We start from the raw sequence: 57,671 nt of genomic DNA on the forward strand, positions 1-57,671 counted from the left end.
GCAGCCGATCAGGCCTTCGATGTCGCCGCGCTTGATGCGTCCGAGCGCGAACTTCCAGAACACGCGCCTGTAGTCGCCGAGCACGCCGACCTTCCAGAAGATGTTGCGCAACATGACGAGGCCGCGCCGGATGTTCGGCCAGGTCTTCATCTCGTCCGGCACCGGCATCTTGACTCGGCGCACGTAAACATTGTCGCACTGATACTGGTAGCGCGCGTAAACCTTCTCGGGCGCGTAGGCGACCGCCATCGCATGCTTCCACGAAGCGACGACCTCGTCATAAGGCAACAGGAAGTCGACGTTGGAATCGCGACCGTCGTCGTGGACCAGGCGGCCCTCGCGCTCCAACCGGTCCCACAGCGGCGTCTTGGGCAGCGCCTGGAGCAGGTTGATGGTGAGCAGCGGAATCCGGGACTCGTCGACGAAAGCGAGTAGCGCTTCCGAGGTGTTCGGCTTGTCGGTATCGAGCCCCATGATGATGCCGGACACGACCTCCATGCCGTAGGAGTTGATGGTGTGCACGCCCTCCAGGATCGGGACCATCATGTTGTGGTCCTTCTGCATCGCCTTCAGCGCGTCCGGATCGGGCGTCTCGATGCCGCAGAAGATGGTGACGAAATAGGCCTCGCGCATCTTCTCGAGGATCTCGGGCCTCTTGGCGATGTTGAGCGTCGCCTCACAGGCGAGCCGCACCACGTAGCCGGTCCGCTTCTGCCATTCGATCAGATGCGGCAACAGGTCCAGCGCCGCCTTGCGGTTGCCGATGAAATTGTCGTCGACGAAATAGACCGTGTCGGTCATGCCGCATTCGCGCAGGCGATCGAGCTCGGCGATGATCTGCTGCGGCGACTTGATGCGCGGATTGCGGCCGTAGAGGCCGGGGATGTCGCAGAACTCGCACTGATAGGGACAGCCGCTGGAGTACTGGATGCTGCCGAGGAAATACTTCTTCACGTCGGCGAGCTCGTAGGCCGGAATCGGAAACTCCGTCATCGGCACGCGGTCCCTGGTGGTCAGCACCACCTGGGCCTCGGGACGCGAGGTGTCGCGCGACAGGATATCGATCAGCTGGTTGGTGGCGTCGCCGAGCTCGCCGACATGCAGATAGTCGAAGGACGGATAATAGTCCGGGCAGGCGCTGACCGAGGGCCCGCCGAGCGCGACCGGCAGATCGAATTCATGTGCGCGGCGGCAGATGTCGTTCATCTGCTGGCGCTGGATGTGCATGCCGCTGACGAAGACCGCTTCCGCCCATTCGAATTCCTCCTTCGTCGTCCGGCGCAGGTTCTCGTCGACGAACTTGACCTGCCACTCTGTCGGAAGGTAGGCGGAGATCAGCAGCAGCCCCTGCGGCGGCATGAAGGCGCGGACGCCGTCGGTCAAGGGATAGGAATGCTCGAACGTACCGAAGGACGAGGTGTAGCGCGGAAACACGCAGAGAATCCGCCGGGACGTTCCGTTACTTTCAGCTCGCATCAAAGCTCCCCCGCCACGCTCGATCGATAGTGCGGAAATTGCCAGCCAGACTCAGGGTAATGCTGTCGCCGGAATTTCTCAATATTGTGGCACAAGCACAATTCCGGGGGGCGCCGATAGTTTCATCGGGGTGCGAGTTCGCGCGCCCCCTCACGCGATCAACCGTGAGGCAAAATCGGGCAGCAGGCCTGCATCGCGGGCCAGGCGGAGATCGGCGCCTGTAATTCCCGACTGCACCAGCCAGTCGTCGAATTCCGGCGCGCGGCGCAAGCCGAAGACGTCTCGGACATAGAGCGCGTCGTGAAAAGACGTCGACTGGTAGTTCAGCATGACGTCGTCGGCGCCGGGGACGCCCATGATGAAGGTGACGCCGGCGGCTGCGAGCAGCGTCAGCAGATTGTCCATGTCGTCCTGGTCCGCCTCGGCATGGTTGGTGTAGCAGATGTCGACCCCGAGCGGCAGGCCCAGCAGCTTGCCGCAGAAATGATCCTCCAGTCCAGCCCGGATGATCTCCTTGCCGTCATAGAGATATTCCGGGCCGATGAAGCCGACCACGCTGTTGACGAGAAGCGGGGCAAAAGCGCGGGCGACCGCATAGGCGCGCGCCTCGCAGGTCTGCTGGTCGACCCCGTGATGGGCACCCGCCGACAGCGCCGAGCCCTGGCCGGTCTCGAAATACATCACGTTCTGCCCGACGGTGCCGCGCCGCAGCGACAGCCCGGCCTGCTGCGCCTCTTTCAGGAGCGCGAGATCGATGCCGAAACTGCGGTTGGCGGCCTCGGTGCCGGCGACCGACTGGAAGACGAGGTCGACCGGCACGCCCTGCCCGATCAGCGACAGGGTCGTCGTGACATGGGTCAGCACGCAGCCTTGCGTCGGGATCTTCAGCCGCGCGATGACCTCGTCGAGCAGCCGCAGCAATTGGGCAATGACGGCAGGATCGTCACTCGCAGGATTGATGCCGATGCAGGCATCGCCGGCCCCCAGCAAAATGCCGTCGAGGATCGAGGCGGTGATGCCCCTGGCGTCGTCGAACGGATGGTTCGGCTGGAGCCGCGTGCTCATCCGCCCCTTCAGCCCGATGGTGTTGCGGAAAGCGGTGGTGACCTCGCATTTCCGCGCCGCCAGGATCAGATCCTGGTTGCGCATCAGCTTTGACACTGCGGCCGCCATCTCCGGCGTCATGCCGGGCGCGAGCTGGCGCAGGATGTCGGGCGTTGCAGCATCGGACAGCAACCAGTCGCGGAAGGCCCCGACCGTGAGCGATGCCACTGGCGCAAAGGCCTTGGCGTCGTGGCTGTCGATGACGAGGCGGGTGACCTCGTCGGTCTCATAGGGAATGACGGCTTCCTGGAGAAATTGGCCGAGCGGCACATCCGCCAGCGCCATCCGTGCCGCGATCATCTGCTCGGAGCTGGCAGCGGCAATTCCGGCAAGCCGGTCGCCGGAGCGCGGCGGTGTCGCCTTCGCGAGGAGGTCGCGCAGATCCGGGAAGGTGTAGGTCGTGGCGTCGATGCTGTGGCGGTAGACCACGGGGCTCTCCGGGCTGGGTCGGCCAACGGCCGACTCCAAGACTATGCTGAAAGACTATGCTGAAAGACTATCCTGAGACTATACCTTGGGATCAAGACGCTGAAATATCTTACTTTTCGTTCGACCAAGGACGGACGGAGCCCGGCGGGCGCGTTAACGCCACATCCACCTTCCTCCTGCAAAGCTTTGCATCAATTCTACACGACCCCGCTCACCGGCCGCTTCAGGCCATTCCGGGCTCCCTGCACACCATGACATCAGACCGATCTGGGAATGCCGCCAAGCCGGCAGGCCGTTTCACGCTTGCCGCCAAGCTCTATGCGATCTTCGCGCTGTTCGCGCTGCTCACGGCCGCGATCGCGATGCTGTCCGACTACAACAGCCGCCGCAGCGCCGACCTGACCAGCGCGATCGAGACGGCGAATGCCGCCGCGCTGAACGTCGAGCGGGTCAACTCGCTGGTCTATGCGGTCGTGATGGAATCGCGCGGCGTCTACATGTCGACCGAGCCGGCCGTGGTGAAGAAATACGGCGATGGCCTGCTCAAGTTCAACGCGCAGATCCTGGACGTCGTGAAGCGCTGGGAGACCATCGTCAAGGCCGACGACGCCGAACAGTTTGCCACCTTCAAGAAGCGCATCGAGCAGTTCGTCGAGTTCCGCAAGGAGCTGGTGCGCCGCGGCGTCGAGATCAATGCAGCCGCCGGCCGCGAATGGGGCGACAACGACGCCAACCGCGCGGTGCGCTCGGCGCTGAACAAGGACCTCGAGGCGCTGTCCAAGGTCTATGCCGAGCGCGCCAAGCAGATCGCGCAGCAGACCGAGACCAATCGCGCATTGTCGTTCGTGCTGACCTGTCTCGGCGGCGTGGCGCTGGCCCTCGTCGTGATCGGCATCGTCATCATCGCCCGCTCGATCGCCCGGCCGCTCGCCTCGATCACCGCCACCATCAAGAAGGTCGCCGACGGCGCCGAAAACGTCGTGGTGCCGCACTCTGAGCGCGCCGACGAGATCGGCGCACTGGCCCGCGCGATCCAGGTGTTCCAGGACGCCATGGGCCGCAACCGCAATCTCGCCTCGCAAGTGTCGAACGACGCCGCCGCGCGCGAGGAGCGCGCCCGCCACATCGAACGATCCGTCGAGCAGTTTCGCGAGGCGATCGGCGCGATCATGCGCGGCCTCAGCGACAACGCCTCGGTGATGCGCGAGACCGCGCAGACCATCACCCGCGTCACCGCCGATGCGAACAGCCGCGCCGGCACGGCGGCGAACGCCACCGAGCAGGCCTCGCACAACGTCACGGCAGTGGCGGGCGCGGCCGAGGAACTGTCGGCCTCGGTGGTGGAGATCGGCCGCCAGGTGCGGCAGAGCGCCGGCGCGGTCGAGCAGACCGGCCAGCGCACCGAGAAGTCGATCTCCGAGATCGAGAGCCTCGCCGCCGCCACGCAACGCATCGACGGCGTGCTCAGCCTGATCCAGGCGATCGCCGAGCAGACCAACCTGCTCGCGCTGAACGCCACCATCGAGGCCGCGCGTGCCGGCGATGCCGGCCGCGGCTTCGCCGTCGTCGCCCACGAAGTGAAGGCGCTCGCGGGCCAGACCGCCAAGGCCACGGCCGAAATCAGCGAGAACGTCGCGATGATCCAGGCCTCGACCCGCAACGCCGTCGATGCCGTCCGCGAGATCGGCGGCGCGGTCCGCGAGATCAACGAGGTGACCTCGGCGATCGCCGGCGCCGTCAGTCAGCAGGACGCCGCCACGCGCGAGATCTCGTCCAATGCGCAAAGCGCCGCGCAGGGCAACGAGACGCTTGTGGCGAACATCTCCTCGCTGCGCGACGCCATCGGCGAGACCGACACGGCGGCATCCTCGGTGCTGACGGCGGCGAGCAGCCTGACGGCGACGGCGGACACGCTGTCGCGCGAGGTGGAGAAGTTCTTCCAGAACCTGCGCGCAGGGTCGGCGGACAACCGCCTCGCCAGGGCGGGATGACGGCGCGGGCGCGGGCCGCGAAGCCCGCGCTGACACAAAAGGTGCGAAAACAACCCCATGCACAGCAGGCGGGGGTCGGCGCGCGCGTGCAGAGCAGGCTTGCTCCCAAGAATTGTCGCGCCCGCCATGTGCCCGGAAGGCAGCGTTTGGGTCCATGGAGTCGATAGCGGCCTCGGGGCCCGCCGCCGACAGCTCCCGGAAAATTCCACAGCGCCTGAGACCGAGATCGGACCATTGATCAGATTGGCCCTCCGGTCCGTTGATCCATCTCAAGAGAGCCTTGGCCGGGTCGTTCATAAACTTCGCAAGATGCCCCATCGCAGAGCGATGCAGCGAGAGCGAGAGATGACCAATGGCCAATAAGGAAGTCGTGATCTGTTCACCCGTGCGCACCGCCATCGGCACGTATGGCGGCACGCTGAAGGATTTTCCGGCCGCCGATCTCGGCGCCGTGGCGATCCGTGCAACGCTTGAGCGCGCGAAGCTGTCGCCCGGCGATGTCGGCACTATCGTTATGGGCAACGTGATCCAGGCCGGCAACAAGATGAATCCAGCCCGGCAAGCGGCCATCAATGGCGGCGTTCCCGTCGCTGTTCCGGCACTGACAGTCAACCGGGTCTGTGGCTCGGGTGCGCAGGCGATTGCAAGCGCTGCCCAGGAGGTGATGCTCGGGTTCGTTGACAGCGCGGTTGCCGGCGGCATGGAGAACATGGACCGCGCGCCGTATCTCATGGGTTCCGGGCGCTGGGGCTATCGCATGGGCGATGCGAAGATCTTCGATGCGATGCTGATGGACGGCCTGAATGACGCCTTCTCCGGGCAACATTCGGGATGGCATACCGAGGATCTCGCAGCCTCGCATCAGATCACCCGCGAAGAGCAGGACCGTTGGGCCGAACGCTCGCAGAAGCGATTTTCCGCAGCCCAGGCTGCCGGCAAGTTCGCCGCAGAAATCGCTGCCGTCGAAATTGCCTCCCGCAAGGGTCCAACTCATTTCGACAAGGATGAGCACAACCGGCCCGATACCACGATGGAAAGCCTCGGCAAGCTGAAGCCAGCGTTCCGTAAAGACGGCACCATTACGGCCGGCAACGCGCCCGGGCTCAATACCGGCGCGTCGGCGATGATCGTCGCCGATCGGGCCTGGGCCGACAAGAAGGGTTTGCTGCCGATGGCGCGTCTGGTTGCCTACGGGATAGGCGCTGTCGAACCAGGCATGTTCGGGTTGGGGCCGGTGCCGGCGGTGAAGCAGGCGCTCGAACGGGCCGGCTGGAAGGTATCTGATGTCCAGCGCATCGAGATCAACGAAGCCTTCGCGGCGATCGCAATTGCGGTTGCGAAGGACCTGGGTCTCGACGCCAGTATCGTCAATGTGGAAGGCGGTGCAATCGCGCATGGTCATCCGATCGGAGCCAGCGGCGCGGTCCTGACCACTCGATTGCTGCATTCGATGAAACGCGACGGCATCAAAAAGGGTATCGTTACTCTTTGCATCGGCGGCGGCCAGGGGATTGCGCTTGCGCTTGAATCGATCAATTGAGCAATGCTCACGCGGCATCCCGACCGATCGGAAAATGCCGCGTGACCTCTGCGGCCTGAGGACTGCCTATATTGCCCCACTTTCGCGCGCTGACCGCCCCAACCCCATATCTGTTCTTTACCGGCAAGGGCGGAGTCGGCAAGACCTCTCTTGCGTGCGCCACGGCCGTTAGCCTGGCCGACCGCGGACTGCGCGTCCTTATCGTCAGCACCGACCCTGCGTCGAATCTCGACGAGATGCTCGAGGTCACTTTGACCGATCGCCCCACCCCGGTGCCAAGCGCGACCGGACTTTCGGCGATGAATATCGATCCCGAGGCTGCGGCCGAAAACTATCGCAGTAAAGTGCTTGAACAGCTCGGACCGGAGGTTCCTCCCGACGAGCGATCGACCGTGCGCGAGCAGCTCTCCGGCGCCTGCACCACCGAAATAGCTGCCTTTGACGAGTTCGTGGGACTGCTGGACGGCGATATCGCGGGGTTCGATCACATCATATTCGACACCGCCCCGACCGGTCACACGTTGCGGCTCCTGAGCCTGCCAAAGGCGTGGACCGGCTTTCTCAAGGACAACGATCGGGGAGCATCCTGCCTCGGGCCGCATTCAGGTCTGAAGATGCAGGAGGATCGCTTTCGCAAGGCGCTCCAAGCCTTGGGCAATTCCAAGCAGACCACCATCATTCTGGTCACCCGCGCCGACCGCGGTGCGATCCGCGAGGCGGCCAGAACGGCGGCCGAACTTGACGCGCTCAATCTCTCGAACCAGCTTCTCGCGGTGAATGGGCGCTTCCATGCCACGGACCCGACCGATGTCGTTGCAGTTGCCATCGAGCGGGATCAGGACGAGGCACTGGCCGCAATGCCTGCATCGCTCACGAAACTGCAGCGAGACGAAATTCCTCTGCTTGGGTTCGACATCATCGGCCTGGTGGCTCTGCGGGCACTTTTATCGCCGACCAATCAGCCACCGCTTGTATCCACCGAGCCCGGCACTGAACCGATCGACCTGCCGGGACTGAATCGGCTGGTCGATGACATCGCGCAGGGCAAGCATGGCCTCGTCATGGTCATGGGTAAGGGGGGCGTCGGAAAGACGACGATCGCCGCGGCCATCGCCACGGGATTGGCCAAGCGCGGTCATGCCGTTCATCTCAGCACGACCGATCCCGCAGCTCACGTCAGCTTTGTCGTCGATGGCGTCATGCCCGGTCTGACGGTCGACCGGATCGATCCCCGGGTTGAAACGGAGCGGTATGTCGCAAAGATACTGGCGAGCCGGGGCCGGAACCTGGACGAGCAGGCCAAAGCCCTGCTGCTCGAAGATCTCGCTTCGCCATGCACGGAAGAGGTCGCCGTGTTCCACGCCTTCTCACACATTGTTGCGGAGGCGCGGAGCGCTTTCGTCGTGCTCGACACGGCGCCGACAGGCCACACGCTCCTTCTGCTGGACGCGACCGGCGCCTATCACCGCCAGATGACGAGCCAGGTTGCACCGACCGGTGCAGGACGTATCGTTACCCCGTTGATGAGGCTGCAGGACCCGAATCACACAAAGGTTATCCTCGTGGCGCTGCCGGAGACGACGCCGGTTTCCGAGGCCGCCTCCCTTCAGGATGACTTGCGGCGCGCCGGCGTCGAACCATACGGCTGGGTGATCAACAAGAGCCTCGCCGTCTCGGGAACCCGCGATCCCCTGCTGCGGCTTCGGCTCGACAGAGAGCGAACGCAGATCGCTCGCGTTCAGAACGGGCTCGCAAAACGCGCTTTCATTGTCGGGTGGCGAGCAAAGCCTCCAATCGGTGTGGAAGAGCTGCGTCGTCTGTCATGAACGTAGTTCGACTGCGTGATGTCTGCTGCAGGTCAAAAAGACGAAGTGCCCTCGCGGTCCATCTGGTCGGCGGCCTGAACGGCGAGCAGTTGCAATGATGGATGCGGCTGGGGCCGCGTTGTTGGGCCTTAACATACGCTAAGGCTCACGTCGGCAGCACCGGCTTGAATGACAAAAATCGCCGCCTGGAACGAACCCTCCCGCGAACGGTTGTTTCCGGCCAAGCTGTTGAATGGGTGTCAAAAGTGACCACGGGCAGGATGCTGGATACCGACACCAATCCCCTTTCGAAAGCTCCTGTCCTGCTCGTAGAGGACGACGTTCTGGTCCGCACCACGGTGTCAGACGAGCTGAGAGCGAACGGAATGTCCGTGATCGAGTGCGGCGACGCGGATGAAGCTCTGGAGGTTCTTCGATCGAGAACCCAGGTTTCGCTCGTTGTCACTGACATACAGATGCCGGGATCGATGAACGGGGTCGGCCTCGCGAGCGTCATCAAGCGTGAATATCCCGAGCTGAAGGTAATAATCACGTCATCCGAACGGCCGCCCGACGGCGCCAAGTTCGATCAGTTCGTCGCGAAGCCGTGGGATATTCCCAACGTTATCCGGCACATCAAATCGATCGTCGGCGCTTAGGAACGAAGACGACCGCTTGCCGGTTGTTGGGCATGCAGATAGATCGAACCACCGCTTCCCGCACGATTGTACTCGCCGAACAGGACGTCCTGGTGCGCATGTCGCTCGCCGACTATCTGCGAGGGTGCGGGTACAAGGTGCTGGAGGCGCGATCCGCCGACGAGGCGATCCGGTTGCTTGAAGATTGCAGCATCCCGGCGCATGTCGTGATCAGCAGTGTCGAGCTGGCTGGCGACGGCTTCGGAATCGCGAAATGGCTCAGGGATCATCGGCCCGATCTCGAATTGCACCTCACTGGAACTACCAAACGAGCTGTCGACGTCGCGGCATCGCTGTGCGAGGGAGGGCCGCTTCCGGCGCCGTACGACGCTCAAATTCTCCATCGTCGAATACTGCGATTGACGGGCGGGCGCCGGCCGCGCCCCCAGGAAGGACGGCGGACGATGGCGAAAGTGTCGAAGGGATGACTCGGAGATCGGCCTGACCGCCAGGAAACGTACCGCCCTTCGTCGATCTCACAATATCCCCTACCCCATCACCCCGCCCCGCCTGATCAGCTCCTTGCCCACCGCGGCGAGATGCACCTGGTCCGGCCCGTCGCCGATGCGGATGAAGCGGGCGTAGACGTAGGCACGCGCGAGGAACGTATCCTGCGAGACGCCGGCGGCGCCGTGGATCTGGATGGCGCGGTCGATGACGCGGGCCGCCATGCTGGGGACCACGATCTTGGCGGCCGCGATCAGGTCGCGCGCGGCCTTGTTGCCTTCGCGGTCCATCCTGTCGGCGGCCTGCAGAGTCAATAAGCGCGCCTGCGCGATCTCGCAGAAGGAGTTTGCGATGTCCTCGCGCACCGAGCCCTGCTCGGCGAGCGGCTTGCCGAAAGCCGTGCGCGAGACCGCGCGCTGGCACATCAATTCCAGCGCGCGCTGGGCGCAGCCGATCAGCCGCATGCAGTGGTGGATGCGGCCGGGGCCGAGCCGGCCTTGCGCGATCTCGAAGCCGCGACCCTCGCCGAGCAGGATGTTCCCGGCGGGCACGCGGACATTCTCGTAGACGATCTCGGGGTGGCCGACCGGCGCGTCGTCGTAGCCGTAAGTGAGCATGTCGCGGACGATGCGGACTCCGGGCGTGTTCTTCGGCACCAGGATCATGGATTGCTGGCGATGGCGGTCGGCATGATCCGGCGCGGTCTTCCCCATCACGATCAGGATCTCGCAATCCTCGTTCATCGCGCCTGACGTGAACCATTTGCGGCCGTTGACGACATAGTCGTCGCCGTCGCGCCTGATCTCGCACTGGATGTTGGTGGCGTCGCTGGAGGCAACCTGCGGCTCCGTCATCGAGAAGCCGGAGCGGATGCGTCCCTCCAGGAGCGGCTTCAGCCAGTGCACCTGCTGCGCTGGCGTGCCGTAGTTCGCCAGCACCTCCATGTTGCCGACGTCGGGCGCCGAGCAATTGAACACCTCGGGCGCCCAGAGGATGCGGCCCATGATCTCCTTCACGGGCGCATATTCGAGATTGGAGAGGCCCGGGCCATGCTCGCCTGACAGGAAAAGGTTCCAGAGCCCCTGCTCCCGCGCCAGCCGCTTCAGGTCCTGCATGACGGGCGGCGTCTTGTAGCGCGATGCTTCCGGCTTGACCTGCTCGTAATAGAGCTCCTCGACCGGCTCGACATGCGTGCGCATGAACTGACGGACGCGGTCCTGCAGCTCAAGCGAACGGGGAGAGTGTTGAAAGTCCATTGTGGGCTCCTGTTCCCTTCTCCCCTTGTGGAAGAAGGTGGCATAGGCTGCCTTCGGCAGCCGTTCCTAAGAACGCCGAAGCAAAGCTTCGGCTATGGCGCCGGATGAGGGGTTGTTCCGAGAGTTCAAATGTAGAGACGACTCACGGAGCCATAACCCTCACCCGGCTGCGCTTCGCGCGTCCACCCTCTCCCACAAAGGGGAGAGGGTGCACCGTCTCTGCGGCCCACCCATCACGTCCCGCGCAGGAGCTCGCTCGCCACGACCCAGTCGTTGCCGTCGAACTGGAGCATGTAGCCGTCCTTGATCGGGCGGAAATCCTGCGGCGTGGTGTTGAGGGTGATGCCGGGCATCAGCAGCGACAGCGGCACGTTCTTCAGGTTGGCGGCCTGCGCCATGATGTTCTCGCGCGTCAGATTGTCCTTGCATTGCCTCAGCAGCACCACCAGCGCCTCGGCGACGGTGTAGCCGTAGAGGCCGGCGACGTTGTTGACGTCGGCATTGGGCAGGCGGCGCTTCATGAAATCGATATAGGCCGTCATCGCCGGATCGTCCTTGGGCTCGGCGACGAACGGCTTGAGCGAGCCGAGCGACAGCACGCCCTTGCCCGCGTCGAGGCCGGCCGGCACCATCACGGTCGCCTTGTTGGCACAGCCGCTCGCGATGAAGCGCGTCGGCTTCCAGCCGACCTCATGGGCTTTCCGGATCGCCTGTGCGCAGGCGCGCGGCGTCACCGAATAGATCAGGAAGACGTCGGCCTTGGTATTGGCCAGGGTCAGCACCTGGGAATCGACGGTGGGGTCGGCGACCTCGAAGCTCGAGGCCATCGCGATCGCCTTGTCGGCGTCGGTGCCGAGCGCCTCCTTGACGCCACGCAGATATTCCTTGCCGGCATCGTCGTTCTGATAGAGCACCGCGAAGCGTGCGTTCGGGTTCTTGGCGCGGGCATAGGCGACGTCGATCGCGGCCTCGCTGGTGTAGTTCGGCGCCCAAGGCAGCGCGATCGACCACGGCATGTTGGCGGGATCGTTCCATTTCGAGGCCGAGCTGATCAGGAATATCTGCGGCACCTTGTTGCTGTTGAGATATTTCGCGATGGCCGAGCTCGGCGCGGTGCCCATGGTCGCGAAAATGAAGGCGACGCCGTCGCCCTCGACGAGGCGCCGTGCGGCCTCCATCGTCTTCGGCGGCGAGAAGGCATCGTCCAGCGAGATCAGATTGAGCTTGCGGCCGCCGACGCCGCCCTTCTCGTTGATCTCGTCGAAATAGGCGGAGATCACCCGGCCGGTGATGCTGAGCGGCGAGGCCGGGCCGCTATAAGGCATGGTGTTGCCGATCTTGATCTCGGTGTCGCTGACGCCAGGACCGTACGATTTCTGCGCGCAGACAGGGGCGGACACGCAGGCGGCAGCGAGCGCTGCGGCCAGAGCCAAAGCGGCTTTCATAGTTTCTCCCACTGATTATCGCCGCGCGAGGCAGTCACGCGGCGTGCTGCTTTTCGTCAGCGCGTCAGATCAGCGGAGTTCCACAACACGGTCTTGCGTCGAGTTGCTGATGGCTCAGCGGCGGCGTGGCACATGTGTCTGCGCTTCATCTCCCATCGGAGAGGCGATCAGAGGGCTGCGCGCGCCTGCGCCTAGCCGCGTCGCTTCAAGCCAAAGCCGAGGCTGATCCAGCCGGCACCGGCCATGATCAGGTCGATACCGAGAAACAGGCCGAGGATGTAGACGCTGTTCACGGGCCAGCGCGCCACGATGAGCAGGCCGAGCAGCAACGTGATCGCGCCGGAGAGCGCAACCCACACCCACGGGCTCTCGCGCTTCATGCTGAAGGCGAGAAACAGCCTGACGGCGCCCGAGGCGATCAGCGATGCCCCCAAAAACAGCGTCAGCAGGACTGCCGCGAACAGCGGATTCTCGAAGGTCAGGAAGCCGGCGACGATATAGAGCACGCCGAGCAGCACCCAGATCAGGAATTTTCCCCAGCTCTTCACCTGGAATGCGCCGATCACCTCGGCGACACCGGCTACGATCATCATCGCGCCAACCACGATCACGCTCGCCACCGTCGCCATCACGACGCTGCCGAGCGCGACGAAGCCGGCGATCAGATAGACGACGCCGAGCGCGACGATCCAGCCCCATTTGGCATGCAGCGCGGCGATGCCCGAACCGAGACTCGCTTGGTGAGACGTATCCGAAGCACTCGTCATGGTCGCCACTCCTGTGCAAAGCCCGGAGGCACAATTCAAGATAGCACGAACCGCACCGGGACGACAGCCAGCAGAACACTCCTCATCGGCAGCAACATTGACGCAAATCAAGATCGAATGCGGCGAATACGTCTGCCAGGTGCGGCAATGATCAGGCGCGCTCGGCAGCGTTGCGAATGTCGAGCACGGCCTGGGCCCATTCGGCGGGCCGCTCCTGCGGCAGGTTGTGGCCGGCACCCTTGAAGACGCGCCGCTCGAAAACCCCCTCGAACTTGCGCGCGTGGTGGGCCGTGCCGGAATTGACGCCGTCGCTGTCGCCGTCGATCGCAATCGTCGGAACGCGGATCGGCGGCTGGGCGGCGAGCTTCGCCTCGATCGCGGCATAGGCGGGGTCGCCCGCCACCAGCGCGTAGCGGTGGCGATAGGAGTGGATCACGACATCGACGAAATCGGGATTGTCGAAGGACACAGCGCTTGCTTCGAACGTCGCGTCGTCGAACGCCCATTTGGGCGACCACATCGCCCAGAGCTGACGGGCAAAGCCGCGGCGGTTGCGCTCCAGCGCGCGGCGGCCGCGCTCGTTGTGGAAGAGATATTGATACCAGAGTGCCGCCTCCTCCGGCGGCGAGGCCGGTTCCATGGCGCGGGCGATGTTCTGGATGTTGTAGGAATTGCCGGAGACGAGCCCGATCACGCGTTCCGGATGGAGCGCCGAGACCACGCAAGCCGCACGCCCGCCCCAATCATAGCCGCCGACGACGGCGCGCTCGATGCCGAGCGCGTCCATGAAGGCGAGGAGATCGGCGCCCAGCGCCGCCTGCTCGCCGGAGCGCAGCGTCTCCGGGAATCGAAACCGCGTCGGGCCATAGCCGCGCAGCCAGGGCACGAGAACGCGCGCGCCGGCTCGTGCAATGATCGGCGCGGTCTCGGCGTAGGCGTTCACGTCATAGGGAAAGCCGTGCCCCAGGATGCAGGGCCAGCCCTCCGGCACGCCGTATTCGCGGTAGGCGATGTCGAGGACGTCAGTGGCGATGGTTTTCTGTTGCATGCATGTCTTGCGGAGTGACCGCGATCGTAGCCCGGCCTATTTCTGCGGACCGGACAGCGAGATGTCGCGTTCGGCGCGGAACACGTTGCTGTAGAGGTTGGCGATCCATTGCCGGCCGATCTCGGTCTTGTTGAGATAGCCGATTTCGGTCTGGATGTGCGGTGCGACGCTATTCCAATAGAATTGCGGGTAGCGGTTCACGATGTCGGCGGGCGAATCGTAGCCGAGCTGACGGTTGATGCCGACCTCCTCGAACTCGTAATACAGCGCGTTGGCCTTGCGCAGATAGTTGGGATCGCCGAGCTGGCCGATGAAGTCGGCCGCGCGCAGGATCGAGGCCTCCTCGTCATATTCCTGGCCTTCACGGGCGGGAAAGCGCGTCCCTTCGATGGCACGCGCGATGCGCTCCGGGTCGAGACCGCGGATCGGCGGCAGCCGCCGCAGCACGAACAGTTTCGAGCGATCGACGTGATACATCATCAAACTGGCATCCGATGCACCGCGCGGTAGCGACACCTTGGTCCCGGCCTCGTCGATGATGAAACCGTCTTCGTCATCCTCCGGGAACAGGCCGCGGACATAGCCGATGTCGTGCGCCAGGCAGGCGATCAGGATGTGGAGGTAGTCCTCCGCCGCAAGATGCGCGTGGAGATTGCGTCCCGAGAGGATCGCCTGAGCGGCCAGAGTCACGAGCATGGTATGCTCGATGTTGTGGTAGAGCGCGTCGCTGTTGCCGATACACTCCATCGCGGTGCGCGTCGATCCCTCCAGTACCCTCGCGGAAGGTTCGTCGTACCGGCGACGCATGAACCGACCCAGCATCTTCTCCAGGGTCTCGGCCGCCAGTCTCGGCAACGTCATCATGGATGCAGCCCCGTCCGCCGCTGGTATCCCATGCTCTCTCCCGACGTCATTCTTCTCCTCGACGCAGCGGGGAGCATAGCCCATCTTCGGCCGGGTCACCAAACTCCGAAGCAAAAATACGTAAATATCTTGCCGTCCCGCCGCGCAACATCACGGTTGACGCCACAGTATGCCACAACCAAAGGTGCCGGAGGGCCGGGGTCGACTCCAGGCCCGACTACCGCATCAGGGCGCGGCCAGCATGGCGGCACCTTCGGCCGAGCGCGAAAGACTTCTGGCCAGATAGAACAGCTCGACCAGCTTGCCGCGTTTGCCGGCCAGCGAGAAGATGTATTCGGGTGACTCCGCCTCGATCTCCGCGATCGCCACCTTCGCGATCCGGTCGATGCGGCTCGAGCCGTGCTCCCAGACAAAGCCGACACCAAGCCGATTGGCAACCGCCTCCAGCATCCCCTCGCGTGTATTGACGATGATCGCGGGAGTTGCGCGCAGGTTGACGGCGCGAAGGGCCCTGTCCACGGCGCGCTGGGTCGCGGAATCCCGGGTCCGAAAGACCAGCGGATATTGCACGAGGCCGGCGATGGACACGCGCGATTCACGACTGAGCTCGTGAACGGGATGACAGATCGCCACGACGCGCTGCTGCACGCAAGGCTCGCGCCGGAAGCGGTTGTCCTGCGGCACCTCCGGCAAGACGGCAACGTCGACGCGCTGGTCGACCACGGCTGCCATGATCGCCGACCAGCTGCCGATCTCGATGTTGATCTGGATCTTCGGATACAGATTACGGAACGCTGCGATCAGCGCCATGCCCGGCATGGCGTTGCCGAGCCCGATGCGGAGCTCACCTCCCGTGAGCTCATCGCGCTGCTGCAGGATGGCCAGTGCGTCCGCCTCGATCGCCTGCATGCGGCTCGTCGCTGCGTAGAGCCTCCGGCACAGCGGCGTCGCGATCAGAGTCTGGCCGTGCCGATCGAACAGCGCAACCGCGAACTCGGCCTCCAGATCACGCACGAGCTGCGCAACTGACGGCTGGGACACCCCCAGCCGTCTCGCTCCGGCCGCAAAGCTGCCGGTCTCGAACACCGCATTGACCGCCCGGACGCGCGACGACGTCAACGCCACCACAACAGCCCCAAAATCGAAACTCCCCGTCTTCCGGACCCGGCAAAAGCAAAACCTGGGACGACCATAGGGACCGCCATTGACCGTTATGTGAATGTCAGATGCGCTCCCTACTCCTCATGCGCCGCAACAAGGCCAGCAGGGGACTCAGCGCGCATGGCGCAGATCGAACTTTCCGCAATCCGCAAGTCCTTTGACGGCACCGACGTCCTGAAGGGCATTGATTTCCGAATTGAGGACGGCGAGTTCATCTCGCTGGTCGGTCCTTCCGGCTGCGGCAAGTCGACCCTGCTCCGCATCATCGCCGGCCTCGAGCCGCAGAATTCCGGCCAGGTCCACATCGACGGCCGCCCCGTGGATGCCATTCGCCCGAGCGCGCGCAACCTCGCGATGGTCTTCCAATCCTACGCGCTCTATCCGCATCTGAGTACCTTCGACAACATTGCGGTGCCGCTCAGGATGCGGCGCCTCTCGGCGATCGAACGGTTGCCGCTGCTCGGCAAGCTGCTGCCGGCCCGGCGCGCCAAGGAACGGCACATCCGGGCCGACGTCGAAGGGATCGCCGAGCAGCTCGACATCGCGCCCTTGCTGCGGCGCAAGCCCGGGCAATTGTCCGGCGGACAGCGGCAGCGCGTCGCGGTCGGACGCGCGATGGTGCGCGAGCCGCTGGCTTTCCTGTTCGATGAGCCGCTCTCCAATCTCGACGCAAAGCTGCGTGTCCATATGCGCGCAGAACTCGCCGAGCTGCATCGCCGCCTCAAGGCGACGTTCGTCTACGTCACGCACGACCAGGCCGAGGCGATGACGATGTCGAGCCGGATCGCCGTCATGATGGGCGGTGAATTGATTCAGGCCGGGACGCCGGCGGAGATCTACAACGACCCCGACGACATCCGTGTCGCCGAATTCATCGGCAGCCCCAAGATCAACGTCCTCCCCGGCCGGATCCGCAAGGACGCCGGCATCGACGTGCTCGGGACTGCCCTGAAGCTGTCGTGCCATGCGGCGACCGGCGAATGCCGCGTCGGCGTTCGCCCGGAGCGGATCGACGTCGGTGCGGGGCCCTTCTCCGGAACCGTCGTCCATCTGGAGAATCTCGGTGCGGAGGCTTTCGTGCACCTTGCGATCGAAGGCGCCGGATTGCGCCTGATCGCGCGGCTCGCGGACGTCAGGCATTTGCCTGCGATGGGAAGCTCCGTCGCCTTTGGTTTCGCGTCCGACGCGGTGCGGATCTTCGATCCGGCCGGGAAGCGGATCGAGATCAGACTGGAGCAGCCCGAGCGCATCCGTGAGCCCGCCCATGTCTGACGGCTCCATGACCCTAGGCGCGGCCATCGCTCCCGCAGGCGCGACACGGCGCACGCTGCCGGCCCATGGCAGCCGGCGGACATACTCCGCCTACGCCCTGGTGACGCCGGCCGCGGCGCTGATGCTGATCATGCTGCTTGGTCCGCTCGCCGGCGTGATCGCCCTCTCCTTCACCGACTATCAGCTCGGCGCGCCGCATTTCGCCTGGATCGGCCTCGCCAACTACCAGGACCTGTTCGCCGACAAGGTGTTCTGGACCGCGCTGCGCAACACGCTGGCTTACGTCGTGATCGTGGTGCCCGGCACCGTGATCGCAGGCCTTGCGATCGCGCTCCTGATCCAGAGCGGCACCAGCCTGCGCAGCCTCTACCGGACGATCTACTTCCTGCCCGTCATGGCGACCCTGATCGCGATGGCGGTGGTGTGGGAATTCATGCTGCACCCGCAATTCGGCCTGGTGAACGGGATGTTGCGCGGCGCGGGCCTGCCGGCCTTTTCCTGGCTGCAGGACCGCAGCACCGCCCTCTATGCACTGTGCGCGATTGGCATCTGGCAGGCGGTCGGCTTCAACATGGTGCTATTCCTCGCCGGCCTCGTCTCCATTCCTAAGCAGCTTTACGAAGCGGCCGAAATCGACGGCGCGTCGAGCGGCTGGGCCCGCTTCCGCCTCGTGACCTGGCCGATGCTGGGGCCGGTCACGACCTTCGTCGTCGTGATCTCCGGCATCCGCTCGTTTCAGGTGTTCGACACCGTGCACGTCCTGACCAAGGGCGGCCCGTCGAAATCCACCGAGGTCCTGATCCACACCATGTACACGGAAGGTTTCGAATTCTTCCGCTCGGGCTATGCCGCGGCGATCACCGTCGTCTTCCTGGTCTTCGTTCTCCTGCTCACCCTGATAAAATCGAGGCTCGCCGATCGCGGCGTGCACTACACATGAGCTACGCGCATCCCATCCCGTTCCGGGCGATCCTCCGCCACGTGCTCCTGATCGCGGGCGCCGCGCTCATGCTGGCGCCCTTCATCTGGATGATCTCGACCGCGTCCAAGCCACAGACCGAGATCTTTTCCAGCGAGCTGCACCTGATCCCGCACCAGTTCGCGCTGGCGGAGAACCTGCGCGAAGCCTTCGCCAAGGCCAATCTGCTGCGCTTCCTGCTCAACGGCGTCATCGTCACGATCTCGATCTTCGTGCTGCAGGTGATGGTGGCGCTGCCGGCGGCCTACGCGCTGGCAAAGCTTCGCTTCCACGGCCGCGAGACGCTGTTCGCGCTCGTGCTGTTCGGGATCCTGATCCCGCCGCAGGCGACCGCGATCCCCGTCTTCCTGATGCTGCACAAGGCCGGCCTGCTCGACAGCTATGCCGCGCTGGTCCTGCCCTTCACGATCTCTGTGTTCGGCATCTTCCTGATGCGCCAGTTCTTCAAGACCGTGCCGGACGATCTCGTCGATGCCGCGCGCATGGACGGCATTTCCGAATTCGGCATCGTCTGGCGGGTAATGCTGCCGGCTGCAATCCCTGCCGTGACCGCCTTCGGCATCTTCTCCGTGGTCGCGCATTGGAACGACTATTTCTGGCCGCTGATCGTGCTCAACAGCGAGCAATTGCGTACGCCGCCGCTTGCGGTCGCGCATTTCCGCAACAACGAGGCCGGCACCAGCTACGGCCCGCTGATGGCCGCGGCGATGGTGATCATCGCGCCGCTCGTCATCGCCTTCCTCTTTGCCCAGCGCCGTTTCATCGAGGGCATCACCCTCACCGGCATCAAGTAACCGCGTCACCTCAAACAGGAGTCTATCAATGCTGAAGTCCATCATCGCCGCGGCGGCTCTGTCGCTTGCGGCCGGCTCTGCCCTCGCGCAGACCCAGACCGAGATCGTGATGCAGTATCCCTATCCGGAGCTGTTCACCGAGACGCACAAGCGCATCGCCGAGGAGTTCGCCAAGGTGCACCCGGAGATCAAGGTCACCATGCGGGCGCCTTACGAATCCTACGAGGACGCCACCCAGAAGGTGCTGCGCGAAGCCGTCACCAACCAGATGCCCGACGTGTCCTTCCAGGGACTGAACCGCATCCGCGTCCTGGTCGACAAGAACATCCCGGCCGAGCTCGGCGGCTACATCGCGGCCGAAAAGGACTTCGACAAGCAGGGTTTCCACCAGGCGATGTACGACATCGGCACCGCCGGCGGCAAGGTCTACGCCCTTCCGTTCGCGATCTCCCTGCCGATCGTCTACGTCAATCTCGACCTGGTGAAGCAGGCCGGCGGCGACGTCAACAACCTGCCGAAGAGCTGGGACGAGCTGATCGCGCTCGCCAGGAAGGTCAAGGCGCTCGGCAACGACACCAACGGCGTCACCTATGCCTGGGACATCACCGGCAACTGGCTGTGGCAGGCGCCGGTGTTCGCGCGCGGCGGCACCATGCTCAATGCCGACGAGACCAAGGTCGCGTTCGACGGGGCGGAAGGCAAGTTCGCCATCAACACGATTGCGCGGCTCGTCAACGAGGGCGTCATGCCCAATCTCGACCAGCCGTCGATGCGCGCGACGTTCGCGGCCGGCAAGACCGGCTTTCACATCACCTCGACCTCGGACCTCAACAAGGTCACGCAGATGACCGGCGGCAAGTTCGCACTGAAGACAATTCCGTTCCCGGACGTCGTTGCTCCGAACGGCCGGCTGCCGGCCGGCGGCAATGTCGTGCTGATCCTCGCCAAGGACAAGGCCAAGCGCGACGCCGCCTGGGAAGCGGTGAAGTTTTGGACCGGCCCCAAGGGCGCCGCGATCATGGCGGAGACCACCGGTTACATGCCGCCGAACAAGGTCGCCAACGACGTCTATCTGAAGGACTTCTATGTCAAGAACCCCAACAACTACACCGCGGTCAGCCAGCTCGCGCTGCTCACCAAATGGTACGCCTTCCCCGGCGACAACGGCCTGAAGATCACCGACGTGATCAAGGATCATCTCAACTCGATCATCTCGGGCGCCCGCGCCAAGGAGCCGGAGGCCGTCCTCGCCGACATGACCGCTGACGTGCAGAAGCTGCTGCCGAAGACCACCGGCGCGGCGCGCTGAGCGTCCTGACATCCACCGGCACGGGACGCCATCGGCGCCCCGTGCCGCACCAATAACTGGAGATGGCGATGAAACTGCTGCACCTGAGCGACATTCACCTGACGGCGCCCGGCGCGACCATCGGCGGCCGCGATCCGCGGGTCAATTTCGAACGGGCGCTGGCGCATGCGCTGAAGGACCATCACGACGCCGAGTTGATGGTGATCACCGGCGACCTCTCGGATTGGGGCGATCTCGCCGATTATCAATGGCTCAAGCAGCGCCTCGACGCATACCCGCTGCCGGTGCGGCTGTGCATCGGCAATCACGACCGGCGCGCCGCCTTCCTGAGCGTGTTCCCCGACCTCACCGACGACAACGGCTTTGTCCAGGGCATCCACGATACCGCCGCCGGCCGCTGCCTGTTCCTCGACACCGCCCACCCGGAGACGCATGCCGGCCGTTATTGCGAAGATCGTCTTGCCTGGCTCGAGGCACGGCTTGCCGAGCATGACGGACCGTTCCTGCTCTTCATGCACCACAACCCCATGCCGGTGCATCTCGGTCCGCTCGACCAGATCCGCCTGCTCGACGAAGCACCGTTCCGGCGGCTCGTTGGCCAGCATCGGACAAAGATCCGGCACGTCTTCTTCGGGCATTGTCACTTGCCCCTTGCCGGCTCGGTTGCAGGGGTACCCGCCTCGTCGCTGCGCGGCACCAACCACGCGAGCTTTCCGCTGTTCTCCGAGACCACGCTGCTGAGCGCGTCCGACCTTCCGCAATCGTATGGAGTCGTCTTTTTCGGGGAGGATTATGTGACCGTACACATGGTGGAATACGGCTACGATGGTCCCATCCGCGTCGAGGGCTCACCCGATTATCAGGCCTGGGATCGCGAGACCATGGTTCGCTGACCGGCGAGCGCCGACCATTTCCAGCGCGTGTCCTCATAAACCCGCGCTGCACTTCTTGTAGGGCCCGCTCCGTCGAACACGAGGGACTGAACGCTATAGAAAGCGTCTCAGGAATGTCAGCGCCGTCTCTGCCACCTCCGGCCAGCCGCTATCTATAGCCAGTGAGCGGCCGCGTCTTGGAAGTTGGACGAACTCGGTGACAGCGTGCTTATTGCGCCTCTGCTGTTCGTAGGCGGCCCGGGTGACTGTTGGCGGTAGGGTGTGGTCGCGCTCGTAGCAGATCATCAGCAACGGTCCACGCGCGGCGACCTCAGCCTCGATTGCAGCCCCGGTCGAGACGGGTGGCGGCACCGCGCCAAATGAAGCCGGTTCGATCGCTACTGTCGCAGCCGAAAGCCCACGCCCGGCCAGGATCTGCGCGATCAGCCCACCAAACGTATGGCCGATAAGCGCCGGGCGGCGGTCCAGTGCGCCGACGATCCGCGCCAAATGCGACGCGACCTCGCCGATGGTTTCTGGTGCCGCGGCGCCGCCCAGCTCCGCCGGCCATTCAGGCGCCAAGGGAGCAAAGCCGGCTCCCTCGAACACATCAGCCCAACCGTACCAGAAACCGGGCTTTGACCACAAACCATGGATGAAGATGACCGGCTGCTTCTGCGATGAGTTGGTTCGCTCGATGATCGCAGCGTCGACGGTCTCCATGATCATGATCAGCGGCCTTCAACCGCGAACAGGATATCCGAAAAGCCAGGCACTGTTGCCGCACGATTCCAGTCCCGCTGCAGTTCGCAGATGAGCTGCACCCAGCTTGTCGGCATCGGAATTTCCTTGGTGGGTCGATTTGAAGTTCTCTGGGCGGGTCAGCGGGAAGCGGGCGCGGGGACGAATGACGTGTCGCTGGGGCCGATGCCGGTCAGACGGACGACGGCGCCCTCGGCGCGTGTGAAGGCAAAGTGCGCAACGCCGCCGGGCTCGGTATAGAGGCCGCCTGCGGTCAATGGCTTGACCGCGTCTGACGCCCTGCTGCCGTAACCGAAGTACCAGGTGCCGGAGATCACCGTGGCGAAGCGGTCGTCGCGGTGGGTGTGCGGTGCGATCGCAGTGTTCGACGGAACGTGGATTTCGAGCACGTAGGGGCCGGGCTTGGCCGGATCACCGGAGAGCAGCACGGTACGGATGGCGGCAACTCCGGAGGTGCCGGCACCCGCGCCGGACTGCGGCATTGCCTGCGCCTGTTCCAGCGTCAGAGCCGTCTGTCTCAGGTGTCCGCTCTCCGCGGCGACGGGTTTTTCGTCGAGGAAGGTCTCGATCGCGGTCGCCGTAGCCGCCGGTTGCTCCTCCATCAGCCAGTGACCGGAGCCTACGATGACCTGCTCCTGCACGTCGATCGCGCCCGCCTGCATCACCGCCGCCATTGCTGGGCCGAAGGATGCAGCGCCGCCGATCGCGAGAACCGGCATGTGCAGCTTGCCGTGGGCCGAGAGCCAAGCGCGGTTGTCGATCGCGTCCTGATCGAAGGCGGCGAACTGGCGGAAGCCGGCGTGCATTCGCCCCGGCGCGGCGTAAAGCTGCGCGTAGTGCACCCGTGACGCCTCGGGAAAATTGGCCGGATTGGCCGAAAACTCGTTCCAGAACCGATCGAGATAGATCCGCTCGCGGCCCGCCACCAGGCGCTCCATGTCTGGCCCGCCGAACCGGAAGTGCCACAGCAACGGGTTCTTCAGGATTTCTTCCCACGGCCCGACGCCCGGAACCGGAGCATCCATCAGCACCAGCTTCGACACTCGTTCGGCATGCCGCGAGGCCAGGGCGAAGGCGACCATGTTGCCGATGTCGTGCGCCACGATGTCAGCGCGCGACGCGTGCAGCATGTCCATCACGCCGACGATGTCGTTCGCCTGATTGACCTTCTCGAAACCGGCGTCCGCGCTAGCGGAAAGGCCCATACCCCGCAGGTCGGGCACGATGACCGTGTGAGTTCGCGCAAGGTTCGCCGCCAGCGGCGCCCACATGTCGCCGGTCTCGCCATAGCCGTGCAGCAGCACGACTGTCGGTCCGGACCCGCCGACCCGGACGTGCAGGGTCGTGCCATTGGTCGCGATCTCCTCGGTGCGGAAGGCATTCGTAAATTCCGTCGGCACGTCGGCCGCTGGCGCGGCGGTGCCGGCCAGGCCGGCGAGCGCGGCGCCGGTCAGGGCAAACCGGCGAAGCTTGGTGAGGACGTTCATGGGGGATCTCCTGTGTGACGTCTTTTTCGTAGACGCAAAGCTAGACGAGGAAGATCGGCAGGATTAGCCAGTATCCAGGCCAAGTACTTTTGAATGGAGCGCAAAGGTGGCGGTAGATAAGGCGGACCGTGCCCGGGAGCTGGAAGTGTTCTGCGCGGTCATCGACGGCGGCAGCTTCTCGGCTGCGGGCCGCGCGCTCGGACTGACGCCCTCGGCCGTGAGCCGCACCCTGGACCGGATCGAGCAGCGGCTCGGCGCACGCCTGCTATTGCGGACGACGCGCGCGTTGACCCCGACGGCAGAAGGCCGCGCCTATCTGAGCGCGGCCCGCCGCATTCTCGCCGACCTCGACGAAGCCGAGCAGGCGATCTCCGACCAAGGTTCGCCGCGCGGCCGCATCAGGGTCAGCGCTGCGGTCTCCCACGGGCGGCTTTGCATCGTGCCGCTGCTTGGCGAGTTCGTGCGCCGCTATCCCAACATCGTGGTCGACATCAATCTCAGCGACGGGATGGTCGACGTCGCTGCGGGGCAGGCGGATGTGGCGGTTCGCGGCGGGCCACTGACCGACAGCGCGCTCACGGCGCGTCGCCTCAGCGAGAACGGCCGAACCATCGTCGCTGCGCCGGACTACCTGGCGCGGTGGGGCGTGCCCGAAACGCCGGAGGACCTCTACAACCACAATTGCCTGAACTTCAGCTTTCGCCGGGCCGAACCGGTCTGGCCGTTCCGCAGGGACGGCGCCGACTTCGCCTTGAAGGTGCGAGGCGCCATTGAGGCCAACAGTGGCGAGACGCTGGGCCAACTGGCTCTGGACGGCGTCGGCATCGCCCGCGTCGGAAATTTCAGCCTGGGGGACGCGATCGCGAACGGGAGGCTGGTCGCGCTTCTCGAACAGTTCAATCCTGGTGACAAGGAGATCTTCCATGCCGTCTTCGTCGGTGGGGCGAACATGCCTGCTCGCGTCCGGGTATTCGTGGACTATCTTGTGGAGTGCATGGTCGGCGGTCGTGGACGGCATCAATGAGGGACGGCCACCCCATGACCGCTAAGGGTCTTGGTTGTTTGAAAACGCCAAGACGCCTGAGCGCGATAGAATGGATTATTCGCCCGAGAGTGATCTTGCGCTTAAGCTCGCAAGTGATCTCCATTTGGACGACGAATTGATGAATGTAATTCTAGCCTGGTTTGGATCCCGCACGTTTTTGCACAGCCAGGGTCAATCGCGTCGGTTCTACGCGATCAAACCCGCGTCCGGCTTACCCCTCGTTGCCGACATCAAGCCACCCGACTGAGTTTGTCGGTTCGGTCCAGAAGCCGACATTGGTCTCCTACTCTATAACTCTGTCCGCCCGGGCGAGCAGCGTAGGGGGAATAATAACGCCGAGCGCTTTCGCAGTTTTGAGATTTATGACCAATTCAAATCTTGTTGGCTGGGAGACGGGAAGGTCTGCGGGCTTTCGGCCTTTCAAAATTGAATCCACATATCCGGCCGCTAGCCGAAATACTTCCTCGCTGCTTGCCGAGTAAGACATCAGACCTCCGGCGTCGGCGACTTGTCGGTTGCTCGAAAAGGTCGGCAACCCATCCTTTAGCGCGAGATCAAGAACCTCTCTTTTCAGGATGCTCGCCTGAACGATCAACGCATCAACACGTTTCTTGGCCAGTTCCAGAAAGACGCCATCAAGCGGCGTTTCCGGTCGAGTAAGCGCGGTTTCAATCTCGATACCGAGCGCAAGAGCGCCTTGATAAAGATGTGCGAGGAATGGTCGAAAAAAGGGATCAGCTTCGTTGGCAAGAACTGCGACACGGCGAGCTGCCGGGATTACCTCACGTATCAACTCAATGCTCTTGCCTGCAAACGCAGCGCTCGCGGTGGCAATGCCCGTTACATTACCCCCGGGTCTGGCTAAGCTATCTATTAATCCGGTCGCGACAGGATCGCCCGCCGCCGCCATCACGATCGGAATGCTGCTGGTCGCCCGCTTTGCTGCTTCGGCCGTGGGTGTCAACGAAGTAACGATTACATCGACCTTCAACTGCACTAGTTCGGTCGCTTTTTCTGGAAGAAGTGCAGCGGTACCGCCAGCCGTACGCACCTCCAAACGAGCATTTTTACCTTCGATGTAACCAATTCTTCGAAGTGCCTCGCGAAATCCGACCAAAAACAATTCTGGGTCGGGATTACCAGTGAGCAGAACGCCGATGGTCGGTAACCTGCTCCCCTGTTGGGCACGCGCCGCGATTGTCCAGGCTGCTGCAGCACCGCCGCAAAGTAGCATGATGAACTCACGGCGCTTCATTCGATCACCTCGTGAGCAAAGCCATGGTAGGCCGCATTCGTTGCGGTCAGACGTCTGGCCAAGTCAATCTTAGTGGGGAACATATCTGCTTGCAACGCACTCAAAGGCCGGGAGTGGGCGATGTCCGCTATGAGTCACAAGCCGCCGATCACATTCAAGATGACAGACGTCCGCTTCGCCTTGCTAAGCCGACGCATATGAGTACACGCCCTACTCCGCCTGCAGCACGTCGACGGCGACACCGAGCTTCTGTTTCTGCGAGCCGACGATGACGCCGTCGACCGGCGAGACGTCGGAAAAATCGCGCCCCATTGCAAGCACGATGTGATCGTTGCCGATGAGGACATCGTTGGTCGGATCGAGATCGACCCAGCCGAGCTCCTCGCCGCACCACAACGAGACCCAGGCGTGGGTGGCGTCGGCGCCCTGCAGACGCGGCTGGCCCGGCGGCGGAATGGTGCGCAGATATCCGCTGACATAGGCCGCGGGCAGGCCGAGCCCGCGCAGCCCTGCAATCATCACATGGGCAAAGTCCTGGCAGACGCCGTGACGCTTGTCGAAGACCTCGTCGAGCGGTGTCGAGATCACCGTGGCCTTGGGGTCGTAGCGGAACTGGTTGCGGATGCGATGCATCAGATCGACCGCGCCCTTGAGGATGCCCGCGCCGGGCGCAAAGCTCTCCGCGGCATAGGCGCTGACCGGGCGCAGCACCGGCACCAGGGGGCTCGCAAAGACGTAGCCGACGGGCGAAGCCGGCCCGAGGCTCGTCGCCTCGAAGGCAAGGTCGCGAATGCTCTCCCAGGACGGGCTCGCCGCATCACGTGGCGGCGGCTGGCGCGACACCGACACCCGCGAGCGCGAGTCGATGCGCAAATTGCGATGCGCGGCTTCGATCACGACGCTCTCGGTGAGCGTACCGAAGAAATCGCGCCGCACATTGCGCTCGGCCGGGCGCGGATGAATCTCGACATTGTGCGAAATCAGTTCCTGCCCGCCGCCGCTTCTCGGCTCCAGCCGCAGCGTGCAGCGGGCGAAGCTGACGGGATGCTCGTACTCGTAGGTGGTGACGTGGCGGATGTCGTAGATCACGCCAGCCCCGTCAGCTTTTCCGGCCGGCTGGCATTGGGACCGTGCGGGAAATAGTGCTGTCCGATCGCGTCGGCAAGGCTGAGCAGATCCTGCTCCAGCGCGAACAAGGTCTTGACCTCGAGCCTCTCGGCCTCCGCGGTCGCGAGCATCGCCTGCATCGCCACCGCGAGCCGCTGCGGCTTCTCGATCAGGCCGTGCTCCCTCAAGCTCGGCAGCGCGGCGATGTGCTCGTTCAGCGTCGTCACCTGGAACGCCACCGACCGCGGATTGTAGCCGTCGAGCACGGCGAGGTCGCGCACCGGGGCCAGGATCGGCGCCAGCAGATAGCGCGAGCGGTAGGTGATCTGGCAATCCACCAGCGTCAGCAGGATGTCGAGATCCTCATCGCCGGCCTCGTCATAGGCGAACTGGCGGGTGAAGCGCGTGGTGTTGATGGCGCGCTCGATGCGGCGGCCGATGTCGAGGAAGCGCCAGCCGGCGGCGCGGTTCATGTTCTCCTGCGCAAGGCCTGCGAAGCTCGCCAGCTCCTGCAAGGTCAGTTCGGCGGCGCTCAGCACGCTGTCGTCGTCCTCCACCTCGATGGCGAGGCGCTCGGCCATCTCGGTGATGACCTGCCAGGCATCGGGCGACAGCCGCTCGCGCAAGGAGGTCGCGGTGCGCTGTGCCGCGCGCACCAGCGACAGCGCCGAGCCGAAACGCTCCGCGCTCTGCAACGCTTCGGCCGTGATGCGCCCGGGCGCCGCGCGCGACGTCTGCGAGATCGCGCCCCAGGCCACCAGCAGGCGCTGGATGCGTTCGGCCGATTGCAGCGAGGCCGCGGTGCCCTTGTTGGGCCCGCTCGGCGAGCCCAAGGCGCGCACCAGCCGCAGCGTCGCCTCGGCGCGCTCGAGACAGCGGCCGAGCCAGAACAGATTGTCGGCGGCGCGGCTCGGCAGCACGCCGGCGATGCGGCGGATGCGCACCTTGTCGGTCGCCGGCAGCAGCGTCGCGGTCGAGACCTGCTTGTCGGAGACCACCCAGACGTCGGCGGCGCGCGCGCCGTCGCCCATCGAGACCGCACGCGCATCGGGCTGCTCGGCGATGCGGCAGAACCCGCCGGGCATGATGGCCCAGCCGTCGGGCGTGGCGGCCGCGAACACGCGCAGCACGAAGGGTCGCGGCGTCAGCTGACCCTGCTCCCACACCGGCATGGTCGAGAGCCGCACCACTTCCTGGCCGACATAGTCCATGCCGCGCGCGGTGATGGCGTCGACCAGGCGCTGGCGGTCGGCGGCATCCAGCTCGCTCGCGAGCACCGGACCGTTGCTGTCGATACCGGGCACACCGCGCCGGTAGGCGCCTTCGATCGCGACCTCGTCGAGCCGCGCCAGCACCTCGTCGCGCGCCGCGCGCTGGCCGCACCACCAGGTCGCGATGTGCGGCATCTTCAGGTCTTCGCCGAGCAGGCGGCGGCTGAGCGCCGGCAGGAAGCCGAGCAGCGCCCGCGCCTCCAGGACGCCCGAGCCCGGCATGTTGGCGACGACGACGCCGTCCTTGCGCAGCACGTCGATCAGGCCGGGCACCCCGAGCCGGGAGGAGGCATCGAGCTCGAGCGGATCGAGCGAGTTGGAATCGACCCGGCGCAACAGCACGTCCAGCCGCTTCAGGCCGGCCACGGTGCGGATGTGGACGCGGTTGTCGCTGACCGCGAGATCGTCGCCCTCGACCAGCAGGAAGCCGAGATAGCGTGCCAGCGTCGCATGCTCGAAATAGGTCTCGCTGAAGCTGCCGGGGGTGAGCACGCCGATCCTGGGCTCGTCGCGGTCGGCGCGCGCGCGCAAGGAGTCGCGGAACGCCTCGAAGAACGGCGCGACACGCGGCACGTTCATCGACTTGTAGAGGTCGGAGAAGGCGCGCGAGAGCACCAGACGGTTCTCCAGCGCGTAGCCCGCGCCCGATGGCGCCTGGGTGCGGTCGCCGAGCACCCACCAGCGGCCGTCGGGCCCGCGGCCGACATCGGCGGCATAGAGCGAGAGATAGCGCCCGCCGGGCGGCGGCACGCCGCAGACGGGACGGAGATATTCGGGGCTGCCGGCGATCGCGGCCGCCGGCAGCGCGCCTTCGGCAACGAGCCGGCCCTCGCCATAGATGTCGCGCAGCACGCGTTCCAGCAGCTCGGCGCGCTGGGTGATGCCGGCGCAAAGCTGCCGCCAGTCGGCCTCGTCGATCAGAAGCGGCAGATGGCTGATCGACCACGGCCGGTCGGCGCTGTCGCCGGGCGCGCGGTAGGTGACGCCGGCCTCGCGGAGATGGCGGTCGGCCATGCCGAATCGCCGCTCGATCTCGTCGGGCGCCAGCGCGCCGAAGGCGTCGAAGAAGCGGCTCCAGACCGCGCGGGGGGCGCCGTCCGGGCCCAAGAACTCGTCGGGGATGCCGGGCAGCCGGCTATAGTCGCGGACCCATTGCGCGAGGCGGCGCTGGCCTTCACGCTGGCCCTGCGCCTTCTCCGCCTTGTCATCCTGTTCGGCTGCGCCCTCGCCCATGCGCCTCTCCCTGCCCCCGCATCCTACTCATTGCAGGAGCGGGGTCCGCAAGTCGAGGGTCAGCGGAAACTCATTTGTGCGTTCCTCGGGCGGCGGTTGCATCGGACCCGGGGTATGGCCGTGATCCTGGAAGCGCGCCAGCCGCCGCGCCTCGGCCTCGTAGGTGTTGACCGGCTTGGTGTCGTAGCTGCGCCCGCCGGGATGGGCGACGTGATAGACGCAGCCGCCGAGCGAGCGTCCGTTCCAGGTATCGATCAGATCAAACGTCAGGGGCGCGTGAACGGGGATGGTCGGGTGCAGGCCGGAGGCCGGCTGCCAGGCCTTGAAGCGGACGCCGGCCACTGCTTCAGTCGACCGGCCCGTTGGTGTCATCGGCAGGCGGCGGCCGTTGCAGGTGACGATGTGGCGGCCCTCGACGAAGCCCTCCGCCTTGACCTGAAGCCGCTCCACCGACGAGTCGACATAGCGCACGGTGCCGCCGGCCGAGCCCTCCTCACCCAGCACGTGCCAGGGCTCCAGCGCCTGGCGCAGCTCCAGCGTCACCCCGCCATGATGGACGCGGCCGAAGGCGGGGAAGCGGAATTCGAGCTGGGCCAGATACCATTCGGGCTCGAACGGGTAGCCGAACTGCTTCAGCTCGCCGAGCACCTCCAGGAAATCGTCCCAGATGAAGTGCGGCAGCATGAAGCGATCATGCAGCGCGGTGCCCCAGCGCACGAACTTGCCGGCCTGCGGCTCGCGCCACATTTTCGCGATCAGTGCGCGGATCAGGAGCTGCTGCGCCAGCGACATGCGCGGATCCGGCGGCATTTCGAGCGCGCGGAACTCGACGAGGCCGAGCCGGCCCGTCGGACCCTCCGGCGAATAGAGCTTGTCGATGCAGATCTCGGCACGGTGGGTGTTGCCGGTGATGTCGACCAGCAGGTGCCGGAACAGGCGATCGACCAGCCACAGCGGCGCCTGGGTGCCCGGCGGCGGCACATGCGAGAGCGCGATATCGAGCTCATAGATGCTGTCGTGCCGGGCCTCGTCGATGCGCGGCGCCTGGCTGGTCGGGCCGATGAAGAGGCCGGAGAAGAAATAGGACAGCGACGGATGCCGCTGCCAGTACAGCACGAGGCTCTTCAGGAGGTCGGGGCGGCGAAGGAACGGGGAGTCCTGCGGGCTCGAGCCGCCGACCACGACGTGATTGCCGCCGCCGGTGCCGGTGTGACGGCCATCGACCAGGAAGCGGTTGGCACCGAGTCGCACCTTCGCCGCGTCCTCGTAGAGTCCGGAGGTGATCTCCACCGCGTCGCGCCAGCTCTTCGCCGGCTGGACGTTGATCTCGATGACACCAGGATCGGGCGTCACCTTGATGACCTCGATACGTGGATCGAACGGCGGCGGATAGCCCTCGACATGGACCTGCAGCTGCATTTCCTCCGCGGTGGCTTCGAGCGCGGCGACCAGCTCGAGATAGTCCTCGATGCGCTCGACCGGCGGCATGAAGGCGCAAAGCACGCCGTCGCGGACTTCGACCGACATCGCGGTGCGAACCGGGACGGAGGTGTTGAGCTGCTCGGGCGCCGCCCGCGGCGGGGATTCCGGACGCGCGGCAAGCGTGAACACCGGCAGCTTGTCCCTGGCCTCCATCGGATCCTGCTCGACGATGTAGGGATATTGGTTGGGCGGGACGTAACCGAGCGAGCCGATCGGCAGGCGCAGACCGAGAGGCGAATCGCCCGGCATCAGGAACAGATGATTGCGCCGGAGTTGCCATCGCTCGCTGCGCCAGCGCGGCGGCGCGTTCCAGCGCTGCACCGGCAGCACGAAGCCGCGCGGTGTGTTGAGGCCCTCGTTGAACACGCGCGCCATCCGCGCGCGCGCTTCCGGATCCGACAGTTTGGAATCGGAGGGATCGACGTTGACGGGAAGCTCGGCCTCCTTCTGGAGCCAGTACGCGGTGTCCTCATAAGCCGGGATGATGTAGCCGGCATCGAGGCCGAGCCGGGCCGCCGTGCCTTCCATGAAGGCCTCGGCGTCCTTCACCTCGGCGCGGCGCGGATTTTCGATTCTAGCAATGAGGTCGGCGTTCCTCCAGATCGGCACGCCGTCCTTGCGCCAGTAAAGGCCGAAGGCCCAACGCGGCAGACTCTCGCCCGGATACCATTTGCCCTGGCCGTAATGCAAAAGGCCGCCCGGCGCGAAGCGCCTGCGCAAGCGGCGGATCAGATCGTCACCGAGCGCGCGCTTGGTCGGGCCGACGGCGTCGGTGTTCCATTCCGCCGCCTCGAGATCGTCGACCGAGACGAAGGTCGGCTCGCCGCCCATCGTGAGCCGAACATCCTGCGCGGCGAGATCGCCGTCGACCTGTTCGCCGAGATCATTGAGCCGCGCCCAGGCCTCATCGGAAAAGGGCTTCGTGATGCGCGGCGCCTCGCGGATGCGCCGCACGCTCATATCGAAGGCGAACTCGACCTCGGCAAAGCCGGCACCGCCCGAGATCGGCGCCGCGGAGCGATAATGCGGCGTGGCGGCGACCGGAATGTGCCCCTCGCCCGCGAGCATGCCGGAGGTCGCGTCGAATCCGATCCAGCCCGCGCCCGGCAGATAGACCTCGGCCCAGGCGTGCAGATCGGTAAAGTCGTTCTCGACTTCGGGCGGTCCCTCGATCGGATCGATGTCGGGACGGATCTGAATGAGATAGCCGGAAACGAAACGCGCGGCGAGGCCGAGATGGCGGAACGTCTGGATCAGGAGCCAAGCGGAATCGCGGCATGACCCCGCGCAGGAAGCAAGCGTCTCCTCCGGAGTCTGCACCCCCGGCTCCATCCGGATGATGTAGCGGATCTTCTTCTGGAGCTCGCGATTGAGATCGACCAGGAAGTTGACGGTGTTCGGGGCTTCAGTCGGGATCGAGTCGAGATATTGCGCGAACAGGCGATCGGGCTTGACGGTCTCGAGATACGGCGCCAGCTCCGTCTTGAGATCCTTCGGGTACTCGAACGGAAAACTGTCGGCATAAGGCTCGACGAAGAAGTCGAACGGGTTGACCACGGTCATCTGCGCCGTGAAGTCGACCTCGAATTTCAGCTCGGTGGTCTTTTCCGGAAAGACATAGCGCGCGAGCCAATTGCCTTGCGGATCCTGCTGCCAATTCACGAAATGATTGGATGGCGTGACCTTGAGCGAATAGCTCAGGATCGGCGTGCGCGTATGCGGCGCCGGCCGCAGACGGATGGTCTGCGGGCCAAGGTCGATCGGGCGGTCGTATTTGTAGTGCGTAACGTGGTGTAATGCGACGTAGATCGACACGGGGTACGATGCTCCAGCAGCTTTTTTGAGCAGAACACCTGAACTCAGCGCGATCAAGCACTAACAACGGGCAGAGGGTGCCTAGGTAAGGTGCGGGCCGATCTACGAGCACTCGCTCAGACTTGAAAGTTTGGCGCTCTGACCTTTCCACAGCGTCATGGCCGGGCTTGGCCATCCACGACCTTTGCCGCGGCACGAAGAACGTGGATGCCCGGGACAGGCCCGGGCATGACGACCTCTTGTGGGTCTACGTGCGATTACGCCTATAGCGCAGCGCTACGCCGCCGAGGTCAGCCGCTGCAGGAACTGCGTCACCTCGCGCCGGAGCGTCTCGACCTCGCCGTGGACGCGTTCGGAGGCGCTGTTGACGCGGCTTGCCACACGGCCGGTGTCGGCGGCGGCTTCGCTGATGCCGGTGACGTTGGAAGACACCTGCGTGGTGCTGGCCGAGGCCTCCTGGACATTGCGGGCGATCTCGCGGGTGGCGAGACCCTGCTGCTCGATGGAGGTCGCGATCGCGGCGGTGATCCCGTCGATCTCGGCGATGGTCTGCGCGATCGCCTCGACCGCCGCGACCGAATTGGTCGTCGACTGCTGCATCTCGCCGACCTTGGCGCTGATCTCCTCGGTCGCCTTCGCGGTCTGGTTGGCGAGGCTCTTGACCTCGGAGGCCACCACCGCGAAGCCGCGGCCGGCTTCCCCTGCCCGCGCCGCCTCGATGGTGGCGTTGAGCGCCAGGAGGTTGGTCTGCTCGGCGATCTCGCTGATCAGCCTGACCACGTCGCCGATCCGCAGCGCCGCGTCGGCGAGCGAGCGGATCTCGCTGCCGGCGCGATTGGCCTCGTTCACCGCCCGTCCCGTGCTCGCGGTCGAGCCGGCCACCTGACGGCCGATCTCGGCGATCGATGACGCCAGCTCTTCTGCCGCGCTCGCCACCGTCGCGACGTTGCTGGAGGCTTGATCGGACGCGCTGCGCACGCCGGAGGTCTGACGGTTCGTCGTCTCGGCCGCCGCGGCCATCTGGCCGGCGTCGGATTCGAGATCGGTCGCTGCGCTCATCAGGCCGCCTGCGACCTCGTCGAGGTGGGTGCCGAACTGCTTGGCGAGCTCCGCGATCTCGACGACGCGGCGGCCGAGGCTGTCGGTGCCGGCATTGATGACGACCGCCGAGCGACGGAACGAGCCGGGCAGACCTCGCGCGAGGATCTTGCGGAAATACTTGCCGCGGCTCGCATAGTCCATCGACGCCGAGGCCTCGCGGACGAAGGCGTCGGTGATGTCGAGCATGTCGTTGACGGATTTCTGGATCGCGCCGATCCGTCCGGCCTGCCGCTCGCTCATGATGCGCGCTTCGAGATCGCCATGCGCCGCCTTGCGGCACACATCGGCCACCTCGTCGACGGCCACCGCCGTGCGATGCTGGCACCAGACGGCGTAGCCGAGCAACGCGACCGTCGCGCCGAGCAAGACAGCACTGCCGATTCCGGTTGCTCCGAGAAGCGAGAGAACGAACGCAACGACGGCAAGAACACACGCGAGCGCGGTCGCTCCCTGCGCCTTAGAGAGAGAGCACAAATTCATCGTAACCGACACCCTGTTGCTTGAGCAGCCCGACCATCGCCTCGAAGCTCGCATGCATGCCGTCCTTGGCGTTGGCATGCCGCGCCTCTTCCACGCACAGCGTCTTGTAGATCGGCTTGATGCGCTCGATCTGCGCAGGGTCGGGCTTGCGGCGGTTGGAGTGATAGCCGACGATATTGCCGCGCTCGTCGAATGTCGGCGTGACGTGGGCGAACACCCAGTAATGACTGCCGTCCTTCGCCAGATTGACGACGTAGGCGAAGATCTCCTGCTTTGACTGGAGCGTGTCCCACAGCAGCTTGAACACGGCGCGCGGCATGTCGGGATGGCGGATCAGGCTGTGGGGGGCGCCCATCAGCTCCTTCCACGAGTACTTCGCCATGCGGATGAAGACGTCGTTGGCGTAGGTGATGCGGCCCTTGAGATCGGTCTTCGATACGATCAGCTCCTCCTCACCGAGGAGATTTTCCACCCCAGTGGGACGTATCGCCTGCATCGGTTCGATCCTCAAGTAAAGGCCGGCCCCACAACGATGTGGAGCCGCATCACCCCCTATCTACGGCAACAGTGTTAACCAGGTGTAAGTCGGGGAACTTTTGCGAGCGACGCCGCCTCCGTATCACTACGTAGCGAACCATTGTTGCATGTCGTCGAATCGCATGCGGGCGCCGCAAATGGTCGCGACTGACAATTGCCAGCTGCTTTTGATTGGGCTCGCGCGACGGCGCTCGCCCAATGCGACTACATTGTCGCGCCGAGCACCCAGGGTGCGAACTCGGCGCCGCCGAAATCGAAGCTCTCGCTCTTGGTCGGCTGGCCCGAAGCGGTCTTGAGGATGAGATCGAAGATGCGCTGGCCGCACTGCGCGACGCTCTCCTCGCCTTCGAGGATGGTGCCGCAATTGACGTCCATGTCATCTTCCATTCGCTTGTACATGGGCGTGTTGGTGGCGAGCTTGATCGAGGGCGCCGGCTTGCAGCCGAACACGCTGCCGCGCCCCGTGGTGAAGCAGACCAGGTTGGCGCCGCCGGCGACCTGCCCGGTCGCAGCCACCGGATCGTAGCCGGGCGTGTCCATGAAGACGAAGCCCTTCTTGGTGACGGGCTCGGCGTAGCGCAGTACCTCCACGAGGTTGGTGGTGCCGGCCTTGGCCATCGCGCCGAGCGACTTTTCCAGGATCGTGGTGAGACCGCCGGCCTTGTTGCCGGGGCTGGGATTGGCGTTCATCTCGGCGCCTTCGCGCGTCGTGTACTCGTCCCACCAGCGCATCAGATCGACCAGCTTCTCGCCGACCTCGCGGCTGACGGCGCGGCGCGTGAGCAGGTGCTCGGCGCCGTAGGTCTCCGGCGTCTCCGACAGGATCACGGTGCCGCCATGGCGCACGACGAGGTCGCTGGCGGCGCCGAGCGCGGGATTGGCGGATACGCCGGAATAGCCGTCCGAGCCGCCGCATTGCAGGGCTACGGTGAGCTCGCTGGCCGGCACCGTTTCCCGCCTGACCTTGTTGGCGTCAGCCAGCGCCTCGCGCACGAAGGCAATGCCCGCCTCCACGGTCTTGCGGGTGCCGCCGACCTCCTGGATGTCCATCGCGCGCAGGCGGCCGGCGAGCTTCTGCTCTTCCATCAGGCCGCCGATCTGGTTCACCTCGCAGCCGAGGCCGAGCACGATGACATGGGAGAAATTGACGTGCCGCGCATAGCCGCCGAGCGTGCGGCGGAGCAGCGCCAAGGGCTCGTTCTGCGTCATGCCGCAGCCGGTCTTGTGAGTCAGCGCGACCACGCCGTCGACGTTGGGGAAATCGGCCAGCGGATTGTCGCCGGTGAAGGGATTCTTCTTAAAGACGTCGGCGACGAGGCTCGCGACATGCGCGCTGCAATTCACCGAGGTGAGGATGCCGATATAGTTGCGCGTGGCGACGCGGCCGTCCGGGCGGCGGATGCCCTCGAAGGTCGCCGGCAGGTCGAAATTCGGCGTCGGCTTGACGTCGGCGCAATAGGCATAGTCCTTGGCGAAATCGCCCATGCCGCAGTTCTGCACGTGCACATGCTGGCCCGGCGCGATCGGCACCGTGGCAAAGCCGATGATCTGGCCGTAGCGCTTGATCGGCTCGCCCTCGGCGATCGGCTTGATCGCGACCTTGTGGCCGGAGGGAATGCGATCGACCGTGGTCACGCCGTCAGCCACGCTTGTTCCAGGCGGCAGGCTCGCGCGCGCGATGACCACGCCATCATCGGGATGCAGGCGGATGACGGGGCTGATGGTCATGGGAGTCTCCTTCGGAGGCGAGTAGCGAATGGAAAAAGGGAGTAGCCCTATTCGCTACTCCCCATTCGCCATTCGCGAGATATCTCAGGCCTTGCCGCCTGAATCCTTGCGCGTGGCATTCACCTGCATCTTGGCGTAGGTCGTCATCAGGCCGACCTCGTTGGACAGCGTCACCAGCTTGAAGCCCATGTTGATGGCGCGCGCCGCGCCCTCCGCGCCGCTGCAATGGATGCCCGGGTTCAGACCGCGCTTGCCGCACTCCTTGATGATCTTCTCATAGATCGCGAGGATCTCGGGTTCGCTGCGGTCGAGCTTGGGCTCAAGGCCGTAGGAGAAGCCGAGATCGGACGGGCCGATATAGACCCCGTCGATGCCTTCGACATCGAGGATCGCTTCCATGTTCTCGACCGCGGTCCGGGTCTCCATCATCGGCAGCAGCACGATCTCGTCGTTGGCCGTCTTCTGGTAGGAGCCGGCGGTGCCGTACATGCCGGCACGGATCGGGCCGTTGGAGCGGACGCCCTTCGGCGGGTACTTCGAATACGAGACGAGGTTCCGGGCTTCCTGCGGCGTGTTGACCATCGGGCAGATCACGCCATAGGCGCCGCCGTCGAGCACCTTGCCGATGATGCCGGGCTCGTTCCAGGGCACGCGGACCATCGGCGTGATCGGATGCTTGTCCATGGCCTGGAAGCACTGCACCATCGACAGATAGTCCTGGACGCCATGCTGCATGTCGACGGTGACGCTGTCGAAGCCGCATTGCGCGATCATCTCGGCCGAGAAGCCGGAGGGTATGGCAAGCCACGCGTTGATGACTGCCTTGCCCGACTTCCAGATCTCTTTGACTTTATTCGCCACGTTGCCTTCCTTCTTTGTTGATCTCACTCACTGTCGTTGCAAGCCGCCGGGCCCGCGCGAAGCGCGGCCCGAGACGGGCTCCGCGAAGCAGTCCAGAATTTCTCCACCATGACACTCTGGATTGCTCCGTCACTGGCGCGCCTCGCAATGACGAAACGCGTCTAAGCCGTCGCCCTCTGGATGCTGACTTCGCTGACGCCGACCTCACGGGCTGTGTTCACTATTGCCGCCCAGGTGTCATCCGGCAAGGGGATGCCGTTCCGGGTCCGCTCAGCGCGGGTCTTTCGCTCCGGATCGCCCGGAATCAGCACCTGATCGACCCCGGCCATCGGCTTGGTGGCGCGGATGAAATCGACATAGCGCGAGACTTCGGCGTCGAAAAGGTTGGAAGTGTCGACGACTTTCGGATCGACATAGAACGCCAGCATGCCGTTGGCAAAGCGCCGCCCGCCCGAGGTGGCACCGGTTCCGGTCAGCGCGCCGCCCAGGAGCTCGCACATGAAGGCGAGGCCCGATCCCTTGTGCTCGCCGAAGGCACGGATTGCGCCCGTTCCCTTGGTGTGATCGCGCGGCCCGTCCGGCGTGTAGGGGCCGTAGAGCACAGCCGGATCCTCGCTCAAGGTCCCGTCGGAATCGACCAGTGCGCCCTTCGGCAGCTTCTTGCCGCCGCGGCTCGCGACCAGCACCTTGCCCTCGGCGACGACCGAGGTCGCAAAATCCAGCACGATCGGGTCCTGGCCCTCACGCGGGATGCCGACGCAATACGGCGCAGTCGACAGCCGCTTCTCGACGCCGCCGAACGGGGCGACCAGCAGCGAGCCCGCGGCATTGACGAAATGCACGGAGACGAGACCTTCGGCCGCGGCCATCTCGGCCCAGTCGCCGACGCGGCCGATATGGCCGGCGTTGCGCAACGCGACCGCGGCAAGCCCGGCCTTCCTGCACTTCTCGATGCCGATCTGGACCGCCTGCGGCGTCACGGTCTGGCCGTAGCCGAACTTGCCGTCGATCACCGCGAGCGAGGGCGTGTCGAGCACGACCTCCGCGTTCTGATTTGGGACGACCGATCCGGTCTTCTGCCAGCGGATATAGACGGGAACGCGGATCACGCCGTGGCTGTCATGGCCGGTCAGGTTCGCCGTGGTCAGATAGGTGGCGATACGCCTGGCCTCCTCCGGCGAGGACTGCGCATGCGCGAAGACTTCGGCGACGAAGTCGATCAGCTTCTGGACCTGAATGGTGACCATGACGGCCTGTCTGCCTCTCCCCGGCGCCGACTTTGCAGCGATCGGCTTCGGCGGCACTTGAGCGAAAAAACGCGACCATGTCCATGGCCGCTGCCGCATGGGAGCGCATATCTGCTCTCACTCCTCGGGACTTGCTTCCTCGCTGGCGCCGAGCCCGGCGAGACTCCGTTCGAGCTCGCCGAGCATCTCCTGCAATTCGGCAAGCTTGCGTGCGCCAAAGCGGCGCGTGATCTCCGCGTAAATCGCCTCGGACGTCGGCGCAACCGAGGCCATCAGCTTCACGCCGTCCTTCGAGATCGAGACCATGCTGCGGCGCTGATCCGCCTTGGCGGTCTTGCGCTCGATCAGGTTGCGCGCTTCGAGATCGCGCAGGATGCGCGACAGGCTCGGCCCGAGCAGGAACGCCGTGCGCGCGAGTTCCGTGACCTCGACCGCCTCGATGGACGCGAGCGCGCGCAGGATGCGCCATTGCTGCTCGGTCAAGCCGTGCTCGCGCAGCGAGGGACGAAACTGCCGCATCACCGCCTCGCGCGCCCGCAACAGCGACATCGGCAGCGAGCGCGAGAAATCGCGCATCGGCACCTGTCTCGCGGCAGGCCCTGCGGCAGGCGCGCCTCCGTTGGCGGGATCGGCGGGTTTCTTCGTCATGACGCCCCTTCAAGCCGCAGAATGTTTGCGGTGCAGCAAGCCCGAATTGTGTTTGACGCATTCACTTAACATGTTAAGTATCTCCGGGCACCACGATTTGTCAGACTAAAGATGGCGCTTTCCGACGACGATATCCGAGCTTGCGCGAGGCGTCTGCACCAGGCGGAGAAGACCCGCACGCAGATCCGGCAGCTGTCGCTGGATTTTCCCGAGATCACCATCGCCGATGCCTACGCGATTCAGAAGGCCTGGGTCGAGGTCAAGATCGCCGAAGGGCGCATCGTCAAGGGCCACAAGATCGGCCTCACCTCGAAGGCGATGCAGAGCGCGCTCAATATCGATGAGCCGGATTCCGGCGTGCTGCTCGACGACATGTTCTTCGCCGATGGCGGGATCGTTCCGACCGAGCGCTTCATCGCCACGCGCGTCGAGGCCGAGCTCGCCTTCGTCATGAGCAAACGGCTCTCTGGGCCCGATTGCACGATGTTCGATGTCCTCAACGCCACCGATTTCGTCGTGCCGGCGCTGGAGATCCTGGACACGCGGATCGAACGCGTCGATCCGACCACGAGAGCGACGCGAAAGATATTCGACACAATCGCCGACAATGCGGCGAATGCCGGCATCGTGCTCGGAGGACGGCCGATCCGCCCGCTGGATGCGGACCTGCGCTGGATCGGCGCGCTCTGCTTCAAGAACGGCCAGCTGGAAGAGACGGGCCTTGCTGCCGGCGTGCTCAATCATCCCGCAACGGCCGTGGCCTGGCTCGCCAACAAGATCGCGCCGCTCGGCCTTGCGCTGGAGCCGGGCCAGGTCGTGCTCGCGGGATCCTTCATCCGTCCGATCGAGACCCGCAAGGGCGACACAATTCAAGCCGATTATGGCGCCTACGGCTCGGTCAGCTGCTACTTCGCTTAAGGCGAACAAGAACACAGGGAGTGAAACCGCGATGCCGCATTTCACGATCGAATATTCGGGCAATCTCGACGGCCGCCTCGACATGGCGGCGGTCTGCGAGGTGGTGCGCAAGGCAGCTAGCGAGACCGGCATCTTCCCGCTCGGCGGCATCCGCGTTCGCGCCATCCGCTGCGAACACTATGCGATCGCCGATGCAAGACAGGATTACGGCTTCCTCGACATGGTGCTGCGCATCGGCGAGGGCCGCGACCTTCCCACCCGAAAGAAGGCCGGCGAGCACGTCTTCCAGGCGCTCTCAAGACATCTCGATCCCGTCTTCGCCGCCAGCAAGTTCGCTCTGTCGTTCGACATGCAGATCAACGACAAGGACACCAGCTGGAAGCGCAACAACATTCACGACGCCCTGAAAGCGGAGGCCGCCCATGGATAAGCCCACGCCGAAAGCCGATGTGTTCCAGGCCAATCGCGACCGGGTCGCGCCGCTTGTGAAGACGCTGCACGCCGACGGCATCGGCCACATGATCGACGGCAAGATCGTGCCGTCGATATCAGGCGAGATGTTCGAGACGAAATCGCCGGTCGATGGCGCAACGCTCGCAAGCGTCGCTCGCGGCAATGCGGAGGACATCGACGCCGCGGCAACGGCGGCGGCGCTTGCGTTCAAGTCCTGGCGCGAGATGGGACCGGCGATGCGGAAGAAGCTGCTGCATCGCGTTGCGGACGCCATCGAGGACAATGCCGAGGACATCGCGGTGCTCGAATGCATCGACACCGGCCAGGCCTATCGCTTCATGGCCAAGGCCGCGGTCCGCGCCGCCGAGAATTTCCGCTTCTTCGCCGACAAATGCGCGGAGGCGCGCGACGGCCTCAACACGCCGAGCGACGAGCACTGGAACGTCTCCACCCGTGTGCCGATCGGCCCCGTCGGTGTGATCACGCCGTGGAATACGCCGTTCATGCTCTCGACCTGGAAGATCGCCCCGGCCCTCGCTGCGGGCTGCACCGTCGTGCACAAGCCGGCCGAATGGTCGCCGGTGACGGCTTCCATTCTGGCGAAGCTCGTCAAGGAAGCCGGCGTGCCCGATGGCGTGCTCAACACCGTGCACGGCTTCGGTGAAGAAGCCGGCAAGGCGCTGACCGAGCATCCCGCCATCAAGGCGATCGGCTTCGTCGGCGAGAGCGCGACCGGCTCGGCGATCATGATGCAGGGCGCGCCGACCCTGAAGCGCGTGCATTTCGAGCTCGGCGGCAAGAACCCCGTCATCGTGTTCGACGATGCCGATCTCGATCGCGCGCTCGACGCCGTCGTGTTCATGATCTACTCGCTCAACGGCGAGCGCTGCACCTCCTCGAGCCGCCTGCTGATCCAGCAGAGCATCGCCGAGAAATTCGTGGAGAAGCTGGCCGCGCGGGTGAAGGCGCTGAAGGTCGGCCATCCCCTCGATCCCGCCACCGAGATCGGACCGCTGATCCACGAGCGGCACCTCGCAAAAGTCTGCTCCTATTTCGACGTCGCGCGCCAGGACGGCGCGACGATCGCGGTGGGCGGCAAGGCCCATGATGGCCCCGGCGGCGGGCACTATGTCGAGCCGACGCTGGTGACCGGCGCACATGGCAGGATGCGCGTGGCGCAGGAGGAGGTGTTCGGGCCGTTTCTCACCGTGCTGCCGTTCCGCGACGAGACGGACGCGATCGAGATCGCCAACGACATCCGCTATGGTCTCACCGGCTATGTCTGGACCAACGACATGGGCCGGGCGCTGCGCGTGGCCGATGCGCTGGAGGCCGGCATGATCTGGCTGAACTCGGAAAACGTCCGCCACCTGCCGACGCCGTTCGGCGGCATGAAGGCCTCAGGCATCGGCCGCGACGGCGGCGATTACTCGTTCGACTTCTACATGGAAACCAAGCACGTCTCGCTGGCGCGGGGCACGCACAAGATTCAGAAGCTGGGGATTTAGGGACAGTGTCATTCCGGGGCGCGCGGAGCGCGAGCCCGGAATCCATCGAGCAGCAGAGTTGGTGGATGAATGGATTCCGGGTTCGTGCTTCGCACGCCCCGGAATGACGGAGCCGAGAAAAGGGGAAACGCACATGCCCGTACCGCAACACGTCTTCGAGCCGCCGTTCAACATCATCCGCTCCAGTCACGTCGTGCTCGACGTCACCGACCTGAAGCTGAGCCGGGAGTTCTACGAGACCATCGTCGGCCTGCATGTCGAGGATGCCGACGACAATGTCGTTTACCTCCGCGCGGCAGAGGAGCACCAGCATCACTCGCTGGTGCTGCGCAAGGCGGCAGCGCCGGCCTGCGCGCGGCTCGGCTTCAAGGTCGGCAACGACAAGGATCTCGACAAGGCCGCCGCCTTTCTCTCCGAGAACGGCCTGGCCTACGCCTTCGTCGACCAGCCGTTCCAGGCCCGCACATTGCAATTCACCGATCCCTTCGGCTTCCAGATCGAGCTCTACGCCGCGATGGACCGGCGGCCGCATCTGCTGCGCCGCTACGACCTCTACCGGGGCTGCCATCCGCAGCGGCTCGACCATTTCAACGTCTTCGCTGCCGAAGTGCAGGACACGATGGAATTCTACGCCCGGCTCGGCTTCCGCCTCACCGAATATGCCGAGGAGGACGGGCCGAACGGCCGCATCGCCGCGGCCTGGATGCATCGCAAGGGCAACGTCCATGATTTCGCCATCACCAACGGCAAAGGCCCGCGCCTGCACCATTTCGCCTACTGGACGCCGACGGCGATGAACATCATCCATCTCTGCGACGTCATGGCTTCGCAAGGTTTCGTGAAGAACATCGAGCGCGGGCCGGGACGCCACGGCATCTCGAACGCGTTCTTCCTCTACGTGCGCGACCCCGACGGACATCGCCTCGAGCTCTACACCAGCGACTATTTCACGGGGGATCACGACCACGAGCCGCTGCGCTGGTCGTTGCGCGATCCGCGCCGCCAGACGCTGTGGGGCGCGCCGGCGCCGCGTTCATGGTTCGAGCAGGGTTCGCCGTTCACGGGCCAGGCCGTGCGCGAGCCGAAATTCGTGGCCGACGTGCTGGTGGCGGACTGATGCCGGTGACAGGCACAGCCTCTCCCCCCGTCGTCCCTGCGAAAGCAGGGACCCATAACCACAGGGAAGGAGTTTGGCGAAGTTTGGTCGTTCGGGATTGCCATCGCGCGCTATCGATAGATCACGCGGTATGGGTCCCGGCGTTCGCCGGGACGACAAGAGAGATAGATTGCCTATGAAACTCCCTCGCCTCGCCACCTATTCCGTCAGGGGTGCAACCCGCTACGGCGCCGTCGTGGACGGCGGCCTCGTCGATCTCACCGTGCGTTACGGCAAGGACTATCCGACGCTCCGCGAGGTGATCGCAGCCGGCATGCTCGTCGGCCTTGCCGAAGAGGCCGCCGGCCGCGCACCCGATCACGCGCTCAGCGAGATCACCTGGCTGCCGCCGGTGCCCGCGCCGGAGAAGATCATCTGCATCGGCGTCAACTATCCCGACCGCAACGCCGAGTACAAGGACGGACAGGACGCGCCGAAATATCCGAGCATGTTCATGCGGTCGCCGCGCTCCTTCGTCGGGCACGACACGCCGCTGGTGCGCCCGCGCGCGTCCGCGCAGCTCGACTATGAGGGCGAGATCGTGCTGGTGATCGGCAAGCAAGGCCGGCACATTCCGGAAAGCGCCGCGCTCGATCACATTGCCGCGCTGGCGCTCTGCAACGAAGGGTCGGTACGCGACTGGCTGCGTCACGCCAAGTTCAACGTCACCCAGGGCAAGAACTTCGATTCCAGCGGCAGCCTCGGCCCGTGGCTCGTGCCCTACACATCGGAATCGCAGATCGCGGACATCAGGCTCACCACGCATGTCAACGGCGAGCTCAGGCAGGACGACCGCACCAGCCGGCTGATGTTTCCGTTCCGCTATCTCGTGAACTATATCTCGACCTTCGCAACCCTCGTCCCCGGCGATATCATCGTCACGGGCACGCCGACCGGCGCGGGTGCGCGGTTCGATCCGCCGCGGTACCTGAAGCCCGGCGACGTCGTCGAGGTCGAGGCCGAGGGCATCGGCCGCTTGCGCAACGGCGTCGTCGACGAAACCTGACCAATCATCGAAGTGGAATAGCCAAATGACCACCCTCACCGGCGGCGAAGCGATCGTAAGCGGCCTGGTCGCCCATGGCGTTGACACAGTATTCGGCCTGCCCGGCGCGCAGGTTTACGGCCTGTTCGACGCCTTCCATCAGGCGCAGCTCAAGGTGATCGGCGCGCGGCACGAGCAGGCCTGCGGCTACATGGCGTTCGGCTATGCGCGCTCCAGTGGCAGGCCCGGCGTGTTCAGCGTGGTGCCCGGCCCCGGCGTGCTCAATGCCAGCGCCGCACTGCTGACCGCATTCGGCTGCAACGAGCCGGTGCTGTGCGTCACCGGCCAGGTGCCGACGCAGTTCCTCGGCAAGGGCCGCGGCCATCTGCACGAGATGCCGGATCAGCTCGCGACCTTACGCACCTATGTGAAATGGGCCGACCGGATCGAATATCCCGGCAACGCACCGACGGTCGTGGCGCGCGCATTCCAGGAGATGATTTCGGGGCGGCGCGGACCCGCGTCGGTCGAGATGCCCTGGGACGTCTTCACCCTGCGCGCGGAGACGACGGCTGCTCAAGTGCTGGAGCCGCTGCCCGCGCCGCGGCCCGATCCCGACCTGGTCAGGCAGGCAGCCGCGCTGATCAAGGCGAGCAAGGCGCCGATGATCTTCGTCGGCAGCGGCGCGATCGAGGCGGGCGAGGAGATCCTCGAGCTCGCCGAGATGATCGATGCGCCCGTGGTCGCCTTCCGCAGCGGCCGCGGCATCGTCTCGAACGCGCATGAACTCGGCCTCACCATGGCGGCGGCCTACAGGCTGTGGCCCACGACCGATCTGATGATCGCCATCGGCACGCGCGCGGAGCTGCCGGCCTCGGGCTTTCGCTGGCCCTATCAACCGAGTGGACTGAAATCCATTCGGATCGATATCGACCCGGCCGAGATGCGCCGGATCATCTCCGATGTCGCCATCGTCGCCGACGCCAAGGCCGGCACGGCCGATCTCGTCGCGACCGTGAGGAAAGCCGGCTATGCGCGCACCCGTGGCCGGCGGGAGGCAATCCGCGAGGCGACCGCGACCGCGCAGACCGAGATCCAGCGCATCCAGCCGCAGATGGCCTATCTCAACATCCTGCGCGAGGTGCTACCGCCCAACGCGATCGTCACGGATGAACTGTCGCAAGTCGGCTTCGCTTCCTGGTACGGCTTCCCGGTCTACCAGCCGCGCACCTTCATCACCTCAGGCTACCAGGGCACGCTCGGCTCGGGCTTCCCGACCGCGCTTGGGGCCAAGGTTGCCAATCCCGACAGGCCGGTGGTCGCCATCACCGGCGACGGCGGCTTCATGTTCGGCGTGCAGGAGCTTTCGACCGCCGTGCAGTTCAACATCGGCGTGGTGACGCTGGTGTTCAACAACAACGCCTATGGCAACGTCCGCCGCGACCAGCGCGAACGTTTCGACGGCCGCGTGGTGGCATCGGACCTCGTCAATCCGGATTTCGTCAAGCTCGCGGAGTCCTTTGGCGTCGCGGCTGCGCGCGTCACCGCGCCGGATCAATTCAAGGCCGTGCTGGAGAAGGCGCTCGCTCATGGCGGGCCATATCTGATCTCGATCGAGGTGACCAGGGATTCGGAAGTGAGCCCCTGGGCCTTCATCCACCCGCCGAAGCCGTAGACGAAGCTTCGTCGTTCCGGGACTCTTCCCTTCTCCCCTTGTGGGAGAAGGTGGCGCGAAGCGCCGGATGAGGGGTCTCTATCCGCGGAGACACACCCCTCATCCGTCTCGCTGCCGCTTCGCGTCAGCGATCCACCTTCTCCCACAAGGGGAGAAGGAAGGTCACCGCGTCCTTCGAAACGTCAAATTGATCCGCTTGCGTCCAAGCAGCGGATGCTCGCCATCGGCGAGCGGCGCCACGCCGTGATAGGCGAGCCTGCTCGGCCCACCCCAGACCACAACATCGCCATGGACAAGCCGGAAGCGGCGCGGCTTGTCACCGCGCGCCAGGCCGCCGAACAGGAAGGTCGCTGGCAGCCCGAGCGAGACCGAGACGATCGGCGCGGAATAGTCGAGTTCGTCCTTGTCCTGATGCAGCGACAGCCGCGTGCCCGGCTCGTAGCGGTTGACGAGGCAGGCATCGGGCGCGAAGCTGTCGAAGCCGCCCTGCTCGGCCGCGCGGCGGGCGAGATCGCGCAGCAGCGGCGGCATCGCCGGCCAAAGCGCGCCGGTGCGCGGGTCGACGGGATCGTAGCGGTAGCCGGTGTGATCGGTGATCCAGCCGCGCTCGCCGCAATTGGTCATCGCCACCGACATCAGGTGACCGCCCGGCGTCGTCATCCGCCGGAACGGCGATCGCGCCACGACGCCGCGCACGGCTTCGATCAGCTCGCTCTCGATCGGCTTGACGAAGCCGCGCAGAAGCACGGCGCCGTCGGCGATCTCCTCGCGCGACGGCTGCGCTTCGGCGACACTGTCGAACAGATCACCCGTCAATCGCAGCACTCATTTGGCATCGTGGAAGATCACACCCAGGGTGTGGCGGTGGCCAGACCTGATCCGGCTGACGCCGTGGCGGAGATTAACGCGGTAGGTGCCGCGTGTCCCCTGCACCGGACGGTGATGCACAGCGAAGGCGACCGCATCGCCCCGCGCCAGCGGTACGACCTCGGCGCGGGACTGCATGCGCGGGCGCTGCTCGGTCAGCACGAACTCGCCGCCGGTGAAATCGCGGCCCGGCTCGGAGAGCAGGATCGCGACCTGGAGCGGGAACACGTGCTCGCCATAGAGGTCCTGATGCAGGCAATTGTAGTCGCCGGCGTCGTATTGCAGCAGCAGCGGTGTCGGCCGCGCCTGTCCGGCCTCATGGCAACGCTTCAGAAAGGCCGCATGGTCTCCGGGATAGCGGATGTCGATCCCCATCGCCTCGTTCCAGCGATTGGCGACGCCTTGCAGATGCGCATAGAGCGCCGGGCGCAGCTGCGCGATCAGGTCGGGCAACGGATAGGCGAAGTACTTGTACTCGCCGCGGCCGAAGCCGTGACGGCCCATGACGATGCGGCTGCGGAAGTGCGCGTCATCGGGATAGAGCGCGGCGATGTCGCGGCATTGATCGGGCGTGAGCAGGCCCTTCAGGACGGCGCAGCCCTGGGAGTCGAGCTCGGCGGTGATTTGCGACCAGTCGAGGGCGTCGACGTGCGCGGGGAGGTCGGCTGAGGTTGAAGGAGGCGATTTGCGTGCTGTTGCTGTCATAGCCACCACCTTCGCAAGACCGGCCCGCCTACCGCCACCCGATTTCCGATTATCTCCCCGTCATTGCGAGCGCAGCGAAGCAATCCAGAATCCCTCTGCAGAACCAGTCTGGATTGCTTCGTCGCAAGGGCTCCTCGCAATGACGGCGGAGATGGATCTACCCCCTCACCGGCAGAACTCGTAGGGTGGGCAAAGGCGCTCTTGCGCCGTGCCCACGTCTTCGCAAGATGTGGGCACGCTTCGCTTTGCCCACCCTACGAGACCGTCGTTTGCTCAGCCCCTCACCGGCAGCGTCACCACGTCATAACCATGCCTGATCATCCGCTTCAGCACCGGATCTTCAAGCTCGAACTCGAAGCGATCCGCCGGGCGGATACCGCCCTTGGCGGCGAAGGTGCCGCCGAACATGGCGCAGCCGTCGGGGAACTTGCCACCGTCAAAGCCGCGCGCAATGAGGTCAGTGACCGGCAGCATCGCATCCAGCGTGCCTTCCTGGTAGAGCACGCGCTCGCCCTTGATGGTGGCGTAGGAGCGCAGGATCATCTTGTCCCAATGGGCGATGACGTCCTCCAGCTCCCACAGCGTCGAGGCGATCGGCTTGTCGCACATCTGCTTGGACACCGTGACGCTGTAGGCCTCGACCTTGCGGTCGGTGTGGTCGGAGCCGCAGCCGACGAAGATGCGGCCCTGCCAGCCGATCAGCACGAACTCGACCTCGCCACTGGAATCGCCGCCGGTGCATTCGATGCGATCTTCCTGGGTCAGTCGCCGCGCCGAGGCGCGGTAGTAGATCGGGGTCGACGCCGGCGGGGCGATGCCCATCTCCTGCAGCTCCGCGATGTGCTTGTCGCGGGCGACGGGATCGCGGCCGGTCCAGCCGGCGATGACCATCTGGTCGATCGCCAGCGTCAGCGGCGTGGTGGTGTCCTGGGCATCGACGGTGAAAGTCAGGTCAAACACGAATGACGGCCTCCATGCCGGCAGCAAGCTCGAAGATGCGACGGTCTGATCCGCCCGCCCCCGCCAGCATCAGGCCGACGGGGACGTCGCCCTCACGATGTGCAGGGATCGAGATGGCGCAGCCATCGATCATGTTGATCAGGGTGCAGTTGCGCAGCGCGCGCAGGTTCTGGGTGGTGAAGGCCTTGTCGTCGGCGAGATCGGCGATCTTCGGCGGCGTGTTGGCGGTGGTCGGCAGCACCAGCGCATCATAGGACGCAATGCGCGCATTGACGCGGGTGATCAGCGAGCGGCGTTCGTTGAGCAGGTCGATATAGTCGGCCGCGCTCTGTGCCTCGCCGCGCATGATGCGCACGGACACGCGGGGATCATAGACGTCGCCCTTGGACGTGATGAGATAGCGATGCCAGGCGTAGCTTTCAGAGGCCGCAAACCCGCCTTTGGCGTTCATCGGGCCGACATCGTGGAACTCCGCCATCTCGATGCGCTCGACGATGGCGCCGTGATCGGCCAGCGTCTTCAGCGCCCGCTCGAAGGTTTGGGCCACTTCCGTGTCGAGGTCGTCGAGCGCGATGGTGGTGGGCACCGCGAGCCGCATGCCCTGGATCGGCCGCGGCTTCAATGCGGCGATCGGCTCGTTCGCGAGTACGGCGTCGAGTATGGCACAGCAGCTGACCGATCGTGCCAGCGGGCCGATGCTGTCAAGCGAGAACGAGAGCGGCACGGAGCCGTCGAGCGGCACCCGGCGCTGCGTCGGCTTGTAGCCGACGATGCCGTTGAAGGCCGCCGGAATCCGGCAGGAGCCGCCGGTGTCGGTGCCGAGCGCGCCATGCGCCATGCCGTCGAGCACGGACACCGCCGCGCCCGAGGACGAGCCACCGGGCACGTGGCCTTCGGCGCGGTTCCAGACGCCCTTCGGGGTGCCGTAATGTGGATTGATGCCGATGCCGGAATACGCGAACTCGGTCATGTTGGTGCGGCCGATCACGACGAAGCCGGCCCCGCGCAGCCGCGCCACCGTTGCGGCATCCTGCTCAGCCGGCGGCGAATCATCCAGCGCGCGCGAGCCGGCGCGCGTCACTTGGCCCTTGATGTCGAAGAGGTCCTTGATCGAGATAGGAATGCCGGCATAGCGCGACGGCGCCGCCTTGGCCTTGCGCAAGCCGTCCATTGCGTCGGCCGCCGCCAGCGCGGCGTCCTTGTCGACATGGATGAAGGCGCGCTGGCCCTCGCCGGCGGGATCGGCGATCCTGGCAATGCACGCCTCGACCAGCTTGCGGGAGGTCGTGCGGCCGCTTTCGAGGTCTTCGGCGAGCTTCGCCAGTGTCGGAAAATCGGGCATGTCTGTCTCACGGAATATTGGCGCGCGCAATCTATAGCGCTGGTTCAGTTCGACACAAGCATTGTGCGCATGATGGCATGCATGCGCATTGGTGGACCGTTGACGCACTATAGTCGATTGTCGCATCAAGATCAGGCGGGCGCGAAGCCTGTCTTTTGGGAGGAGCCGCCAATATGGCCGAACCGCAACGCGCGCGACCGAAACCGACGCCGGAGACCCAGCATTTCTGGGATGGCACGAAAGCGGGCGAATTGCGCCTGCAGCGCTGCGACGCCTGCGCGCATGTCTACTTTCCGCCGCGCCCGTTCTGCCCCTCCTGCGCCTCGCGCAAGGTCAGCGTCTTCAAGGCGAGCGGCAAGGGCTTTCTCTACAGCTACGTGATCAACCATCGTCCCGCCGCACCGGGCTTCACGCCGCCCTACGCCATCGCGGTGGTCGAGCTCGACGAGGGCCCTCGGATGATGAGCAACATCATCGACTGCCCGCAGACGCCGGAGGCGCTCGAGCTCGACATGAAGCTCGAAGTCGCCTTCCAGGAGCTCGACGACAAGATCACCCTCCCCGTCTTCCGTCCGGCGAAGGGATAAGCCATGCGCAAGAACCAGGTTGCCGTCGTCGGCGCGGCCGAGACCACCGAGCTCGGCGTCATCCCCAACGCCTCGCAGCTCCAGCTCCATGCGGACGCCGCGCTCAACGCCATTGCGGATGCCGGGCTGAAGCTGTCCGACATCGACGGCTTTGCCACCGCGGTCGAGACGCCGCAGCAGGTCTGCCACTATCTCGGCATCAAGCCGACCTGGGTGGACGGCACCTCGGTCGGCGGCTGCTCGTTCATGCTCCACGTCCGCCATGCCGCCGCGGCGATCGAGGCCGGCCTGTGCAAGACCGTGCTGATCACCCACGCCGAGAGCGGCAAGTCGATGATCGGCAAATTGCCGCGCTCGACCCCGCCGGACAGCCTCAACGGCCAGTTCGAGGCGCCCTATGGCGTCTACGGTCCGCCCAGCATGTTTCCGATCCCCGTGCTGCGCTTCATGAAGACCTATGGCATCACCCACGAGCAGCTCGCTTCGGTCGCCGTGGTGCAGCGGGAATGGGCGGCGAAGAATCCGCGCGCGATGATGAAGGAGCCTATCACGGTCGCCGACGTGCTCAACTCGCGCATGATCGCCTATCCGTTCCGCCTGCTCCAGTGCTGCCTCGTCACCGACGGCGGCGGCGCGCTGATCCTGACCTCGGCGGACCGCGCCAGGGACTTTCCGCGCAAGCCCGTCTACATCATGGGCACCGGCGAGAGCGTGGAGACACCGATGGTCAGCCAGATGGAGACCTTCAATTCCTCACGCGCGTTCAAGACTGCAGGGCCGCTGGCGTTCAAGGAGGCCGGCATTGCCCACAGGGACGTCGACCATCTCATGATCTACGATGCCTTCGCGCATCTGCCGCTGTTCGGGCTCGGCGACCTCGGCTTCATGCCGTATGAGGAGACCGGCCAGTTCATCGCGGACGGCAACACGCGGCCCGGGGCTAAGTTGCCGCTCAACACCAATGGCGGCGGCCTGTCCTACATGCATTCGGGCATGTACGGCATGTACGCGCTCCAGGAGAGCGTCCGCCAGATGCGCGGCATCGCGCCGGCGCAGGTGCCGAACGCGAAGATTTCGGTGTGCCACGGCGTCGGCGGCATGTTCGCCGCAAGTGGCACGATCGTGTTTACGAACGAGAGGTAGTGACTGTCATTCCGGGATGCGCCGAAAGGCGCAGGCCCGGAATCCATAACCACGATCGGGAGTATGGATTCTCAGGTGCGCAACCGCGCACCTGAGCTCGCGCCAAGAGGCGCGCCCCGGAATGACAGCGGAATTTGGAACGGCTAGCGGAGAACTATCATGACGAAATCACTGCAAGACAAGGTCATCATCGTCACCGGCGCAGGCCGCGGCATCGGGCGCGAGATCGCACTGCTGTGCGCGGCGGAGGGCGCCAAGGTCGTCGTCAACGATCCCGGAAGCGCCGCGGACGGCGCCGGTGCGAACGCTGCTCCGGCCGAGGAGGTGGTCGAGGAGATCAAGAAGCGCGGCGGCACGGCGGTCGCCAATTTCGAAAGCGTCGCGGAAGCGATCCCCGCCAGCAAGATCGTGAAGACCGCGACCGATCATTTCGGGCGGCTCGACGGCGTCGTCAACAATGCCGGCATCCTGCGCGACATGATCTTCCACAAGATGAGCGTGGAGGCGTTCGAGGCCGTCATCAAGGTGCATCTGATGGGCTCGTTCTACGTCAGCCACGCCGCCGCCCGCGTCTTCCGCGAGCAGGAGTCGGGCTCCTTCGTGCACTTCACCTCGACCTCGGGCCTGATCGGCAATTTTGGCCAGGCCAACTACGCCGCCGCAAAGCTCGGCATCGTCGGGCTCTCCAAGTCCATCGCGCTCGACATGGGCCGCTTCAACGTGCGCTCCAACTGCGTCTCGCCCTTCGCCTGGACGCGCATGATCGGGACCATCCCGACCGAGACCGAGGCCGAGAAGGCGCGCGTCGAGAAGATCAAGCAGATGGGACCGGAGAAGATCGCCCCGCTCTGCGGCTATCTGCTCGGCGATTCCGCCAAGGACGTCACCGGGCAGATCTTCGGCGTGCGCATGAACGAGATCTTCCTGTTCAGCCAGAACCGGCCGATCCGCTCGGTGCAGCGGAGCGAGGGCTGGACGCCGCAATCGATCGCCGAGCACGGCATGCCGGCACTCAAGGGTTCGTTCTACAAGCTCGACCGCTCCGCCGACATCTTCACCTGGGATCCGGTCTAGCTGCATTTCCGGCACCCCTGCCCTGCGATCTCGGGTTGTCTCCGCCTGAGATCGCCCCGCTTTACGCCCGAATGGGGGCGAATGGTGTCCTCCCAACAAACTTTGGGAGGAAACCATGACAAGAATACTGACCAACTCCGACGACACCACTGCGACCGGCGGCCTTGGACGCCGCACTCTCCTCAAAGGCACCGCGGCTCTCGCGGCGTCCACCATCCTCGCCTCACAGGCCAATGCCCGCGACTTCGGCGCCAATGCCGAACCGCAGCGCTATCCCGATCCCGACATCGTCGTGATCGATCCCAAACGCTTCAAGGCCAAGGTCGGCAACACCGCCATCAAGCGGCTCTACACCGGCTGCCTCTGGGCGGAAGGGCCGGCGTGGAATGCGCAGGGGCAATATCTGGTCTGGAGCGACATCCCCGCCAACCGGCAGCTTCGCTATCTCGACGATGACGGCCATATCTCCGAGCAGTTCCACAAGCCGTCGAACGAATCCAACGGCAACTCGTTCGACACCGAAGGCCGCCAGCTCAGCGCCGAACGCACCCGCCTCGTCCGTTACGAGCACGACGGATCGGTCACGACCTTGGTCGAGCAGGCGGGTGGCAAGCCGCTCAACGGCCCCAACGACATGGTGGTCCATCCCAACGACAAGGCGATCTGGTTCACCGATCCCGGCTATGGCGCGATCAGCATCTACGAAGGCAAGCTCGCCAAGACGGGCTCGCTCCAGCCCCACCAGAAGGAGGCGGTCTATCGTCTCGACACCCAGACCGGCCAAGTCGTGAAGGTCGCCGACGAGCCGTTCAAGCCAAACGGCATCGCCTTCAGCCACGACTACAGGAAGCTCTATGTCTGCGACACCGGCATCACGCATTACCCGCAAGCGGAGAACGTGGTGTGGTCCTATGACGTCGACGGCCCGAAGCTGTCGAACCCGAAGAAGCTGATCGACATGAAGCTGGACGGCAAGTCAGGCTTTCCGGACGGCCTTCGCGTCGACACCGAGGGCAATATCTGGGTCGGCGCCGGCTGGGTCGGCCCCGGCTATGACGGCGTGCAGGTGTTCGCACCGAACGACGGCGCGCGGATCGGGCAGATCCTGCTGCCCGAGACCTGCGCCAATGTCTGCTTCGGCGGCAAGAAGCGCAACCGCCTGTTCATGACCGCGAGCCAGTCGCTCTATGCGGTCTATGTGGAAACGCAGGGCGCGCATTTCTGTTGAGGGCCACTGCATCACCACGCGTCATGGCCGGGCTTGTCCCGACCATGACGGCTGAGGATTTGGCGACAGCGTCGCCCCCTACCCCGTATTCCGCAACCCCGCCGAGATGCCGTTGATGGTCAGCTGAATTCCGCGCAGCACCTGCTCGTCGGGGTTCTGCGCGCGGTGCTCTTTCAAGAGCTCGACCTGCACGTGGTTGAGCGGGTCGAGATAGGGGAAACGGTGGCGCACGGAGCGCTCCAGCAGCGGATTGCCCTGGAGCAGCCGGTCCTGGCCCATGATGTCGAGCAGCGTCTCGATGCAGGAATGCCATTCGCGGCGGATGCGGCCGAAGATCTTTTCGCGCAAGGTTTCATCGGGCACGAGCTCGGCATAGCGCGAGGCGATCGCGATCGAGCTTTTCGCGAGCACCATGTCCATGTTCGACAGCAGCATGCGGAAGAACGGCCATTCCTGGTAGAGCTCCTTCAGGAAGGGCATGCCCTTGTCGGGATGCTCGGCAATCCATTGCTCGACCGCGCTGCCGAAGCCGTACCAGCCCGGCAGCATCAGGCGGCATTGCGCCCAGGAGAACACCCAGGGGATCGCGCGAAGGTCCTCGATGGCGCGCGTCTTCTTGCGCGAGGCCGGACGGCTGCCAATGTTCAGCGTCGCAATCTCGTTGATGACGGTGGAAGCCCAGAAATAATCGACGAAGCCGTCTGTCTCGTAGACCAGGCCGCGATAGGCCTTGAACGCGAGATTGGAAAGCTCGTCCATCGCGGTCAGATACTCGCGGCGCGGTGCGCTCTGGCGCGGATGCAGGAGACTTGCTTCCAGCGTGGCGGCGGCGAGGATCTCCAGATTGTTGCGGCCGACCTCGGCATTGGAATATTTCGACGAGATGATCTCGCCCTGCTCGGTGATGCGGATCTGGCCGTTCACGGCGCCGCCGGGCTGCGCGATGATGGCGTCATAGCTCGGCCCACCGCCGCGGCCGACCGAACCGCCACGGCCGTGGAACAGGCGCAGCCGCACGTGGTGGCGTTCGAACACCTCGACGAGACCGATCTCGGCCTTGTAGAGCTCCCAGCCCGAGGTGACGAAGCCGCCGTCCTTGTTCGAGTCGGAATAGCCGAGCATGACCTCCTGCACGCTGCCGCGGCTGTCGACCAGCCGGCGGTAATCGTGCAGCGACAGCATGCGGTCCATGATGCCGGATGAGGCCTGCAGATCCTCGATGGTCTCGAACAGCGGCACGATGTTGATGGCGCTGCGGCCGGAGGGATGGACGAGGCCGACCTCCTTGAGCAGCACCGCCACTTCCAGCATGTCCGACATGCCTTTGCACATCGAGATGATGCATTGGGGGATGGCGTCCGAGCCGAACTTCGCATGCGCTTCCGCGGCGGCATGGAAGACGTTGAGCTCGCCCATGGTCTCGTCGCTGTATTTGACGAATGGCGAGACCAGCGCGCGCGTCGAGCGCAATTCGTTGGTCAGCAGCGAGATGCGGGCATCCTCGCCGAGCGCGAGATAGGACATGCCGGGATTGGCGGCGTCCATCAGCTCGGCGATGGTGCGTTCGTGCACGGCCGAGTTCTGGCGGATGTCGAGCCGGGCGAGATGGAAGCCGAAGCAGTCCACCGCGCGACGGAGCAGCCGCAGCCGGCCGCGGGCGATGACGCGGGCGTTGTTGGAGATCAGCGAGCGGTGCAGCACATCGAGATCGGCCTGCAGCTCCTTGACGCTGGCGTAAGGCGCCGCTTTGCCGACCGGCCGGCGTGTGATCTCGACCTCCAGCATTTCGGCCGTTGCGGCGAGCCGGGCATAAATGCCGGACACCGCGAGGCGATAAGGCTCGCCGCTCCGGTGCGGCGAGGTGTCCGGGGAGCGCTCCGCCAGGTTGCGCAGTTCCTCGGAGACATCGGCAAGATGAGCCGCGATCGACAGCTCGGAGCCGAGCACGTGCAGCTCGTTCAGATAGAACTGCATCACCCGGCTCGACTGCAGCCGCAGCGTGCCGCGCATGACGTCGGCGGTGACGAAGGGGTTGCCGTCACGGTCGCCGCCGATCCAGCTGCCCATGCGCAGGAACGAGGCGAGCTCGCCGGCAGCCTGTGCGCCGTCCTCCTCCAGCCGGTCTTCGAGCGCGTTTACGAGCCGCGGCACCTCGCGCAGGAAGGTGTAGTCGTAGAAGGACAGGCCGTTGGCGACCTCGTCGAGCACGGTCAGCTTGGTCCGGCGCAAGAGATTGGTCTGCCACAGCGTCAGCACCTCGCGGCGAAGCTGCTCGTCGCTGGCGGCCGCCTCCTCCGCGGTCAACGCGACCCGCTCGCGGCGGTCGAGCAGGCTGGCGACCTCCATCTCGCGGTCCATGGTGCTCTTGCGGCGGACTTCGGTCGGATGCGCGGTCAGCACCGGGCTGACCAATGCGGTCTTGAAAAAGGTGCGCAGCTGATCGGGGCCGATACCGGCGTCCCTGGCGTGGGCCAGCGTCTGCGCCAGGCCGCCTGCACTGCCGCCATTGGCCGCGCCGCGCGCGCGCATCTGGCGGATGTTGTTCTGGTCCTCGGCAATGTTGGCGAGGTGCGAGAAATAGCTGAAGGCACGGACGATCCGCACCGTCTCGGAGGTCGACATGCTGTCGAGGATCTGCTCGAGCTCGCGGCGGGCGAGCCGGTCCTCGTCTCGGTGGAACCGGATCGAGGTCTGCCGGATGCGCTCGACCAGGTCGAACACGTCGGCGCCCTCCTGGTCGCGCACGGTGTCGCCGAGGATGCGCCCGAGCAGGCGGATGTCGTCCCGCAGCCGCGCGTCGGCCTCCAGCGCCTGGACGTCCTCAGGGCGGTTGGCGCGGGGTTCAGCGCTGTCGGATGGTACGGTCTGGAGGGACATGGCTCGCTCCTTGGTTCGAGCTCGCTTGGATGCCCGGCAACGGTGAGTGTGCGATATTTTTCTGCCGCAGTGCAAGATGAACTTGGTGGCGGCGCGGCAGGGCTGGGGTGATGATCGCGTGTCCCGGACAAGCAGCAACGCCGCAAGCGTTGCTGCGCCGAGCCCGGACCCGCCAGAAGCCACAGAGCACATTGCCGCAACATGGGCCCCGGCTCTGCAGCGCATTACCCGCGAAGACGCGGCGCGCTGCGCTGCGTCCGGGGCACGAGAGATTGCTGCAATCTCACCAATGGACATAGTCCCGCGGTCTCGCGGCGCAGGGCCCGAGCTTTGCTGTCCGTTTCGCCCTCATCGAGCAGAAGGGCGCAGGGAAGGCCGGGCGCCAGCTGGCACCCAGGGTCCGCACGCGAAAAACGCACGCGGGGTGACCACAGGAATCTGCAAATTCGGTCAATCAGAATATTTGCACCCATGTCTCTTGACCTCGATGCGGCGTGTTCTGCCTGCGGGCACCGCGAGCGATTGAGGGGCTCAGCGCGTAGGATAGGTTGAGCCGTTGCGAAACTCATCACGTTGCGGCATCGGCGGAGGTTGATGGATTTCGCTTACGCTCTACCCATCCTACGAGCTAGTGAGCGGCGGCATTTTCGGCACGTGCAGGAGCATCACCGACGTTAACCCTGTCGCGCAAATGATTCGTCGCGGGGCGGCAGCCGCCGACAAGTTGCCTTATTGCAGCGGAGAATTTTCAGCGGCACTAACCTTGGTTAGAGGCGCATTATGCTGAGAATGGCGTTGCTGGGCCTTCTTATCCTGTTGAGTGTAGGAGTGCTCTCAGCAATGGAACTGAGAGCTCCACCGCGTCGCGCGGTCGCGA

Annotated in this window: 46 protein-coding genes and 1 pseudogene (2 of these 47 cut by a window edge); 22 read left to right on the forward strand and 25 right to left on the reverse strand. The window is 65.1% G+C overall.

The features are described from left to right. Both XH96_RS27515 and XH96_RS27520 read right to left on the reverse strand, forming a co-directional pair. On the reverse strand, positions 1-1,476 hold the 5' portion of the coding sequence (locus XH96_RS27515) for a B12-binding domain-containing radical SAM protein (protein ID WP_194388532.1). Its footprint begins 111 nt before the window's first position; only the first 1,476 of its 1,587 coding nucleotides appear in the window; the start codon lies at positions 1,474-1,476; its stop codon lies off the left edge, out of view. A 150-nt stretch (positions 1,477-1,626) separates the two neighbouring features. After that, positions 1,627-3,009 (reverse strand): ethanolamine ammonia-lyase subunit EutB, encoded by a 1,383-nt coding sequence (locus XH96_RS27520; RefSeq protein ID WP_194388534.1) that lies wholly within the window; start codon positions 3,007-3,009, stop codon positions 1,627-1,629. Between the two features lie 251 nt (positions 3,010-3,260). Between XH96_RS27520 and XH96_RS27525 the strand changes: the two genes are divergently transcribed. The 5 genes from XH96_RS27525 to XH96_RS27545 all read left to right on the forward strand — a co-directional run bounded on the left by XH96_RS27525 (position 3,261) and on the right by XH96_RS27545 (position 9,471). Next, positions 3,261-5,000, forward strand: coding sequence for a methyl-accepting chemotaxis protein (locus tag XH96_RS27525; protein WP_194388536.1), 1,740 nt, complete (start codon positions 3,261-3,263; stop codon positions 4,998-5,000). A 352-nt stretch (positions 5,001-5,352) separates the two neighbouring features. Then, complete coding sequence (locus tag XH96_RS27530) at positions 5,353-6,540, forward strand: acetyl-CoA C-acyltransferase (RefSeq protein ID WP_194388538.1); 1,188 nt, start codon at positions 5,353-5,355, stop codon at positions 6,538-6,540. A gap of 71 nt (positions 6,541-6,611) precedes the next feature. After that, positions 6,612-8,366 (forward strand): arsenical pump-driving ATPase, encoded by a 1,755-nt coding sequence (gene arsA, locus XH96_RS27535; RefSeq protein WP_194388540.1) that lies wholly within the window; start codon positions 6,612-6,614, stop codon positions 8,364-8,366. Between the two features lie 164 nt (positions 8,367-8,530). Beyond that, complete coding sequence (locus XH96_RS27540) at positions 8,531-9,004, forward strand: response regulator (protein ID WP_194388542.1); 474 nt, start codon at positions 8,531-8,533, stop codon at positions 9,002-9,004. Positions 9,005-9,102: 98 nt separating this feature from the next. Then, positions 9,103-9,471 carry a response regulator gene (locus XH96_RS27545; RefSeq protein WP_194388544.1) on the forward strand — a complete coding sequence of 123 codons (369 nt, stop codon included), beginning with the start codon at positions 9,103-9,105 and terminating at the stop codon, positions 9,469-9,471. Positions 9,472-9,531: 60 nt separating this feature from the next. Here XH96_RS27545 and XH96_RS27550 read toward each other — a convergent pair whose 3' ends face one another. The 6 genes from XH96_RS27550 to XH96_RS27575 all read right to left on the reverse strand — a co-directional run bounded on the left by XH96_RS27550 (position 9,532) and on the right by XH96_RS27575 (position 15,995). Next, positions 9,532-10,746, reverse strand: coding sequence for an acyl-CoA dehydrogenase family protein (locus XH96_RS27550; protein ID WP_194388546.1), 1,215 nt, complete (start codon positions 10,744-10,746; stop codon positions 9,532-9,534). 233 nt (positions 10,747-10,979) lie between these two features. Then, on the reverse strand, positions 10,980-12,191 hold the full coding sequence (locus tag XH96_RS27555; protein WP_194388548.1) for an ABC transporter substrate-binding protein: 1,212 nt from the start codon (positions 12,189-12,191) through the stop codon (positions 10,980-10,982). 191 nt (positions 12,192-12,382) lie between these two features. After that, complete coding sequence (locus tag XH96_RS27560; RefSeq protein WP_194388550.1) at positions 12,383-12,958, reverse strand: HdeD family acid-resistance protein; 576 nt, start codon at positions 12,956-12,958, stop codon at positions 12,383-12,385. Positions 12,959-13,109: 151 nt separating this feature from the next. Continuing rightward, positions 13,110-14,006 carry an alpha/beta fold hydrolase gene (locus XH96_RS27565; RefSeq protein ID WP_194388552.1) on the reverse strand — a complete coding sequence of 299 codons (897 nt, stop codon included), beginning with the start codon at positions 14,004-14,006 and terminating at the stop codon, positions 13,110-13,112. Positions 14,007-14,042: 36 nt separating this feature from the next. Then, on the reverse strand, positions 14,043-14,870 hold the full coding sequence (locus tag XH96_RS27570; RefSeq protein WP_194388554.1) for an HD domain-containing protein: 828 nt from the start codon (positions 14,868-14,870) through the stop codon (positions 14,043-14,045). 225 nt (positions 14,871-15,095) lie between these two features. Continuing rightward, the gene (locus XH96_RS27575; protein ID WP_194388556.1) at positions 15,096-15,995 is read right to left on the reverse strand and encodes a LysR family transcriptional regulator; all 900 of its coding nucleotides are present in this window, start codon (positions 15,993-15,995) and stop codon (positions 15,096-15,098) included. A gap of 156 nt (positions 15,996-16,151) precedes the next feature. Here XH96_RS27575 and XH96_RS27580 point away from each other — a divergent pair, with 156 nt between their 5' ends. The 5 genes from XH96_RS27580 (at position 16,152) to XH96_RS27600 (ending at position 21,278) form a co-directional block, all read left to right on the forward strand. After that, a complete protein-coding gene (locus XH96_RS27580) occupies positions 16,152-17,303 on the forward strand; it encodes an ABC transporter ATP-binding protein (protein ID WP_194388558.1) in 1,152 nt (383 codons plus the stop codon). After that, entirely contained in the window at positions 17,296-18,243 is a 948-nt protein-coding gene (locus XH96_RS27585) for a carbohydrate ABC transporter permease (RefSeq protein ID WP_194388560.1), read from the forward strand. The genes XH96_RS27580 and XH96_RS27585 overlap by 8 nt, the downstream gene beginning before the upstream one ends. Next, positions 18,240-19,076, forward strand: coding sequence for a carbohydrate ABC transporter permease (locus tag XH96_RS27590; protein ID WP_194388562.1), 837 nt, complete (start codon positions 18,240-18,242; stop codon positions 19,074-19,076). Before XH96_RS27585 ends, XH96_RS27590 begins: the two co-directional genes overlap by 4 nt. Positions 19,077-19,104: 28 nt before the next feature. Beyond that, positions 19,105-20,385, forward strand: a complete 1,281-nt coding sequence (locus XH96_RS27595) for an ABC transporter substrate-binding protein (protein WP_194388564.1) — start codon at positions 19,105-19,107, stop codon at positions 20,383-20,385. 68 nt (positions 20,386-20,453) lie between these two features. Beyond that, positions 20,454-21,278, forward strand: a complete 825-nt coding sequence (locus tag XH96_RS27600; protein ID WP_194388566.1) for a phosphodiesterase — start codon at positions 20,454-20,456, stop codon at positions 21,276-21,278. A gap of 93 nt (positions 21,279-21,371) precedes the next feature. Here XH96_RS27600 and XH96_RS27605 read toward each other — a convergent pair whose 3' ends face one another. Then, a complete protein-coding gene (locus XH96_RS27605; RefSeq protein ID WP_194388568.1) occupies positions 21,372-21,986 on the reverse strand; it encodes an alpha/beta hydrolase in 615 nt (204 codons plus the stop codon). Between the two features lie 575 nt (positions 21,987-22,561). Then, a pseudogene (locus XH96_RS27610) lies at positions 22,562-23,506 on the reverse strand (alpha/beta fold hydrolase); the annotation flags it as partial. A gap of 106 nt (positions 23,507-23,612) precedes the next feature. Between XH96_RS27610 and XH96_RS27615 the strand changes: the two are divergent. Then, positions 23,613-24,530 carry a LysR family transcriptional regulator gene (locus XH96_RS27615; RefSeq protein WP_194388571.1) on the forward strand — a complete coding sequence of 306 codons (918 nt, stop codon included), beginning with the start codon at positions 23,613-23,615 and terminating at the stop codon, positions 24,528-24,530. 304 nt (positions 24,531-24,834) lie between these two features. On the opposite strand, the gene XH96_RS27620 is transcribed toward XH96_RS27615, so the two are convergent. The 10 genes from XH96_RS27620 to hpaR form a co-directional block, all read right to left on the reverse strand. Continuing rightward, complete coding sequence (locus XH96_RS27620; RefSeq protein ID WP_194388573.1) at positions 24,835-25,806, reverse strand: ABC transporter substrate-binding protein; 972 nt, start codon at positions 25,804-25,806, stop codon at positions 24,835-24,837. Positions 25,807-26,016: 210 nt separating this feature from the next. Beyond that, the gene (locus XH96_RS27625) at positions 26,017-26,895 is read right to left on the reverse strand and encodes a transglutaminase family protein (RefSeq protein ID WP_194388575.1); all 879 of its coding nucleotides are present in this window, start codon (positions 26,893-26,895) and stop codon (positions 26,017-26,019) included. Continuing rightward, positions 26,892-29,417, reverse strand: a complete 2,526-nt coding sequence (locus XH96_RS27630) for a circularly permuted type 2 ATP-grasp protein (protein ID WP_194388577.1) — start codon at positions 29,415-29,417, stop codon at positions 26,892-26,894. Before XH96_RS27630 ends, XH96_RS27625 begins: the two co-directional genes overlap by 4 nt. Positions 29,418-29,444: 27 nt before the next feature. After that, on the reverse strand, positions 29,445-32,714 hold the full coding sequence (locus XH96_RS27635; protein ID WP_194388579.1) for a DUF2126 domain-containing protein: 3,270 nt from the start codon (positions 32,712-32,714) through the stop codon (positions 29,445-29,447). Positions 32,715-32,990: 276 nt separating this feature from the next. After that, positions 32,991-34,295, reverse strand: coding sequence for a methyl-accepting chemotaxis protein (locus XH96_RS27640; RefSeq protein ID WP_194388581.1), 1,305 nt, complete (start codon positions 34,293-34,295; stop codon positions 32,991-32,993). Continuing rightward, entirely contained in the window at positions 34,273-34,791 is a 519-nt protein-coding gene (locus XH96_RS27645; RefSeq protein WP_194388583.1) for a PAS domain-containing protein, read from the reverse strand. Before XH96_RS27645 ends, XH96_RS27640 begins: the two co-directional genes overlap by 23 nt. 245 nt (positions 34,792-35,036) lie before the next feature. Continuing rightward, positions 35,037-36,560: a UxaA family hydrolase gene (locus XH96_RS27650; protein ID WP_194388584.1), complete on the reverse strand. Its 1,524-nt coding sequence runs from the start codon at positions 36,558-36,560 to the stop codon at positions 35,037-35,039. A gap of 84 nt (positions 36,561-36,644) precedes the next feature. Further along, positions 36,645-37,421 (reverse strand): HpcH/HpaI aldolase/citrate lyase family protein, encoded by a 777-nt coding sequence (locus XH96_RS27655; protein WP_194388586.1) that lies wholly within the window; start codon positions 37,419-37,421, stop codon positions 36,645-36,647. Between the two features lie 161 nt (positions 37,422-37,582). After that, a complete protein-coding gene (locus tag XH96_RS27660) occupies positions 37,583-38,668 on the reverse strand; it encodes a malate/lactate/ureidoglycolate dehydrogenase (protein ID WP_194388588.1) in 1,086 nt (361 codons plus the stop codon). A gap of 117 nt (positions 38,669-38,785) precedes the next feature. Then, the gene (hpaR, locus tag XH96_RS27665; protein WP_194388590.1) at positions 38,786-39,316 is read right to left on the reverse strand and encodes a homoprotocatechuate degradation operon regulator HpaR; all 531 of its coding nucleotides are present in this window, start codon (positions 39,314-39,316) and stop codon (positions 38,786-38,788) included. A 111-nt stretch (positions 39,317-39,427) separates the two neighbouring features. On the opposite strand from hpaR, the gene hpaH reads away from it, so the two are divergent. The 6 genes from hpaH to XH96_RS27695 all read left to right on the forward strand — a co-directional run bounded on the left by hpaH (position 39,428) and on the right by XH96_RS27695 (position 46,011). After that, positions 39,428-40,234, forward strand: a complete 807-nt coding sequence (gene hpaH, locus XH96_RS27670; RefSeq protein ID WP_194388591.1) for a 2-oxo-hept-4-ene-1,7-dioate hydratase — start codon at positions 39,428-39,430, stop codon at positions 40,232-40,234. A 31-nt stretch (positions 40,235-40,265) separates the two neighbouring features. After that, positions 40,266-40,664, forward strand: a complete 399-nt coding sequence (locus tag XH96_RS27675) for a 5-carboxymethyl-2-hydroxymuconate Delta-isomerase (protein ID WP_194388593.1) — start codon at positions 40,266-40,268, stop codon at positions 40,662-40,664. Next, a complete protein-coding gene (hpaE, locus tag XH96_RS27680; protein ID WP_194388595.1) occupies positions 40,657-42,195 on the forward strand; it encodes a 5-carboxymethyl-2-hydroxymuconate semialdehyde dehydrogenase in 1,539 nt (512 codons plus the stop codon). The genes XH96_RS27675 and hpaE overlap by 8 nt, the downstream gene beginning before the upstream one ends. 133 nt (positions 42,196-42,328) lie before the next feature. After that, positions 42,329-43,312, forward strand: coding sequence for a 3,4-dihydroxyphenylacetate 2,3-dioxygenase (gene hpaD, locus XH96_RS27685; protein WP_194388596.1), 984 nt, complete (start codon positions 42,329-42,331; stop codon positions 43,310-43,312). Positions 43,313-43,487: 175 nt separating this feature from the next. Beyond that, a complete protein-coding gene (locus XH96_RS27690; RefSeq protein ID WP_194388598.1) occupies positions 43,488-44,357 on the forward strand; it encodes a fumarylacetoacetate hydrolase family protein in 870 nt (289 codons plus the stop codon). Between the two features lie 25 nt (positions 44,358-44,382). Further along, a complete protein-coding gene (locus tag XH96_RS27695; RefSeq protein WP_194388600.1) occupies positions 44,383-46,011 on the forward strand; it encodes a thiamine pyrophosphate-dependent enzyme in 1,629 nt (542 codons plus the stop codon). Positions 46,012-46,173: 162 nt separating this feature from the next. Here the strand turns inward: XH96_RS27695 and alkB are convergent, their stop codons facing one another. The 4 genes from alkB to XH96_RS27715 all read right to left on the reverse strand — a co-directional run bounded on the left by alkB (position 46,174) and on the right by XH96_RS27715 (position 49,885). Next, positions 46,174-46,827 carry a DNA oxidative demethylase AlkB gene (gene alkB, locus XH96_RS27700; protein WP_194394281.1) on the reverse strand — a complete coding sequence of 218 codons (654 nt, stop codon included), beginning with the start codon at positions 46,825-46,827 and terminating at the stop codon, positions 46,174-46,176. Positions 46,828-46,836: 9 nt separating this feature from the next. Continuing rightward, positions 46,837-47,583: a 2OG-Fe(II) oxygenase gene (locus XH96_RS27705; RefSeq protein ID WP_194388601.1), complete on the reverse strand. Its 747-nt coding sequence runs from the start codon at positions 47,581-47,583 to the stop codon at positions 46,837-46,839. Positions 47,584-47,856: 273 nt separating this feature from the next. Then, positions 47,857-48,543 (reverse strand): DUF2848 domain-containing protein, encoded by a 687-nt coding sequence (locus XH96_RS27710; RefSeq protein ID WP_194388603.1) that lies wholly within the window; start codon positions 48,541-48,543, stop codon positions 47,857-47,859. Next, positions 48,536-49,885, reverse strand: a complete 1,350-nt coding sequence (locus XH96_RS27715; RefSeq protein WP_194388604.1) for an amidase — start codon at positions 49,883-49,885, stop codon at positions 48,536-48,538. Before XH96_RS27715 ends, XH96_RS27710 begins: the two co-directional genes overlap by 8 nt. Before the next feature lie 173 nt (positions 49,886-50,058). Here XH96_RS27715 and XH96_RS27720 point away from each other — a divergent pair, with 173 nt between their 5' ends. The 4 genes from XH96_RS27720 to XH96_RS27735 all read left to right on the forward strand — a co-directional run bounded on the left by XH96_RS27720 (position 50,059) and on the right by XH96_RS27735 (position 53,917). Continuing rightward, entirely contained in the window at positions 50,059-50,472 is a 414-nt protein-coding gene (locus tag XH96_RS27720; RefSeq protein WP_061020211.1) for a Zn-ribbon domain-containing OB-fold protein, read from the forward strand. Between the two features lie 3 nt (positions 50,473-50,475). Further along, positions 50,476-51,615: a thiolase gene (locus XH96_RS27725; RefSeq protein WP_194388606.1), complete on the forward strand. Its 1,140-nt coding sequence runs from the start codon at positions 50,476-50,478 to the stop codon at positions 51,613-51,615. 159 nt (positions 51,616-51,774) lie between these two features. Next, entirely contained in the window at positions 51,775-52,689 is a 915-nt protein-coding gene (locus XH96_RS27730; RefSeq protein WP_131867235.1) for an SDR family oxidoreductase, read from the forward strand. A 115-nt stretch (positions 52,690-52,804) separates the two neighbouring features. Further along, the gene (locus tag XH96_RS27735; protein WP_194388608.1) at positions 52,805-53,917 is read left to right on the forward strand and encodes an SMP-30/gluconolactonase/LRE family protein; all 1,113 of its coding nucleotides are present in this window, start codon (positions 52,805-52,807) and stop codon (positions 53,915-53,917) included. Between the two features lie 78 nt (positions 53,918-53,995). Here the strand turns inward: XH96_RS27735 and ppc are convergent, their stop codons facing one another. Then, entirely contained in the window at positions 53,996-56,794 is a 2,799-nt protein-coding gene (gene ppc / locus XH96_RS27740) for a phosphoenolpyruvate carboxylase (protein WP_194388610.1), read from the reverse strand. An 840-nt stretch (positions 56,795-57,634) separates the two neighbouring features. Here ppc and XH96_RS27745 point away from each other — a divergent pair. Continuing rightward, a protein-coding gene (locus XH96_RS27745; protein ID WP_246789763.1) for a hypothetical protein crosses the window boundary here: on the forward strand, positions 57,635-57,671 show its 5' end (the start). It continues 368 nt past the right edge of the window; only the first 37 of its 405 coding nucleotides appear in the window; the start codon lies at positions 57,635-57,637; its stop codon lies off the right edge, out of view.

This window comes from Bradyrhizobium sp. CCBAU 51765 (assembly GCF_015291725.1).
In the GTDB taxonomy this organism is placed as follows: domain Bacteria; phylum Pseudomonadota; class Alphaproteobacteria; order Rhizobiales; family Xanthobacteraceae; genus Bradyrhizobium; species Bradyrhizobium liaoningense.

Bases quoted from the DNA above. Each gene is read 5' to 3' on its own strand.
- XH96_RS27560 (WP_194388550.1), bottom strand. From the start codon at position 12,958: ATGACGAGTGCTTCGGATACGTCTCACCAAGCGAGTCTCGGTTCGGGC.
- XH96_RS27620 (WP_194388573.1), bottom strand. From the start codon at position 25,806: ATGAAGCGCCGTGAGTTCATCATGCTACTTTGCGGCGGTGCTGCAGCA.
- ppc (WP_194388610.1), bottom strand. From the start codon at position 56,794: ATGTCCCTCCAGACCGTACCATCCGACAGCGCTGAACCCCGCGCCAAC.
- XH96_RS27580 (WP_194388558.1), top strand. From the start codon at position 16,152: ATGGCGCAGATCGAACTTTCCGCAATCCGCAAGTCCTTTGACGGCACC.
- hpaR (WP_194388590.1), bottom strand. From the start codon at position 39,316: ATGACGAAGAAACCCGCCGATCCCGCCAACGGAGGCGCGCCTGCCGCA.
- XH96_RS27545 (WP_194388544.1), top strand. From the start codon at position 9,103: ATGTCGCTCGCCGACTATCTGCGAGGGTGCGGGTACAAGGTGCTGGAG.
- XH96_RS27605 (WP_194388568.1), bottom strand. From the start codon at position 21,986: ATGATCATGGAGACCGTCGACGCTGCGATCATCGAGCGAACCAACTCA.
- XH96_RS27570 (WP_194388554.1), bottom strand. From the start codon at position 14,870: ATGATGACGTTGCCGAGACTGGCGGCCGAGACCCTGGAGAAGATGCTG.
- XH96_RS27550 (WP_194388546.1), bottom strand. From the start codon at position 10,746: ATGGACTTTCAACACTCTCCCCGTTCGCTTGAGCTGCAGGACCGCGTC.
- XH96_RS27645 (WP_194388583.1), bottom strand. From the start codon at position 34,791: ATGCAGGCGATACGTCCCACTGGGGTGGAAAATCTCCTCGGTGAGGAG.
- XH96_RS27725 (WP_194388606.1), top strand. From the start codon at position 50,476: ATGCGCAAGAACCAGGTTGCCGTCGTCGGCGCGGCCGAGACCACCGAG.
- XH96_RS27525 (WP_194388536.1), top strand. From the start codon at position 3,261: ATGACATCAGACCGATCTGGGAATGCCGCCAAGCCGGCAGGCCGTTTC.
- XH96_RS27555 (WP_194388548.1), bottom strand. From the start codon at position 12,191: ATGAAAGCCGCTTTGGCTCTGGCCGCAGCGCTCGCTGCCGCCTGCGTG.
- XH96_RS27715 (WP_194388604.1), bottom strand. From the start codon at position 49,885: ATGCCCGATTTTCCGACACTGGCGAAGCTCGCCGAAGACCTCGAAAGC.
- XH96_RS27630 (WP_194388577.1), bottom strand. From the start codon at position 29,417: ATGGGCGAGGGCGCAGCCGAACAGGATGACAAGGCGGAGAAGGCGCAG.
- XH96_RS27660 (WP_194388588.1), bottom strand. From the start codon at position 38,668: ATGGTCACCATTCAGGTCCAGAAGCTGATCGACTTCGTCGCCGAAGTC.
- hpaH (WP_194388591.1), top strand. From the start codon at position 39,428: ATGGCGCTTTCCGACGACGATATCCGAGCTTGCGCGAGGCGTCTGCAC.
- hpaE (WP_194388595.1), top strand. From the start codon at position 40,657: ATGGATAAGCCCACGCCGAAAGCCGATGTGTTCCAGGCCAATCGCGAC.
- XH96_RS27595 (WP_194388564.1), top strand. From the start codon at position 19,105: ATGCTGAAGTCCATCATCGCCGCGGCGGCTCTGTCGCTTGCGGCCGGC.
- XH96_RS27675 (WP_194388593.1), top strand. From the start codon at position 40,266: ATGCCGCATTTCACGATCGAATATTCGGGCAATCTCGACGGCCGCCTC.
- XH96_RS27705 (WP_194388601.1), bottom strand. From the start codon at position 47,583: ATGACAGCAACAGCACGCAAATCGCCTCCTTCAACCTCAGCCGACCTC.
- XH96_RS27650 (WP_194388584.1), bottom strand. From the start codon at position 36,560: ATGACCATCAGCCCCGTCATCCGCCTGCATCCCGATGATGGCGTGGTC.
- XH96_RS27720 (WP_061020211.1), top strand. From the start codon at position 50,059: ATGGCCGAACCGCAACGCGCGCGACCGAAACCGACGCCGGAGACCCAG.
- XH96_RS27585 (WP_194388560.1), top strand. From the start codon at position 17,296: ATGTCTGACGGCTCCATGACCCTAGGCGCGGCCATCGCTCCCGCAGGC.
- XH96_RS27690 (WP_194388598.1), top strand. From the start codon at position 43,488: ATGAAACTCCCTCGCCTCGCCACCTATTCCGTCAGGGGTGCAACCCGC.
- XH96_RS27565 (WP_194388552.1), bottom strand. From the start codon at position 14,006: ATGCAACAGAAAACCATCGCCACTGACGTCCTCGACATCGCCTACCGC.
- XH96_RS27695 (WP_194388600.1), top strand. From the start codon at position 44,383: ATGACCACCCTCACCGGCGGCGAAGCGATCGTAAGCGGCCTGGTCGCC.
- XH96_RS27590 (WP_194388562.1), top strand. From the start codon at position 18,240: ATGAGCTACGCGCATCCCATCCCGTTCCGGGCGATCCTCCGCCACGTG.
- XH96_RS27640 (WP_194388581.1), bottom strand. From the start codon at position 34,295: ATGAATTTGTGCTCTCTCTCTAAGGCGCAGGGAGCGACCGCGCTCGCG.
- XH96_RS27735 (WP_194388608.1), top strand. From the start codon at position 52,805: ATGACAAGAATACTGACCAACTCCGACGACACCACTGCGACCGGCGGC.
- XH96_RS27730 (WP_131867235.1), top strand. From the start codon at position 51,775: ATGACGAAATCACTGCAAGACAAGGTCATCATCGTCACCGGCGCAGGC.
- XH96_RS27600 (WP_194388566.1), top strand. From the start codon at position 20,454: ATGAAACTGCTGCACCTGAGCGACATTCACCTGACGGCGCCCGGCGCG.
- hpaD (WP_194388596.1), top strand. From the start codon at position 42,329: ATGCCCGTACCGCAACACGTCTTCGAGCCGCCGTTCAACATCATCCGC.
- XH96_RS27530 (WP_194388538.1), top strand. From the start codon at position 5,353: ATGGCCAATAAGGAAGTCGTGATCTGTTCACCCGTGCGCACCGCCATC.